Annotated in this window: 44 protein-coding genes, 2 tRNA genes and 2 pseudogenes (1 of these 48 running past the window's edge); 26 read left to right on the forward strand and 22 right to left on the reverse strand. The window is 70.2% G+C overall.

What is annotated here, in order from left to right; genetic code table 11:
* The 4 genes in view from JFC09_RS01960 to JFC09_RS01975 are tightly spaced (each overlapping or abutting the next) and all read right to left on the reverse strand, a layout consistent with a single transcriptional unit that may run on beyond the window.
* A protein-coding gene (locus JFC09_RS01960; RefSeq protein ID WP_232483011.1) for an FtsW/RodA/SpoVE family cell cycle protein crosses the window boundary here: on the reverse strand, positions 1 to 157 show its beginning. The gene continues 1,292 nt to the left of window position 1, outside the view; only the first 157 of its 1,449 coding nucleotides appear in the window; it begins with the start codon at positions 155 to 157; its stop codon lies off the left edge, out of view.
* Positions 154 to 1,896: a PP2C family protein-serine/threonine phosphatase gene (locus tag JFC09_RS01965; RefSeq protein WP_332839615.1), complete on the reverse strand. Its 1,743-nt coding sequence runs from the start codon at positions 1,894 to 1,896 to the stop codon at positions 154 to 156. The genes JFC09_RS01960 and JFC09_RS01965 overlap by 4 nt, the downstream gene beginning before the upstream one ends.
* Positions 1,893 to 2,399, reverse strand: coding sequence for an FHA domain-containing protein FhaB/FipA (locus JFC09_RS01970; protein WP_198392291.1), 507 nt, complete (start codon positions 2,397 to 2,399; stop codon positions 1,893 to 1,895). The genes JFC09_RS01965 and JFC09_RS01970 overlap by 4 nt, the downstream gene beginning before the upstream one ends.
* Positions 2,392 to 3,378 carry a DUF3662 and FHA domain-containing protein gene (locus JFC09_RS01975; protein ID WP_198392292.1) on the reverse strand — a complete coding sequence of 329 codons (987 nt, stop codon included), beginning with the start codon at positions 3,376 to 3,378 and terminating at the stop codon, positions 2,392 to 2,394. The genes JFC09_RS01970 and JFC09_RS01975 overlap by 8 nt, the downstream gene beginning before the upstream one ends.
* 336 nt (positions 3,379 to 3,714) lie before the next feature.
* Between JFC09_RS01975 and JFC09_RS01980 the strand changes: the two genes are divergently transcribed.
* Positions 3,715 to 3,798 (forward strand) — tRNA-Leu (locus JFC09_RS01980).
* 146 nt (positions 3,799 to 3,944) lie between these two features.
* On the opposite strand, the gene JFC09_RS01985 is transcribed toward JFC09_RS01980, so the two are convergent.
* The 5 genes from JFC09_RS01985 to JFC09_RS02005 form a co-directional block, all read right to left on the reverse strand.
* On the reverse strand, positions 3,945 to 6,665 hold the full coding sequence (locus JFC09_RS01985; RefSeq protein WP_198392293.1) for a polynucleotide kinase-phosphatase: 2,721 nt from the start codon (positions 6,663 to 6,665) through the stop codon (positions 3,945 to 3,947).
* Entirely contained in the window at positions 6,662 to 8,221 is a 1,560-nt protein-coding gene (locus JFC09_RS01990; protein WP_198392294.1) for a 3' terminal RNA ribose 2'-O-methyltransferase Hen1, read from the reverse strand. The genes JFC09_RS01985 and JFC09_RS01990 overlap by 4 nt, the downstream gene beginning before the upstream one ends.
* A gap of 40 nt (positions 8,222 to 8,261) precedes the next feature.
* Entirely contained in the window at positions 8,262 to 8,726 is a 465-nt protein-coding gene (locus JFC09_RS01995; protein WP_232483012.1) for a hemerythrin domain-containing protein, read from the reverse strand.
* Between the two features lie 104 nt (positions 8,727 to 8,830).
* On the reverse strand, positions 8,831 to 9,841 hold the full coding sequence (locus JFC09_RS02000; RefSeq protein WP_198392296.1) for an Ldh family oxidoreductase: 1,011 nt from the start codon (positions 9,839 to 9,841) through the stop codon (positions 8,831 to 8,833).
* A gap of 156 nt (positions 9,842 to 9,997) precedes the next feature.
* Complete coding sequence (locus tag JFC09_RS02005; protein WP_198392297.1) at positions 9,998 to 10,903, reverse strand: LysR family transcriptional regulator; 906 nt, start codon at positions 10,901 to 10,903, stop codon at positions 9,998 to 10,000.
* A 185-nt stretch (positions 10,904 to 11,088) separates the two neighbouring features.
* Between JFC09_RS02005 and JFC09_RS02010 the strand changes: the two genes are divergently transcribed.
* From JFC09_RS02010 to JFC09_RS16620, 4 genes are all read left to right on the forward strand, one after another.
* On the forward strand, positions 11,089 to 11,262 hold the full coding sequence (locus JFC09_RS02010) for a hypothetical protein (protein ID WP_198392298.1): 174 nt from the start codon (positions 11,089 to 11,091) through the stop codon (positions 11,260 to 11,262).
* A gap of 238 nt (positions 11,263 to 11,500) precedes the next feature.
* Positions 11,501 to 11,692, forward strand: a complete 192-nt coding sequence (locus tag JFC09_RS02015) for a hypothetical protein (RefSeq protein ID WP_198392299.1) — start codon at positions 11,501 to 11,503, stop codon at positions 11,690 to 11,692.
* Between the two features lie 224 nt (positions 11,693 to 11,916).
* The gene (locus tag JFC09_RS02020; protein ID WP_198392300.1) at positions 11,917 to 13,620 is read left to right on the forward strand and encodes an alanine/glycine:cation symporter family protein; all 1,704 of its coding nucleotides are present in this window, start codon (positions 11,917 to 11,919) and stop codon (positions 13,618 to 13,620) included.
* A gap of 23 nt (positions 13,621 to 13,643) precedes the next feature.
* Positions 13,644 to 13,769 carry a hypothetical protein gene (locus tag JFC09_RS16620; RefSeq protein ID WP_269770432.1) on the forward strand — a complete coding sequence of 42 codons (126 nt, stop codon included), beginning with the start codon at positions 13,644 to 13,646 and terminating at the stop codon, positions 13,767 to 13,769.
* Here JFC09_RS16620 and mgtE read toward each other — a convergent pair.
* The 6 genes from mgtE to moaA form a co-directional block, all read right to left on the reverse strand.
* Positions 13,730 to 15,103 carry a magnesium transporter gene (gene mgtE, locus JFC09_RS02025; RefSeq protein ID WP_198392301.1) on the reverse strand — a complete coding sequence of 458 codons (1,374 nt, stop codon included), beginning with the start codon at positions 15,101 to 15,103 and terminating at the stop codon, positions 13,730 to 13,732. The two genes, JFC09_RS16620 and mgtE, sit on opposite strands and share 40 nt — an antisense overlap.
* 121 nt (positions 15,104 to 15,224) lie before the next feature.
* Positions 15,225 to 16,757: an ABC transporter permease gene (locus JFC09_RS02030; protein WP_198392302.1), complete on the reverse strand. Its 1,533-nt coding sequence runs from the start codon at positions 16,755 to 16,757 to the stop codon at positions 15,225 to 15,227.
* On the reverse strand, positions 16,754 to 17,530 hold the full coding sequence (gene modA, locus JFC09_RS02035) for a molybdate ABC transporter substrate-binding protein (protein ID WP_198392303.1): 777 nt from the start codon (positions 17,528 to 17,530) through the stop codon (positions 16,754 to 16,756). Before modA ends, JFC09_RS02030 begins: the two co-directional genes overlap by 4 nt.
* Positions 17,531 to 17,811: 281 nt before the next feature.
* Positions 17,812 to 19,173 (reverse strand): molybdopterin molybdotransferase MoeA, encoded by a 1,362-nt coding sequence (locus tag JFC09_RS02040; protein WP_198392304.1) that lies wholly within the window; start codon positions 19,171 to 19,173, stop codon positions 17,812 to 17,814.
* 2 nt (positions 19,174 to 19,175) lie between these two features.
* Positions 19,176 to 19,478 carry a MoaD/ThiS family protein gene (locus JFC09_RS02045; protein ID WP_232483013.1) on the reverse strand — a complete coding sequence of 101 codons (303 nt, stop codon included), beginning with the start codon at positions 19,476 to 19,478 and terminating at the stop codon, positions 19,176 to 19,178.
* Positions 19,479 to 19,652: 174 nt separating this feature from the next.
* Positions 19,653 to 20,837, reverse strand: coding sequence for a GTP 3',8-cyclase MoaA (moaA, locus tag JFC09_RS02050; RefSeq protein WP_198392305.1), 1,185 nt, complete (start codon positions 20,835 to 20,837; stop codon positions 19,653 to 19,655).
* A 147-nt stretch (positions 20,838 to 20,984) separates the two neighbouring features.
* Between moaA and JFC09_RS02055 the strand changes: the two genes are divergently transcribed.
* The 6 genes and pseudogenes from JFC09_RS02055 (at position 20,985) to fdhD (ending at position 27,885) form a co-directional block, all read left to right on the forward strand.
* A complete protein-coding gene (locus JFC09_RS02055; protein ID WP_232483014.1) occupies positions 20,985 to 22,127 on the forward strand; it encodes an MFS transporter in 1,143 nt (380 codons plus the stop codon).
* A gap of 85 nt (positions 22,128 to 22,212) precedes the next feature.
* Positions 22,213 to 23,532 (forward strand): molybdopterin molybdotransferase MoeA, encoded by a 1,320-nt coding sequence (locus tag JFC09_RS02060; RefSeq protein WP_198392306.1) that lies wholly within the window; start codon positions 22,213 to 22,215, stop codon positions 23,530 to 23,532.
* Positions 23,529 to 24,029: pseudogene (gene moaC, locus JFC09_RS02065) on the forward strand (cyclic pyranopterin monophosphate synthase MoaC); the annotation flags it as partial. The gene JFC09_RS02060 and the pseudogene moaC, both read left to right, overlap by 4 nt.
* Before the next feature lie 149 nt (positions 24,030 to 24,178).
* Positions 24,179 to 25,450: a molybdenum cofactor biosynthesis protein MoaE gene (locus JFC09_RS16275; RefSeq protein ID WP_232483015.1), complete on the forward strand. Its 1,272-nt coding sequence runs from the start codon at positions 24,179 to 24,181 to the stop codon at positions 25,448 to 25,450.
* Positions 25,451 to 25,510: 60 nt separating this feature from the next.
* Positions 25,511 to 26,842: a ThiF family adenylyltransferase gene (locus tag JFC09_RS02080; RefSeq protein ID WP_198392307.1), complete on the forward strand. Its 1,332-nt coding sequence runs from the start codon at positions 25,511 to 25,513 to the stop codon at positions 26,840 to 26,842.
* 140 nt (positions 26,843 to 26,982) lie between these two features.
* Positions 26,983 to 27,885 carry a formate dehydrogenase accessory sulfurtransferase FdhD gene (gene fdhD / locus JFC09_RS02085; RefSeq protein ID WP_198392308.1) on the forward strand — a complete coding sequence of 301 codons (903 nt, stop codon included), beginning with the start codon at positions 26,983 to 26,985 and terminating at the stop codon, positions 27,883 to 27,885.
* A gap of 106 nt (positions 27,886 to 27,991) precedes the next feature.
* On the opposite strand, the gene JFC09_RS02090 is transcribed toward fdhD, so the two are convergent.
* Positions 27,992 to 29,566, reverse strand: coding sequence for a choice-of-anchor G family protein (locus JFC09_RS02090; protein WP_198392309.1), 1,575 nt, complete (start codon positions 29,564 to 29,566; stop codon positions 27,992 to 27,994).
* 282 nt (positions 29,567 to 29,848) lie between these two features.
* Here JFC09_RS02090 and JFC09_RS02095 point away from each other — a divergent pair, with 282 nt between their 5' ends.
* Both JFC09_RS02095 and JFC09_RS02100 read left to right on the forward strand, forming a co-directional pair.
* Positions 29,849 to 30,631 carry an SDR family oxidoreductase gene (locus JFC09_RS02095; protein ID WP_198392310.1) on the forward strand — a complete coding sequence of 261 codons (783 nt, stop codon included), beginning with the start codon at positions 29,849 to 29,851 and terminating at the stop codon, positions 30,629 to 30,631.
* A gap of 223 nt (positions 30,632 to 30,854) precedes the next feature.
* Positions 30,855 to 31,811, forward strand: coding sequence for an enoyl-CoA hydratase-related protein (locus JFC09_RS02100; RefSeq protein ID WP_198392311.1), 957 nt, complete (start codon positions 30,855 to 30,857; stop codon positions 31,809 to 31,811).
* A gap of 278 nt (positions 31,812 to 32,089) precedes the next feature.
* On the opposite strand, the gene JFC09_RS02105 is transcribed toward JFC09_RS02100, so the two are convergent.
* Positions 32,090 to 33,613, reverse strand: a complete 1,524-nt coding sequence (locus JFC09_RS02105) for an L-lactate MFS transporter (protein ID WP_198392312.1) — start codon at positions 33,611 to 33,613, stop codon at positions 32,090 to 32,092.
* 140 nt (positions 33,614 to 33,753) lie between these two features.
* On the opposite strand from JFC09_RS02105, the pseudogene fdnG reads away from it, so the two are divergent.
* From fdnG to JFC09_RS02130, 4 genes and pseudogenes are all read left to right on the forward strand, one after another.
* A pseudogene (fdnG, locus tag JFC09_RS02115) lies at positions 33,754 to 36,930 on the forward strand (formate dehydrogenase-N subunit alpha); the annotation flags it as partial.
* 449 nt (positions 36,931 to 37,379) lie between these two features.
* On the forward strand, positions 37,380 to 38,618 hold the full coding sequence (locus JFC09_RS02120) for a 4Fe-4S dicluster domain-containing protein (protein WP_198392768.1): 1,239 nt from the start codon (positions 37,380 to 37,382) through the stop codon (positions 38,616 to 38,618).
* Positions 38,615 to 39,802 carry an NrfD/PsrC family molybdoenzyme membrane anchor subunit gene (gene nrfD, locus JFC09_RS02125; protein WP_198392314.1) on the forward strand — a complete coding sequence of 396 codons (1,188 nt, stop codon included), beginning with the start codon at positions 38,615 to 38,617 and terminating at the stop codon, positions 39,800 to 39,802. The genes JFC09_RS02120 and nrfD overlap by 4 nt, the downstream gene beginning before the upstream one ends.
* Positions 39,803 to 40,015: 213 nt before the next feature.
* Positions 40,016 to 40,846 carry an oxidoreductase gene (locus JFC09_RS02130; protein WP_198392315.1) on the forward strand — a complete coding sequence of 277 codons (831 nt, stop codon included), beginning with the start codon at positions 40,016 to 40,018 and terminating at the stop codon, positions 40,844 to 40,846.
* 324 nt (positions 40,847 to 41,170) lie between these two features.
* Here the strand turns inward: JFC09_RS02130 and selD are convergent, their stop codons facing one another.
* Positions 41,171 to 42,193 carry a selenide, water dikinase SelD gene (gene selD / locus JFC09_RS02135; RefSeq protein ID WP_198392316.1) on the reverse strand — a complete coding sequence of 341 codons (1,023 nt, stop codon included), beginning with the start codon at positions 42,191 to 42,193 and terminating at the stop codon, positions 41,171 to 41,173.
* A 268-nt stretch (positions 42,194 to 42,461) separates the two neighbouring features.
* Here selD and JFC09_RS02140 point away from each other — a divergent pair.
* The 5 genes from JFC09_RS02140 (at position 42,462) to JFC09_RS02160 (ending at position 49,527) form a co-directional block, all read left to right on the forward strand.
* Positions 42,462 to 42,556 (forward strand) — tRNA-Sec (locus JFC09_RS02140).
* 183 nt (positions 42,557 to 42,739) lie between these two features.
* Entirely contained in the window at positions 42,740 to 44,200 is a 1,461-nt protein-coding gene (gene selA / locus JFC09_RS02145; RefSeq protein ID WP_332839644.1) for an L-seryl-tRNA(Sec) selenium transferase, read from the forward strand.
* Positions 44,197 to 46,218, forward strand: a complete 2,022-nt coding sequence (selB, locus tag JFC09_RS02150; protein WP_198392317.1) for a selenocysteine-specific translation elongation factor — start codon at positions 44,197 to 44,199, stop codon at positions 46,216 to 46,218. Before selA ends, selB begins: the two co-directional genes overlap by 4 nt.
* 324 nt (positions 46,219 to 46,542) lie before the next feature.
* Entirely contained in the window at positions 46,543 to 47,691 is a 1,149-nt protein-coding gene (locus tag JFC09_RS02155) for a hypothetical protein (RefSeq protein ID WP_198392318.1), read from the forward strand.
* Positions 47,692 to 48,024: 333 nt separating this feature from the next.
* Positions 48,025 to 49,527, forward strand: coding sequence for an MFS transporter (locus tag JFC09_RS02160; RefSeq protein ID WP_232483018.1), 1,503 nt, complete (start codon positions 48,025 to 48,027; stop codon positions 49,525 to 49,527).
* A gap of 78 nt (positions 49,528 to 49,605) precedes the next feature.
* Here the strand turns inward: JFC09_RS02160 and JFC09_RS02165 are convergent, their stop codons facing one another.
* Together JFC09_RS02165 and JFC09_RS02170 are read right to left on the reverse strand one after the other, a co-directional pair.
* Positions 49,606 to 50,448: an ABC transporter ATP-binding protein gene (locus tag JFC09_RS02165; RefSeq protein ID WP_198392319.1), complete on the reverse strand. Its 843-nt coding sequence runs from the start codon at positions 50,446 to 50,448 to the stop codon at positions 49,606 to 49,608.
* Positions 50,449 to 50,575: 127 nt separating this feature from the next.
* The gene (locus JFC09_RS02170) at positions 50,576 to 51,889 is read right to left on the reverse strand and encodes an MFS transporter (RefSeq protein WP_198392320.1); all 1,314 of its coding nucleotides are present in this window, start codon (positions 51,887 to 51,889) and stop codon (positions 50,576 to 50,578) included.
* A 53-nt stretch (positions 51,890 to 51,942) separates the two neighbouring features.
* On the opposite strand from JFC09_RS02170, the gene JFC09_RS02175 reads away from it, so the two are divergent.
* On the forward strand, positions 51,943 to 52,680 hold the full coding sequence (locus tag JFC09_RS02175; protein ID WP_198392321.1) for a helix-turn-helix transcriptional regulator: 738 nt from the start codon (positions 51,943 to 51,945) through the stop codon (positions 52,678 to 52,680).
* 185 nt (positions 52,681 to 52,865) lie between these two features.
* Here JFC09_RS02175 and JFC09_RS02180 read toward each other — a convergent pair whose 3' ends face one another.
* The gene (locus tag JFC09_RS02180; protein ID WP_198392322.1) at positions 52,866 to 54,542 is read right to left on the reverse strand and encodes a TIGR01777 family oxidoreductase; all 1,677 of its coding nucleotides are present in this window, start codon (positions 54,540 to 54,542) and stop codon (positions 52,866 to 52,868) included.
* A 345-nt stretch (positions 54,543 to 54,887) separates the two neighbouring features.
* Here JFC09_RS02180 and JFC09_RS02185 point away from each other — a divergent pair, with 345 nt between their 5' ends.
* From JFC09_RS02185 to JFC09_RS02195, 3 genes are all read left to right on the forward strand, one after another.
* Entirely contained in the window at positions 54,888 to 55,130 is a 243-nt protein-coding gene (locus tag JFC09_RS02185) for a hypothetical protein (protein WP_198392323.1), read from the forward strand.
* A 240-nt stretch (positions 55,131 to 55,370) separates the two neighbouring features.
* Positions 55,371 to 56,123 (forward strand): type 1 glutamine amidotransferase, encoded by a 753-nt coding sequence (locus JFC09_RS02190; protein WP_198392324.1) that lies wholly within the window; start codon positions 55,371 to 55,373, stop codon positions 56,121 to 56,123.
* A 94-nt stretch (positions 56,124 to 56,217) separates the two neighbouring features.
* Entirely contained in the window at positions 56,218 to 56,958 is a 741-nt protein-coding gene (locus tag JFC09_RS02195) for a siderophore-interacting protein (protein ID WP_198392325.1), read from the forward strand.
* A 45-nt stretch (positions 56,959 to 57,003) separates the two neighbouring features.
* Here the strand turns inward: JFC09_RS02195 and JFC09_RS02200 are convergent, their stop codons facing one another.
* On the reverse strand, positions 57,004 to 57,639 hold the full coding sequence (locus tag JFC09_RS02200) for a GntR family transcriptional regulator (RefSeq protein ID WP_198392326.1): 636 nt from the start codon (positions 57,637 to 57,639) through the stop codon (positions 57,004 to 57,006).
* Positions 57,640 to 57,671 lie beyond the last annotated feature (32 nt).

Here is a 57,671-nt window from a genome sequence, read left to right on the forward strand (position 1 = left end):
ACGAGTAGACGTTCGCGGGCACCTCGTCGGTCGTCCCCACGCCCACCAGCGCGTAAGCGCCGGCAGAGATGACGACCGCGAGGAGGATCAGCAGGAGTTCTGAGACACGGTGCTTCCTCGGTCCGCGGACTGCGCTGGACGGGGAAGGCGTGGTCATCCGTCCGCCTCTCCCCGGTCGATCGTGGCGCCGCCCCGGGTCGTCGAGGTGGTCGATTCGTCCGCGACGCCCCCGGTCACGTCTCCTTCGGAGGGCGACGGTGCGGGGTCCACGCCGTTCTGTTCGGCGGTCTCACCCGCCATGGATCCGGAGTTCCGGGTGGCTTCCGCGCGGAGGGTGTCGACGACGTCGAGTGCGGCGTCGTGGGAATCCGCGGGGATCGTCGCGTCGAGGCGCTGCTGCGAGAACGTCGACAGGTCCGTGACCGCGACGTCGGTGGTCTCCTCGAGGGAGGAGAGGCTGATGGGGCCCAGCGACTGGGGGAGGCCCTGGTAGACCGCGACCGTCCCGTCGGACGCCGCGACGTAGTACTGCGACTGCACGTAGCGCCAGCCGGACAGTGCGGCGACGACGATCGCGATGACTACGGCGACCGTCACCAGCACGGGGATCCACGGTCGACGCTTGGGGCGGGGGTCCTCGCCCCAGTCCGCGAGGTCCGCGTCCTCGTCCCAGTGGTCGTCGTCGCGCACGGCGGACCGTGCGGGACGCGGTGCGCTCACTCCGTCGTCGTCCGCGGGGACCTCGGTGTCCTCGGCCCCGTCGACCGCGCCCGAGGTGCCGGTCGCCTCCGTCGCGGACGTCGCCTCGGCGGTGCCGGTCTCTGCGGGGGAGGCGTCCGACCCGGGATTGCCCGCGACCGTCGGTGAGGCGGCTGCGGCCGCACTCGCGGTCGTCCCGGCTGCCCCGGTGTGCGTGGGGATCGTGTCCGCGTCGCCCGATTCGGCGATCGGGTGCGCGTTGATCGGCTGGGTGCTGAGGTCCTCGATGGGGGCGGTCGGGACGTCGACCTCGTCGAAGATGACGTCCATCTGCCCCGTGTCCGCGTTCTCCTCCTGCGCGCCGCCCAGCAGGGCGTACGACGGGTTGATGCGGACGGAGCCGACGGCCTCGCCGAAGTCGTCGATGTCGACGTCCGATTCAGGGTCCAGCACGTCGCCGATCACCACGGTGACGTTGTCGCCGCCACCGCCGGCCAGGGCGAGCTCGATGAGCTTCTCGCAGCAGTCGCCCGGATCCGCGATCGTCGTGAGGGCGTCGTGGATGTCCTGGATCGAGGCGAAGCCGGTGAGTCCGTCGGAGCACAGCATCCAGCGGTCGCCGGGCACCGCATCGTGGAACGACAGGTCGAGTTCGGGTGGAGTGCCGACATCCCCCAGCACGCGCATGACGACGCTGCGCTGCGGGTGCGTGTCCGCTTCCTCGAGGGTGATGCGGCCTTCGTCGACCAGCATCTGGACGAACGTGTGGTCCTGCGTCACCTGGGTGATCTCGCCCTTGTGCACGACATAGGCGCGGGAGTCGCCGATGTGCGCGAGGGCCAGGCGGTCGCCCGACTGGAGCAGCGCTGTGACGGTGGTGCCCATCCCGGCGAGCTCGCTCTGCTCGATGACGGCACGGGTGATCTGATCGTTCGCGGACAGGATCGCGGACTTCAGGTCGTCGAGCACCCGACCGTCGTGGTCCGCTTCGTCCAGTGAGGTGAGACGGCTGACGGCGATCGCGGACGCGACGTCACCACCGGCGTGGCCGCCCATGCCGTCCGCGATGAGGAGGAAGTGCGCACCCGCGTACCCGGAGTCCTGGTTGTTCTTCCGGACCTGACCGGTGTCCGAACGCGCCGCGAACCTGAAGGTCGGCACGCCGGAGTGCGGGGAAGTGGTGCTCGAAGCGTTCACGCGCGCAGCTCCATCGTCGTGTGACCGATCGTGATCGGCATGCCGGGTTCGATGCGGGTGGGCTGGCTGAGCCGCGCACTTCCCACGAACGTTCCGTTGGTCGAACCCGTGTCCTCGACCACCCAGGCGCCCGCCTGGGGGTAGATCCGCGCGTGATGGGAGGACGCGAAGTCGTCCTCGATGACGAAGCCGCAGTCGTCCGCTCTGCCGATCGTCAACTGGCCGGCGGACAGGAGCAGGGAGAACCCGCTCTGGCGCCCGGAGGTGACGACGAGCGTGGGGGAGGACCCGAAGGCGGACTGCTGCGGGGTCGGGGAGGCGGCGCCCATGCCTGCGGCGACCGGGGCCTCGGCGGCGGCACGGCCGCGTCTGCGGTCCCGGCGGTTGCGTGCCACGCGGGGTCCGAACAGATCCTGGCGGAGGACTCCTGCGATGAGGAAGACGAAGAGCCAGAGCAGTCCGAAGAGGGCGAACCGCAGCACGGTGACGGTGAACTCACTCACTGAAGCGGCCTGCCTCGGAGTAGGTGACGGGGGTGTCCCCCGCGGTGAGCACGGAGCCCTCCGACAGGGAGATGGAGTCGATGGGGCGGCCGCTCATGAGCGTGCCGTTCGTCGAGCCGAGGTCCGTGGCGATCGCCTGGTCTCCGGACACGGTGATCTCGAAGTGGCGGCGGGACATGCCCGGGTCGTCGATGACGACGTCCGCGCTGTTCGCGGACCGGCCGAACACGGTGCTGCCCTGCGGCAGGTGGTGGACCTGACCCTGCACGAGCACGGCGGGTGCGAACGCGGGACGGGCCGCAGGCTGGGGTGCTGACGGCTGCGACGCTGACGGCGGGGGCGCGCCGCGACGGCGGCTGCCGGGGGCGTCCGGGGACGACGCGGGAGCCGGGTGCGCCTGGGCGACATGCGGAGCGGCCGGGGCCGCCACGGGTGCGTGGGGCTGCGACGCACGGGCCGCGTGCTGCGAGGCGACATGCTGGGAGGAGTGGTGCTGGGAGGAGACCGGGCCGGACTGTGCCTCGTAGGTCTCCGGGACGACCGGGTTGGAGCGCGACGGCGGGTCGTAGCCGCCGCGGGCCGCGGGCTGGGCGGCCGGGGAGCCGTCCGGACGGCGCGTCGTCGCGCGGACGCGGTACATGCCGGTGTCCAGGTCGTCTGCGACCTCGAACGTGACGGAGACGGGGCCGACGAAGCTGTAGCCCTGTTCGATCGCGTGGTCGCCCACGACCTGGCGCAGGTCCTGACGGAGCTCACTGGAGATCGGACCCAGCCGGTCGAGGTCCCCGCTGGACAGTTCGACGGCATAGGAGTTGGCGGTGAGGGTGCGGCCCCGGGACACGACGGCGGCGCGGTTGTCTGCTTCACGACGCAGCGCGGACGCGAGTTCCACCGGTTCCACCTGCGAACGGAAGGCACGCGCGAAGGCGCCGTTGACCACACGGTCGATCCCGCGTTCGAAGCGGTCGAGGACTCCCATGACGCCTCCCTTCATCCTCCGTCTGCATGCCTGTCCCACGGTCGGCGGGCACAGATGAGCCCTGGGGCGCACGGCACATCAGCACTCCATGCTAACGCGCCGATCCTGAGTCCTCACCTTCTGCGCGCGGACCGGTCGCCGAACGGTTCAGGGTGCGTCGCGGGGGATCCGCATGTGCGCGCGGAAGCCCAGGGGTTCGCGGACATCGTAGGAAAGGGTGACTCGGAGGCGACGAGGAGGTGGATATCAGCCCGTGAGGAGGTCACGAAGGGGTCTGACGGGCTCAATTGGCGCTGGTGGGTTTTCTGCTGGTAGAGTCACGTGCTGTTGTGATTCGCGCGAGTGGCGGAATTGGTAGACGCGCTGGCTTCAGGTGCCAGTGTCCGCAAGGACGTGGGGGTTCAAGTCCCCCCTCGCGCACAACAGGGACAGGCCCCGGAACCGAAAAGGTTCCGGGGCCTTTCTCGTGTCCGCGGCTTCGTGCATGCGGCTTCGTGCACCGGGCCAGGGGCCTCATCCGCTCCTCAGAGTCGGCCCGTCAGAGGCGATCCCTCAGTGGCGATCCCTCAGAGGCGAGGGTCCACCGGGTCCGACTCCAGTGCGAGCACCGCGAACACGGGCAGATGGACACGATGCAGGGGCTCGCCTGCGACCGCCCGGTCCAGCGACTCCAGCCCCAGGGCGTACTCGCGCAGCGCGAGGGACTGCTTGTGCTTGAGGTTGCGGGACCTCAGCCCGGTGAGCCTCTCCGGTCGGTCGTAGTCCGGTCCGTAGATCATGCGCAGATACTCCTTCCCGCGCACCTTCAGCCCCGGCTGGACTCTTCCGGGGTCCCTTCCGGCGCGGGAGTTCTCCAGAGGTTTGACGACCATGCCCTCACCACCCGATGAGGTGAGGTCGACCCACCAGTCGACGGCCTGCTCCACCTGCGTGGCATCGGCCGGGTCGAGGACGACGCGTCGTGTCTTGAGGAAGAGAGGAGTGCACGGGCCTGCGGCCGTTGCGGACGCTCCCGTGGCCGGCGGGTGCGCGGCCAACCCGGAAGACACCGATCGACCGGCAGCGGCCACCAGTGAATCCGCGACCTCCAGGTGCCAGTCGTGCGGCTCCTCGTGCCACGTCCTTCCCGCGGAGGCCAGGACCTGGAAGACCGCGAACTGCGGTTCTCCCGCTTCGTCCACGTAGCGTTCCACCGCTGCACGGAAGGCGCTGAGCTCCTCCCACTGCTCGCGTGTCCACGATGCGGCGGGTGAGGCGACGTCGGTGGGGTCCGGGGTCTTCTCCCTTTCCAGCACCCGCACGCCGCGGGCCTCTGCCCGGCGCAGCGCGTCGCCCACGGCCTGCGTCTCCGCGAGTCCCGCAGCGGCAGCGGGCCGGTACAGCTCGTCGATCAGACCCTGCGCCTTGAGGTTCCACGGCAGGATCTCGCCGTCCAGCAGCACCCAGTCCGAATCCAGACGGTCGAACAGACCCGCCACCTCAGCGATCACGGCGGCACCGTGCGCGAACCGGGCGCTCGCCTCCTCATCGGCGAAGAAGGCGCGTCCCGTGCGCGTGTACACGTACGAGGAGAGCACGCCGCCTGTGTCAGCTTCTGCCTCCGTGACCGCGCTCGTGTCCGGGTACGGTGCCGCGCCCGGCCTCGTGTCCGCCTCCGTGTGCTGCGGCGCCCAGGCTGGCGCGGTCACGTGCGCACCCGGCCTCACGAGCAGGGCGACCGCCCGCGACCCCATGTGCTTCTCCTCGCAGATGACCCGCAGACCCCGCTTCGCGTAGTAGCCGAAGGCGGTGCGGGGATGCTCGAGGTACCCCTCCTCGTGCGAAGTGGGGGCCGGGGCCATGGTGGGCGGCAGGTACGGCAGCAGCTCCGGCGGCATCGCGAACCGGCTCATCGTCGCCAGTGCGGCGGCCGCGCGCTCCGGGGCGACCCGGATTCTCCCGCCACGGCTCGTCTCCACCGCGTCGGCACCCAGCACGTCGTCGATCCGCAGCGGCCGGTTCGCCTCACCGGTCGCAGAGGAGTCCAGCGGTCTGACCGGCGGATACCACTCCTTCTGCGCGGGAACGGCCACGATCTCCTTCTCCGGATACCGGAGGGCGCTCAGCTGCCCGCCGAATACGCAGCCGGTGTCCAGACACAGCGTGTTGTTCACCCATTCCGCGCGGGGTGAGGGCACATGCCCGTAGACGACCATCGCGTCGCCCCGGTAGTCCGCCGCCCAGTCCAGGCGCACCGGAAGACCGAACTCGTCCGTCTCACCGGTCGTGTCGCCGTAGAGCGCGAACTCGCGGACCCGGCCCGACGCCCGGTTGTGGAACTCCTCCTTGAGCCCCGCGTGCGCGACGACGAGGCGCCCCTCATCCAGGACCAGGTGGGCGACGAGTGAGTCCGCGAAGTCCCGGACCTCGCGCCGGAACGCTTCGGTCCCCCGCTGCAGCTGCGCCATCGTCGCCTCGAGACCGTGCGACAGTGTGACGTTCCGCCCGTCGAGGGCACGCACCAGCTTCGCCTCGTGATTGCCCGGGACGCACAGGGCGTCGCCGGCTGCATGCATGCCCATGACCAGCCGCAGGACACCGGCGCTGTCCGGACCACGGTCCACCAGATCGCCCACGAACACGGCGGTGCGCCCCTCCGGGTGCCGGGCACCCGTGCCGTCCGCGCTGACGCGATAGCCCAGCTCAGTCAGCAGCTGCTCGAGCTCCGGCAGACAGCCGTGGACGTCGCCGATGATGTCGAACGGGCCCGTACGGTCCCGCAGGTCCGATCGCAATGGCGTGCGCTCGATGCGGGCATCCGCGATCGCCTCGTCGCTGTCCAGAACCGTGACCCCGCGGAACTTCTCCCGGCCGATCCGGGAGAGCCCCTTCCGCAGCTGAGCGTGCTGCTTCCGCAGCACGGACTCGTCGAAGGGACGGTCCGTGCGCGTCCGGTGACGTTCCAGCGCGGTCTGCAGCGGCACGTCGAGGACGATCGCACACGGCAGCACATCGTTCTCGCGGGCCAGCCGGACGAGTGCGGCGCGGTCCTCCGGCCTGAGCGAGGTCGCATCGACCACGGTGAGCAGGCCCACCCGCAGCCTGCGCGACACGATGTCCGTCAGCAGGTCGAAAGCCGCCGCCGTGGCCTGCTGATCGTTCGGATCATTGGCGACCATGCCTCGGCAGAAGTCGGAGGACACAGTCTCGAAGGGACCGAAGTGCCGGGCGGCGAACGTCGACTTGCCCGAACCGGAGATGCCCACGAGGACCACGAGCGATAGGTCGGGGACGTGGATGGCGCTCATGCGGCTCCCTCCGTCTGTGTGTCGTCCCGCAGTGCTTCGTCGAATCGTCGCGAGAAGACGGCCATCTGCGTGGGTGGGCCGACATCCGGGTGCGCGTCCCCTACGTCGTGGAAGTCGACGACGTAGCCGTGCTCCACGCAGATCCGCTCCGCCCAGGCGGCGAAGCCCGCGCGGCTCAGCTCGAACCGGTGGTCCGGGTGGCGCATGCCGTCCAGGTCCGGATAGAGGACGTTGTAGTCGGAGTTCGGAGTGGTGACGACGACGTGGTCGGGTGCGGCATGGCGGAAGACGGTCGTCTCCGCCGTCGTGAGGTCTGCGGGGTCGAGGTGCTCGATGACCTCCATGAGGACCGCGACATCGACGCCGGCGATGCGGTCGTCGACGTAGCCGAGCGACGACTGGAACAGTTCCAGCCGGGCCGCCTTGCGTGCGGGCATGCGGTCGAGCCCCAACCGTCGGCGCGCCCGCTCGAGCTCGCTCGGGGACACATCGGTGCCGAGGACGCGTGCCATCCGGGGGTCGTCCAGCAGCGGTCCCAGCAGGGCGCCTTCTCCGCAGCCGAGGTCGACGACGGTGCGCGGCCGCAGCCGCCGGATCGCGTCGAGCACCGCCGCGAGACGCCGGGCGCGGAGCGGCGCGGGAGTCGGAGGCTCGCCGTCCGAATCCGGTGTGCCGGTTCCTTCGCTCCGCGGTGCGGCCGCCTCGGACCGCTCTGTCACCCGCGCGTCCAACCGGGTGCGGGCCGTCCGGACGTAGGAGCGCTGTTCGGCCAGGTAGCGGCGCATGATCGGCTCCCGCTGCGGGTGTGATCCCAGCCACGACCCGGCCCGATCGAGGAGCTTGTCGATCTCCGATTCGTCCACCCAGTAGTGCTTGCCGCCGTCGAGCACCGGGATGAGCACGTAGAGCTGGTTGAGCAGTGCCTGCACGGTGCTGCGACCGCGGAGAGTGACCTGCGGGGTCACGGTGTCAGCGGTGGCGGGCTCCGAGTCGCAGTCCACCTCCCACCCCAGCGGTTCGAAGAGCGCGGCGATCTCGGGCTGCGCGGCCGGGACAGCGGCGATCGTGGCCTCGAGCGCGAACTCCTGCCGCGGCAGCGCCGGACGTGACGTGAGCGTGCCGGCCATCGCGGTGGAAAAGACACGGCGCAGAGCCACCGCGAGGAGGGACGAGGCCGCCCACTTCCGGTCGTTGATGTACCCGCTCAGGCTGAAGGAGTCCCTACGGAAGCTCGACAGCTGGGAGAGCTTGACGGGATCGACCTCGACCCACAGGGCTGCCGTGCAGCTGTCGTGGTCGGCCTCCGGGTAGAACACCCGTGCCGTGCCGAAGGCGAGCTTCTGCTCGTGCACCCGGTCGGGGTGCTTGTGGAGCAGATGGCCCAGGTCGCGGGCGTCCGGGGTGGGGACGGCCTCGGCGGCAGCGGCGTCGGCTGCGGCGGCAGCGGGGACCTCGGCGGCATCGGTCGCGACGGCATCGGTGCCGGCTGCCGCGGGGTCAGCTGCCGCGGGGTCGGCTACCGCGGGGTCGGTGCGCAGCGTGAGCGAGAAGAACATCGCCTCAGTATGCCGGACCACCAGTCGTCCGGCCGGTGATTCAGCGCGTCGCTTTCTCGCACTTCCAGCCGTCGGGCATCCGGCCGTCGGCGAGGAAATCGTGCAGGCGTGCGGTCGCCTCGTCCGACAGCTGCGCGTCGGCCTGGGGGTAGATGACCGGCTCCTCCTTGGAGTTGTGGGCATCCAGCCGCAACAGCAGATCCTGACACGCGGTCTGGATCACCGAAGCGTTGGCACCGGTTGCAAGGAGGTCGTCGAGGCCGCTCATCGCATCCCACAGTTCGCCGTGCTCGCGCAGCATCACGAACACCGGCATCATCAGCCCGGACGCCTTCAGCGGTGGGAAGATGAACTCCTCTTCGAGGTAGATGTGCCGCCGCAGGCCCTCCATGGCCCGCCGCAGCGGCGCCGGGTCGGCGGCGTCGTGGTCAGGTTCCGCGCCGGCCTCCAGCCCCGCGGCGTACTCCTCGATACCGCCGTCGATCTCCCGATGCTCCCGCTCCAAGGCGGCGGACAGAGTTTCTGTGGACATGTTCCTTCCTCCAGTCTCCGTGCTCCGCCGCTGAGTTGCCGGCGGTCACACGACGAACGTCTCCGGTCGTCCGCCGTTCAGCCCGCAGCCGGCGGTGCGATGCTCAGTTCCTCGGCGAGCTTCTGCGCAGCTTCCCACGCGTGCCTCTGCACGTGGGTGCCGTCCCGCTTCCGCTCGACCGTGGTCGCCGCCGAGCTCTCACCCGGGATGCGCGTCTTCGGGAAGCCGTCGGCGACCGGCGTGTCCTTGATGTACTCGAGGAACGTGTCCGTCTCCGCCGTGAACTCGTCCAGGGGCCGCAGCCCGTTGATGTCGATCGCGATGACGAGGACGCCCTGCTCCTCCTTCGCGTCCTCAGCCGAGGGGGTGCCAGCGGTCGACAGGGCTCCTCCCAGTGCTTCCGCGAGCATCGCGAGGCCGAAGCCCTTGTGCCCGCCGAACGGCTGCAGGTGACCCGACGGGGTCACCCAGTCGGAGGGGATCTCCTCACCGCGGTCGCGCCACTCCGACAGCCGCCCCATTGCCACGGCGCTCGTCGCGAAGTCCAGGACGAAGTGCGGGGACGACGACCTCGGGACGCCCGCACCGATCGGATTGGTCGAGAACCGCGTCTCTGTGCCCCCGGGGACGGAGACCACGCGGTGGGCGCCTCCGGTGTTCACGAAGAGGAGCGTCGCGACGCCCTGGTCCGCCGCCTCCTCGGAGAAGTCCGCCAGGCGGCCGGCGAAGTCGGAGTTGTAGACGGAGACGGCCGCGATGCCGTGCTTCTTCGCCCGCTCGACGGCGAGCTGCGTGGCTTCCCGCACCACGAGGTGGCCGAACCCCCTCTTGCCGTCGATCCTGGCGAGCCCCCCGCGGTCGATGTCGACCTCGGGCCGAGCCGCCGGGTCGGTCTCCCCGCTGCGCGCCCGGCCGATGTATTCGGGGAGGCGTCGGAGGCCGTGCGATTCGTGACCGGCGAGCTCCGAGCCGACGATCTGCCCGGCCATGACGGCGGCGTCGTCTTCGCGCATGCCGACTGCCGTGAGTGCGTCCGTCGTGAAGCGCAGGAGTTCCTCCCCGCGTGCAAGGACCGTGTCGTCAGCCATCGTGCTGCTCCCCTTCGTGCAGGCAAAGGGACTGGCGGCGTGCCGTCCCACTTGGAAGGTTGGCAGAAACCGGTCGAGAGGGCCAGTCCTCATGGGCCCTTTGTCCGGTTGTCCTCGTGGCCGGCTGTGCCTTTGTCCCCTTGTCCTGGTGGCCGGTCACGGATCCGGGGTGTGGTGCGCGGCGCCCAGGTCCTGGAGCAGTGCGAGCAGCCGTTCCGCCGCCGCCTGCTGACGGATGGAGTCGCGGACGTGCGCGACGATGATCCGTTCCGCGTCGGGCCGCACGATCGGCAGCGCGACGACGGAGTCCGGCAGGGCCGTCGCCGCGAGGGCGGGCATCGCACTCACGCCGACCCCGGCTGCGACGAACGCGATCGTCCCGTGATGGTCAGCGGCCTGGATGATGGAGCGCGGTGCGATCCCGGCGGCCCGCCAGATGTCCTCGACGATCCGCGCGGCCTCACCGTCACCCACGAACTCATGGATCCACGGGTCGTTCCCCAGGTCGGCCGCCGCCACTTCGCGGAGGCCCGCGTACGGGTGGTCCCGCGGGAGGATGACGACGAACGGGTCGCGGGCGAGCACGATCCGCGTGACACCGGCCGGTGCGTGCGGCGGGGCGCCGCGTCGCTCCGTGCGGATGTCGATGTCCGGCCGCACGGACGACACGGGCGGATCGGTGAGCTCGATGACGAGCGTCGTGGTGGGGAACTCGCGCCGCAGCTGCGCGGCCACTGACGGCAGCCAGTGCTCACCGGCGGAGGCGAACGTGCCGATCGTGAGGGAACCGGTGCGCCCGATCCGCAGATCGTCGATGAACTGATCGACCCGGGTGACCGCTGCCAGCGCCTCCTCGCCCTTCTCCGCCAGACGTCTGCCGTGGGCGGTGGGCACCACGCCGCGTCCGGACCTCTCGAAGAGGGTGAGTCCCGTCTCCCGCTGCAGGGCGCTGAGGTGCTGGCTCACCGCGCTGGGAGTGAAGCTCAGGGCGTCGGCGGTGGCCTTGAGAGAGCCCGTCGCGACGACCGAGCAGAGGATCCGCAGGCGGTGGATGTCGACCATCCACCAAGCTTAAGCGCGACTGAACTGATCACAAGGCAACATCGCTTGTCCTCACCGGTGAAACGGCGGATGATGGGTGTATCAAATACGCGTCCGACTAGTGAGAACCCGCAGGCTGGCTGCTGTGGGGCCACCGCTGTCGGACTTCTGTGAGGGGAGGGACCATGCTGGCAGGAGTTCTTGTCATGACAGGGATGATTCTGGGGCTGTACTACTTCGCGCGAGGGCGTGCCGTCTGTCCTCCGCAGGACCGCCTGCCGTGGGATCAGCTGAACACCGACGCGGTCGTCCACACGATCAGCCGCGGCTGGTCCGCACCCGGACTCCAGCTGTACCGGAGGAACCCCGGCGACAGCTGAGCCCCGGCGCGCGTCCGGCCGACGGCCGCCTGTGCTCCGGGCAGGCCCCTGCAGGTCCACCCGAAAGCGCCGGTCGGGCCACCCGCAGGGCCCCCGCAAGCCCCGGGCAAGGGGCGTTGCTATTCGCCCCCTTGCCTCCGGGCGCCCGCGGGGGGATGCTTGAAGGAGAGGGTGGCCGCTCGTCGGCCCTACACCCGCGAGGTGCGAGGCCGACGGGCCCGTGAGGGTGGGAGGCGTCATGCTGATGGGGATGCTCGTCGTGACCGGATCGATCCTGGTGCTCTACTACTTCGTGCGAGGTCGGATGGTGTGCCCGCGACACGATCGCCTTCCGCTGGGCGACCTCGGGGTCAGCGGGTGGATCCACACGATCAGCCGCGGATGGGCTGCCGATTCGCCCCGCGATCGCTACATGACGGGGATGGCGTAGCTCCCGGTGTCGGTCCGCGGCCACCAGCTGAACAAGCCGCATTCACATCCTGTGCGCACTCTGAGCGTGACTCTCTCACCTGCATTGACACAGGCTCAGGTCCACAACGATGAGCAGCTGATCTCGAAGTGAGAGACCGTTGTGTGGGTATGGTGTCCTCGTGAGGCAGGCGCCGCAGCCGGACCGACCCTCTGGCCGTACAGCAACCCAGCGCCTGGGACATCATGGGAACAGAGCCGTTCCATCATTCGCCCTCTGTCATTGAGGGCGCTGGCGGCACCGTCGCACCGCACTCCGAGTCCGGCCTCCTCGCGGCGGCGGAGCCCGTCGGCGGTCTCGACGGTGCGATCGAGGCCGTGTTCGGCCCCATCGCGGACCTCCTGTCCGCGATCGTGTTCTTCGAGATCCCCGTCTTCGGCGGCATTCCGGTCATCGTCCTGTGGCTCATGGCCGCAGCGGTGTTCATCACCGTGTACCTCCGCTTCCAGCCGATCACTGGGCTCAAGCACTCCTTCCGCGTGATCCGCGGCAAGGCCACCCGCAAGACGGATCCCGGCGAGGTGTCTTCGTTCCAGGCCCTCGCCACGGAGCTGTCCGGCACCGTCGGTCTGGGGAACATCGCCGGTGTCGCCGTGGCCATCACGGTGGGCGGACCCGGCGCGGCACTCTGGATCATCATCTTCGGCTTCTTCGCGATGACCGTGAAGATGGCGGAGGCGACGCTGGGCGTGAAGTACCGGCAGATCGCGGAGGACGGCACGACGGCCGGCGGCCCCATGTACTACCTGCGGGACGGGCTCGCAGCGATCGGCCGCCCCAAGACAGGGCGGTTCCTCGCGGTGTTCTACTCCATCGCGACCCTCGTGGGCGTGTTCGGCGCCGGCAATCTGTTCCAGTCCAACCAGGCCGCAGCGGTCCTCGTCAACGCGACCGGCGGCGACGAGAGCTGGCTCGCGGACAAGCTGTGGCTCATCGGCCTCGTCATGGCGGCCGTCTGCGCGCTCGTCGTGCTGGGCGGCATCAAGAAGATCGCCGAATGGACCTCTGCGATCACGCCGCTCATGGCGATCCTCTACTTCATCGGGACGGTCGCGGTCATCGGTGTGAACTTCGCGAACATCCCCTCCGCGATCGCCCTCATGTTCCAGGGAGCGTTCACGGGTCAGGGCGTGACGGGCGGCATCATCGGCGTCGCGGTCGTCGGCATCCAGCGTGCGCTCTTCTCCAACGCTGCGGGCGTGGGCTCCGCCGGCATGGCGCACTCCGCGTCGAAGACGACCGACCCCGCGACGGAGGGCTTCACCGCCCTGTGGGAGCCGCTCGTCGACTCGATCATCATCTGTACCCTCACCTCGCTCGCGATCATCACGACCGGGCTGTACGACCGCGAGACCGACGGTTCGGACATGGCGGGCGTCGAGCTCACTGCGCAGGCGTTCGGCACCGTCACCCCGTGGTTCCCTGTCCTGCTGACGATCTGCGTCGTCCTCTTCGGCTTCTCCACGATCCTCGCGTACTCCTACTACGGCCAGAAGGCGATCGGGTACCTCTTCAAGGAGAACCGGTCCGTCGAGAAGGGCTACCAGATCGCGTGGGTCATCGCGGTGGTCGTGGGCGCGTCGATCTCCCTGGATTCCGTCATCGCGTTCTCCGACGCGATGTTCTTCCTCATGAGCATCCCCAACCTGCTGGGCGTCTACTTCCTGTCGCGCGTGCTCCGTCTGGAGATCCTCCGGTTCCGCACGAAGTCCGTGCTGAAGGCGCATGACGAGATCCCGCTCGAGCTGCAGGTGGGCCTGCGCGACCACGAGCCGACGAGGGCGCAGGTGAGGGCTGAGAAGCAGCGGCTGGAGCTCGCGAAGGAGAAGCGTCGTGCGATCCGCCGGGAGTTCCGCGCCGCCCAGCGTGCGCGGACCACGAAGGACTGAGTCGGCACGGAGCGCGGCGGGGCATGTTCTCAGCGTCGGGCATGCGCGTGCTGGAGCAGCCCGAAGCGAGTGAGCACCGCTGGGTCGGCCTCGACCCAGCGGTGCTGGCTCAGTTCAGCCCCAGCACCGTCGTCGCGATCGTGAAGTAGAGGATGAGGCCGGTGGCGTCGCAGAACGTGGAGATGAACGGGTTGGAGAACACCGCCGGGTCCGCCCCCACCTTCTTCGCGACGATCGGCATGAGTCCGCCCACCGTCGCGGCCATGATGCAGATCGACAGGAGCGTCAGGCCGATGACGGTGCCGATCGCCCACCCGTAGACGATCCCGGCGACGCCGAGCCCGAGGACGCCCAGGACGGAACCGAGCACCGCGCCCACACGCAGCTCACGCCAGATGACGCGCCAGAGGTCTCGGATCCGCACCTCACCCACCGCCAGTGCGCGCGTGACCGTCGTCGCCGCCTGGTTGCCGGTGTTTCCGCCGGTTCCTGTGAGCAGGGGGATGAAGAGCGCGAGGACGACGACCTGATCCAGTCGGTCCTCGTACACCTCGAGCACCTGGACGGTGAGGATCGCGGACACGGCGAGCACCAGCAGCCACACGATGCGGCTGCGGACGATGCGGAGGATCGTGCTCGACAGGTAGGAGCGGTCCAGGGGTTCCGAACCGGCACCGCGGGCCACGTCCTCTGCGTCCTCCTCGTCGACGATGTCGAGGACGTCGTCCATCGTGAGGATGCCGACAAGGCGGTCCTCCTCGTCGACGACGGGCATCGCGATGAGGCGGTGGGAGAGGAACTCGCGGGACGCCTCTTCACGATCGGTGAGCGCGTGCACGCTGATGGCGTCGCGCCCGATCTCGCCGACGAGGGTGTCCGGGGCGGACGCCTCCACCGCGAGGAGGTTGCGGAGGGAGACGACGCCGGACATGACGCGGCCGGTGCCCACGACGGGCAGCAGGTAGATGGTCTCCGGGCCGTCGATGCGGGCGCGGACGATCTCCATCGCCTCGGCGGCAGTCCAGTCGTCGTGGAGGCTCAGCACCTCCGGGGACATGTAGCGGCCGATCGCGTTCTTCGGGTATCCGAGGACGGCGACGGTCATCTCCCGTTCCCGGGCCTCCAGACCGCTCATGAGCCGCTTGACGACCCCGGCGGGCAGTTCGCCGAACAGCTCCGCGCGGTCGTCGGGGTCGAGCCCTTCGATGATCTCCGCGACTTCCGGTTCGCGCAGGTTCTGCAGCAGCTCGGCCTGATACGCCGGGGGCAGCGCCTCGAACACCGCGAGCGCGTCGTCCTTGCTCAGTACACGGAAGAGCACAGCCGACTGCAGCGGCATCGTCGTGTGCACGAGTCGGGTGAGTTCAGTGCGGTCGACGTGCGGGGCCAGATGCGCGATCGCATCGACGTCGCCGGGCTCCATCCTGCCGGACAGTGCCCTCTCCAGCTCTTCAGCTGCGGTCTCAGCCGTCACGTCTGCCATATCGCCCTCCTCAGTCGTCGCCGCCCCTCACCATACTGGGGACCGGAGCTCATTGCGGAAGGCGTCCGGCACTGCCGGTGTTCGCCTCCCTCAGTGCTCCGCTCCGCGTGCGACCGGCGGCTCAGGCGCGGTCGAGGCGGATGACCCGCTGGGCCAGTGCGTCGACTTCCGTGGGGTCGTGGCTCACCAGCACACACGTGCGGCCCGCGAGAAGTGCGGCGAGCAGCGCGCGGATCGCGGGTGCCGATTCCGCGTCGAGGGCTGCGCTGGGCTCATCGAGGAGCACGACCTGTGGATCCGTCGCGAGCGCCCGGGCCAGCGCCACCCGAGCCCGCTGGCCGCCGGACAGGGAGCGCGGTCTCGCCTTTGCAAGGTGCCCGATCCCCAGGTCGTCGAGCATCCGGTGCGCCCGTTCCGTCGCCTGCCCGCCCGTGGTCCCCGCGGTGCGCAGGCCGAACGCGATGTTGCCGACCGCGGTCATGTGCGGGAACAGGCGCGGGTCCTGCAGGAGGAGGGTGACGCCCCGCCGGTGCGGCGGAACGTCGCCGTTGCCGAGGCCGTGGCCGGTCTGCGTGAGCGTCCGGTCATCCACCCTCACGTGGGCTGCGGGAGGCACGAGCAGGCCCGCGGTCACGGCGAGCGCCGTTGACTTGCCCGCCCCGTTGGGGCCGGTGAGTGCGAGGGTCTCGCCCGGCTCCACCGTGAACGACTGCGCGATGCCCCGATCCGGGGCGTCGAAGGCGACGGTGAGGCGGGGCGGCGATGGGTGGCGCGAGGCGGGAAGGGCCACGGTGGTGAGGTCGGCGAGGTCGGGGGAGGGGGCCTCGGCGGCGGGTGCGGTGGGTGCTGCGGGACGGGACCCGGAGCGGGGCAGCGAGTACACCACGAGGACGACGATCAGTGCGATGGCGACGAGCAGCATGGACACGGCGACGGCGGCGTCCGGGTCGGTCTCCCGGCGGAGGTAGATCTCCAGCGGCAGCGTGCGGGTCGTGCCCGCCAGCGACCCGGCGAACGTGAGAGTGGCGCCGAACTCGCCCAGCGACCGGGCGAACGACAGGACGGCCGACGACGCGATCGCGGGCAGCAGCAGCGGCAGCGTCACGACCGCGAAGGCGCGCCCGGGGGAGGCTCCCAGCACCGCTGCCGCGGTCTCGAAATCGGTGCCGTGGGTGCGCATCGCCGCTTCGACGCCCATGACGACGAACGGGAGGGACACGAACACCTGCGCGCAGATGACCGCGGTCGTCGTGAACGCGACGTCGATGCCGGTCGCCTCCAGCGGCGCCGCGAGGATCCCCCGCCTGCCGAACGTCGCCAGCAGCGCCAGGCCGCCCACCACCGGCGGCAGCACCACCGGCAGGAGGACGAACGCGCGGACCGTGCGCAGGAGCGGCGAGTCACTGCGGGCCAGCACCATGCCCAACGGGACCCCCAGCAGGACGCACACGGACGCGGACACCAGCGCCGTCACGAGCGACAGCTGCAGCGCCGTGAGCGAATCATCGGCCGTGACGAGCCGCCAGAAGTCCGACCACGGGACCCGCAGCGCGAGCCCCGCGACCGGGAGGACGACGACGGCCGCGCCCACCAGCGCCAACGGCAGGAGCGCTGCCGGGACCCCTGGCGTGTGCTCGCGGGAGGGCCGTGTCATGGTGCGGCGAATCCGGCGTCTGCGAAGACGTCCTGTGCGTCGTCCGACAGGACGAACTCGATGAACTGCTGGGAGAGTTCGGGGTGGCCCGCGCCTGCGACCGGGGCGATCGGGTAGAGGTTCACCGCGTCCGTCGATGCGGGGAACTCGACCGCGTCGACGGCGTCCGATCCGGCGGCGTCCGTGCGGTAGACCAGACCCGCGTCCGCCTGGCCGTTTGCGATCTTGCCGAGGACGTCCGTGACGGCGGGCTCCTCACTCACCGGCTGGAGATCGACCCCAGCGGACTGCTCGACGGTCGTGGTCGCTGCCCCGCAGGGCACCTGGGGTGCGCAGACGACGACGTCCAGATCCGGCTGCGCGAGGTCGTCGAGCTCGTCGATCCCCTGCGGGTTGCCTGCGGGCACGGCGACGACGAGGGTGTTCGACACGAAGGTCAGCGGCTCCGTCGCGACGTCGCCCGCATCGACCAGCTGCTGCATCGTCTGTTCGTCCGCGGTGGCGATGACGTCTGCGGGCGCACCTTCCTGGACCTGTGTGACGAGGTCGGAGGAACCGGCGAAGCTCAGCTGCACGTCCACCTCGTCGTGGTCATCCGAGAACCGGTCCGCCAGCTGCTCGAACGTGTCCGTGAGCGATGCGGCGGCGAAGACCGTGAGCGTCGACGACTCTGCATCGCCCTCGGCTGGAGAATCCGTGGACGAGGATCCGCACGCGGATAACGCGAGGGCGACAGCGGACGCCCCGGCAGCAGTAGCGAGAAACCTCTTCACGGTCGATCCCTTTCAGCGGCCCGTCTGGCACGTCGAATCGGCTGCTGGGGCACGCGCCGATTGTCATCGTCCACTGTACGCGGCAGACCGCAGATGCGGATATGAAAGTGTAGTTCGCCCGCACATGCGTCTCCAGCGTGCGTGAAGGGCGGTATGTACGGTCGCCCGCGATGGTTCAAGTCTGGGGCCACCCTTCCACCGGAATGCGGGTCACCCATCCATCAGTCGAGTGGTCAGCTATCCACCAGTGGAGCTGTCACCAGTCCAGGGGGAGGAAGCGGTCACCAATCCAGGGGGAGGAACGAGATGCGCTCGCCTCCAGCGACTGGGCGGGTGGGCAGCACGAGCCACCCCTGTGCCGCCGTGAGCCCCCGCATCATGCTGGAGCCGACGTGGGGGCGGGGCAGCCAGCGCGCCTCCGGGCTGTCAGGGGCAGCGCCGTGACCCGCAGCCGTGCCGCCGCCCTGCACGGCGTCCGCGCCTGTTCGGTCGTGCGCGTCATCCGCGACCGGCTCGTCTGCCACGTGTGCCGGGGCGGCGGGCGTGAGGCGGTCGACCTTCTCCGCCGGAAGGCTCTGGGCCACCGGGACGGTGAGGGGGACCTCGGGATCGTCACCGCGCAGGCCGCGCAGCAGAGCGCTGCCGACGACCCTCATCGCCGCCATCGCCGCCAGCGGGTTCCCGGGCAGCGCGAGCACCGGAATGTGCCGCTCCGGCCGCTCGAGCACGGACAGCATGGTGGGGTGGCCGGGCCGCATCGCCAGTTCCGAGATGACCATTCGCCCGGAGGTCTCCAGCTGCGCACGCACGTGGTCGGCCGCGGACCGCGCGGTGCCACCCGTCGTCATGACGACATCCGCGGTGTCCGCGAGCTCCGCCAGGGCCTCCGCCGTTGTCTGCGGATCGTCACCGATGCGGCGCACCCGGACTACCTGCACTCCCGCCGCGCGCAGCACGTGCGGAAGCTGCACCTCGAACGCGTCGCGCACCTCGCCGGGACCGGGGATGCCGGAGGTGCGGACCTCGTCACCGGTGAGCAGCAGCGCCGCGGTGACGGCGGGGCGGACCTGCACGTCGTCGTGCCCGCAGATCGCCGCCATCGCGAGGAGGGGCGGGGTGAGCGGCCGGCCGGCCGTGGCGATGAGGTCGCCGGCGACCGCCTCCCGCCCGGCGAGCCTGACGTGCCGCCCCGGCTCGAGTTCCGACGCGGGTGCCCCGGCGGCCAGGTGGACGACGGATCTCTGGTCGTCGCGGGTCGTGTACTCGACCCGCACCACGCCCGAGGCGCCGTCCGGCATCGGACCACCCGTCACGATCGTGCGCGCCCGGCCGGGCAGGAGGGGGGTCGGGGAGCCTGTGGGGGCGGGGCCATCCAGGTGCCACGGGGGATCCCCCGCGACCGCGTAGCCGTCCATCGCGGACGAATCATAGTGGGGCACATCGACAACGGCGCGCAGGTCTGCGGCGAGCGTGCGTCCGGCGGCATCCGCCAGGGGGAGCCACGCCGCGCCAGACTCGACCGTATCCGGCGCCGTCGTGCGCGCTGAGGCCTCCGCACCCGTCGTGTACGCGAGGTGCATCGCCTCGGACCACTGTGGGACCCGACCGTGGTGACGCTCCTCGGCTTCCGGTTTCCGCGACACGGTCACCCTCCCGCGAAAGGGGGCAGCACGTCGACGCGCATGCCGGGCGCCGCCGTGTCCTCATCCCGCATCACGACCCCGTTGACCAGGATGCTCGACTGGCCCAGCACCTGCTCCAGCGACGGCTCGCCTGCCGGTGGCTCCGGGTGGAGGGAGACGAGCAGCACCACGAGCTGCTCCCGCGTGAGCGCATCGATGCGCTCCGGGACGACGACGGCTTCTTCTGCCAGATGCCCGGCAGCCGCCCGCGCAGCAGCGAAGTAGCGGACCTGCAGGGTGCGCTCCGGCGTCGGATCAGGACTCATCGTCGTCTCCCTTCACATGGGCGACCACGTCACGTGGGCAACCACTCCCACTCAACCACTCATCACGGGTCCGCGGCGAGCAGGCTCACCTGCTGAACCGGACTCACCTGACGGATGAGACCCCTCGGCTGAACCAGACTCATCCGGCGGACGAGATCCGCCCCGGGACGGGGTTCAGCCGCCGATGGCGCTCATCGTGCGGTCGGGCTGCACGTAGTCGTCGCTGTCGAGTCCGGGCGCGTCCATGCCGTGCGCGGCGGGCTTGAGCCACATCGCCTGCTGCCACATGCGGGCGATCACGTCATCGGACTCTCCGGAGCGCAGCGCGGCCGCGAGGTCGAACTCCTCGTGCGAGAACAGGCAGGACCGCACCTTGCCGTCGGCAGTGACGCGGGTCCGGGTGCATGCGGAGCAGAACGGTTCCGTCACCGAGGCGATGACACCCACCCGGCCCAGCACCTGCGGGGGATCATCGGGATCCTCTGCACAAGCGTCGAGTGGCAGCACCTTCCAGAGCTCTGCCGGAGCCCCGTTGCGCGGGGCATCGTCCGGTACGAGCCGCCAGTGCTGACCGAGGAGACCGCGGACTTCCGCAGCAGTGACCATCCCTTCGCGGGTCCACCCGTGGTCGCCGTCCAACGGCATCTGCTCGATGAACCGCAGGAAGACGCCGCGCTCCAGCGCGTAGGCGAGCAGTTCCGGAGCCTGTTCGTCGTTGGCGCCCCGCATGAGCACCGCGTTGAGCTTCACCGGATGCAGACCCGCATCCAGCGCCGCGTCGATCCCCGCGAGCACATCGGCAAGCCGGTCGCGCCGGGCAAGGGTGCGGAACGTCTCCGCGTCGATCGTGTCGAGGGAGACGTTCAGCCGGGTGAGGCCGGCCTCCGCCAGCGACGCAGCCCGCCGCACGAGCCCGATCCCGTTCGTCGTGAGCGCGATCGGCAGATCCGGATGGTGGGCGCGGACGCCCGCGATGATCTCCTCCAGGTCCGGCCGGATGAGCGGCTCCCCACCCGTGAGGCGGAGATCCCGCACCCCGTGGACGGAGACGGCGATGTCGACGAGGCGGACGACCTCGGCGGGGGTGAGCAGTGACGGCTTCGGCATCCAGTCCATGCCCTCAGCAGGCATGCAGTACGTGCATCGGAGGTTGCACTTGTCCGTGAGCGAGACCCGCAGGTCCGTGCCCCTGCGACCGAACCGGTCGAGCAGACCGGGTTCCGTCGGGGCGTCGTGGGCGCGGCGGTCCAGCTCTTCCTTCGTGGAATCGAGCGCACGAGCCCGCAGCACCGCAGCTGTGTCCGGAGAGTCCCCGTCCGTGGCCGTGCGCACGACGGGAATGCCGAGGCTCACGTTCATACCCTCACAGTGTACGGGCCCCGGCTCCGCGTTCCCATCCCCTCGGGCTGACCGTTGCCTCCCCGCGGGCTGACCGGCGCGATAGCCTGCGGACATGCCTCTTCTCCCCGATCGCACACCCACGCCTGCGGACCGGCCTGATTCCTGATGAGGGGATCGGTCCTGCGCGAACCGGGCATGCCGCTGCTGGTGCTCATGACGGTGCTCGGCTTCTCCGGTTTTGCGGCCCTGCTGCCGGTCGCCCCGCTGTGGGCGGTCCACGGGGGCGCCGGCTCCGTGGGCGCCGGGCTGGTCAACGGCGTGCTCATGCTCTTCACCGTCCTCACCCAGCTGGTGGTGCCGGCGTCCCTGCGCCGGTTCGGCTGGGCGCCGGTGCTCACCGCGGGGATGCTGCTGCTGGGCCTGCCGGCGGCGGTCTTCGCCGTCAGCGACGACCTCGGGGTCGTGCTCGCGCTGTCCGCGGTGCGCGGGCTGGGCTTCGGGGTGCTCACCGTGACGGGCAGCGCCCTGGTCGCGGAGCTGGTCGAACCGGCCCGCCGCGGTCAGGCGATCGGCGTGTACGGGCTGGCGATCGCCGGGCCGCAGGTGCTGTTCGTGTCCGCCGGGCCGTGGATCGTCGAGAACGTGGGCTTCGGGATCATCTTCGCGCTGGGCGTGCTGCCGGCCGTGGGAGTGATCCCGGCGGTCATCCTGGGACGTCGGGTCGACCACGTCCCCGACTCGCAGGAGCGGCCCCCGTACGTGCGGCTGCTGCGGCCCATGGCCCTCCTGCTGGCGGTCACGCTGGCAGGCGGCGCCCTCATCACCTTCATGGCACCGATGAGCGACAGTGCCGCCCTCAGCACGCTCGCCCTGCTGTGCCTCACGGTCGCCGCAGCGCTCGCCCGATGGCAGGCGGGCGCCTTCTCCGACCGGTACGGGCCGCAGGCGTTCATCTGGCCGCTGGTCCTGCTCACCACCGTCGGCATGTCCGTGCTGGCGTGGGGCGTGCGAGACCCCCTGGACACCGGTGTGGTGGCCCTGCTGCTGGGCGCGACGCTCGTGGGCATCAGCTACGGGGCCCTGCAGAACCTCACGCTCGTCGTCGCGTTCCAGGCCGTCAGTCGGCCCCACTACGGATCAGCCAGCGCGGTGTGGAACGTCGGCTTCGACGCGGGCACCGGCCTGGGATCGGTCATCATCGGCATGATCGCGGGCGGCTCGTCGTTCAGCACCGCCCTGCTGGTGGGCGGCGCCTTCTCCCTCCTGACGCTGCCGCTCGCGCTCCGACGACCCCAGCCCCTCAGGTGACCGGGTAGGAGACCACCCGAAGCTCCGCGTCCCCGCACCAAAAAGCGACTGACCGGTAATACTTCGCCCCGGTAGAGTCGCGGGCATGACCGAAACCGGCGCGCAGGCGTCCACCTCCACCTTCCGGGGCCCCTTCCACGACTGGTCGGAACCACGCAGCCTCGAGGCGCACGTGAGTGCTCTCGTCGCGGCGCTGAGCGTCCGCACGATCGGCGCGGAGACCGTCCGCGCGTCCGACGCCCTGGACCGCGCACTCGTGGACGACCTGCACGCCCCTTTCGACCTGCCCCGGTTCGACAACTCCCAGATGGACGGGTTCGCCCTCGACGCGACGTCCACTCCCGGATCGTTCGACGTGGGCGCGATGATCCCGGCGGGGCACACCGGTGAACCGGTGCCGCAGGGGATGGCCGTACCGATCATGACGGGCGCCCCGATCCCGCCCGGCGCCAACGCCGTCGTCCCCGTCGAGGCGACCGAGGGGTACGACTCGCCGTTCATCCGCGTCGACGAGACGCGTGCGGGGGAGTTCGTCCGCCCCCGCGGCAGCGACATCACGGCGGGGGACACCGCCTTCCCGGCGGGGACCGCGCTGCGGTCGGCGGGGCTGGGGGTGCTCGCGGCGTTCGGCCTCACGGAGATCGCGGTGCGCGCCCGCCCCCGCGTGCTCATCGTCACCGGTGGGGACGAAGTGGCGGCACCGGGCGAGCGGCTGCGCTCCGACCAGGTGTTCGACACGAACTCCGCGCTGCTGAGCGCCGTCCTGCGCCGCTGCGGGGCCGTGGTCGTCGAGGCGATCGTCGTCGACGACTCCGTGGATGACTTCCGTGCCGCACTGGGGGAGCGCGTGCGGGCGGTCGACCCGGACCTCGTCGTCACGAGCGGCGGCATCAGCGCCGGCCGGTTCGAGGTGGTCCAGCAGGGGCTCGCGCCCGGCGGCGATCTCGACGGCTTCACTCCCGTCGTGGGCTTCGGGCCGGTCGCGATGCAGCCGGGCGGTCCGCAGGGCATGGGCGTTCTGCGCGACGAGGACGGCGACTCCATCCCGATCGTCTGCTTCCCCGGCAACCCCGTGAGCACGTGGGTGAGCGCCCACGTGCTGCTGCGGGACGCGCTGGCGCGGGCGTGGCACACGGGACGGCCGTCGCGGAAGGTGACCGCCGCACTCGTCGACCCGGTCACGTCGCTGCCCACCCGCACGCAGCTGCGCCGGGCCGACCTGGACGTGGGCCTCCTGTCCGACGGTTCGATCGACTCGGAATCGACCCAGCTGCGGGTGCGCGCGTTCGCCGGCACCGGCTCCCACCTGCTCGCGACCGCTGCTCGCGCGGACTCCCTCATCGTCGTCCCGCCCGGCAGCGGAGAACTGCCCGCCGGCACCCCCGTCGAGGTGGTGCTCCTGTGACCGGCCACGACGACGCCCGCACCGCCGGCAGGCTCACCCACGTCCGCGCGGACGGCAGCGCGCACATGGTCGACGTGTCCGCGAAGGCCGTGACCACACGGATCGCCGTCGCCTCCTCCCGGCTCACGACCGCCGCCGAGGTCGTCGACCAGATGCTCGACGGCACCCTCCCGAAGGGCGACGCCCTGGCGGTGGCACGTGTCGCAGGCATCATGGCGGCGAAGCGCACCCCCGAACTGGTGCCCCTGTGCCACCCGCTGCCGCTCACCGGGGTCTCCGTCGACCTGGAGCGTGCGGCGGACGATCCGGGTGCGATCGACATCCGTGCGCGGGTGAAGACGACCGGGGTGACCGGGGTGGAGATGGAGGCGCTCACCGCGGCCTCCGTCGCAGCCCTCACCCTCTACGACATGGTGAAGGCGCTCGATCGCGATGCCATCATCGGCCCCACGCGTGTCGAGCAGAAGTCGGGAGGGGCCTCGGGCGACTGGGGCAGGGGACCCGGCGGCGGCCTCGGTGCCGGGGACAATGACGGGGACATCGAAGGGGAAGACGGCCTCGGTGACGGGGGCGGCGCAGGGAATGGCGGCCTCGGTGACGCGGGTGGGGAACAGGATGACGACCTCGTCGAGGGGAAGGGTCAGGCATGACGCGGGTGACGCGACCGGACGCGGACCGGCGGCCGCGACGGGCGACGCGCGGCGGTGACCGGTCGGCGACGTTCGGTGAGGGGCGGCGGGCCGTCGTGCTCGTCGTGTCGTCGTCTGCCGCGGCGGGGACGGCGGAGGACTACGCCGGGCCGCTGCTGGTGGGCTGGCTGGCCGAACGCGGCTACCTGGTCGACGGCACGCACGTCGTCGCCGACGGGCCCGCAGTGGGCGCCGCGCTGCGCCACCACCTGCACGAACGGCCGGAAGCCGAGCGTCCCCGCGTCCTCGTGACGACCGGAGGGACGGGGCTCGCACCCGACGACTGGACGCCCGAGGAGACCCGGAAGATCCTCGACAAGGAGGCGAGCGGGCTCGTGCAGGCGCTCATCGACCACGGGATGGCGAAGCTGCCGGAAGCCGCCATGAGCCGCGGCACCGCCGGATCCAGCGGCCGCACGTTCGTCGTCAACCTGCCCGGATCCGTAGGCGGTGTGAAGGACGGGATCACCGTCCTCGACCCGATCCTCCACCACATCCAGGCGCAGCTCGAAGGTGGCGCCGACAACGGCGTCCACCCGCCCCGCGACGCCGCAGCGGCGGAGGTGGCGGAGCTGGTCGGTGCGGCTGGAGTGGGCGGTGTGCATGCGAGCGGTGCGCACGGGACGGGGACCGGCGGTGCGCATGTGAGTGGCGACGGCAACCGCGGTGACGACGTGGGCGCGGGCCACGAGGACGTGGTGGGCGCGGGGCCGGACGTCGGAGCGCAGTCACGGGGCAGTGCGGAGTCTCAGTCCGGTGCGGTGAGCGGGGACGGGGAGTCGGGTGGGGACTCGGGGTCGGTGCTCCGCCCTTTCGCGTCGGGACTCATCACGGACAAGACGCTGTGCCTGGCGGCCGCCGAAGCGCGGGTGAAGACCCCGCACACCGGCGCCGTCGCCGTGTTCCGCGGGGTCGTGCGCGACCATGACAGCGGCCGCGGGGACGTCGTGGGGCTCGAGTACACGGCGCACCCGGCGGCGCAGAGCGTGCTCGACGAGGTGCTCGCGGATGCGTTGGTCGACTTCCCGCGGGTGAGGCTGTGGGCTGAGCACCGGATCGGCGAACTGGTGATCGGTGACGACGCCCTGCTGGTCGTCGCGGCATCCGCGCACCGGAAGGAGGCCTTCACGGCGTGCGCGGAACTCGTCGACCGCATCAAGGACCGCGTGCCGATCTGGAAGCGGCAGGACTACGCGAACGGCGACCACGACTGGGTGGGCATCGAGTGAGCTGGGTTGGCGTGAGATGAGCCGACGTGTGGCGGGCATGCTGAGCCGGACAGGAGTGCGGTGAGCGCAGACGGTCGGTACGCGCGGCAGCTGCAGGTCCCCGGAGTGGGCGCGGAGGGCCAGGCGCGACTGGGGGCCGCGCGTGTGCTGCTGGTGGGCGCCGGCGGCCTGGGCAGCCCGGCGGGTCTGTACCTCGCGGCAGCGGGGATCGGGACGATCGGGATCGTCGACGACGACCGTGTCGAGCGCAGCAACCTCCACCGGCAGATCGTCCACAGGACGGACGACGAGGGCAGGCTCAAGGTCGAGTCCGCCGCCGATGCCCTGCGCGCGCTCAACCCCGAGGTGACGGTCGTGACCCACACCGTGCGGCTCACCGCGGACACGGTCATGGACGTGGTCGACGGGTACGACGTGGTGGTCGACGGTGCGGATTCGTTCGCCACCCGCTACGTGGTGTCCGACGCGTGCACCCTCCTGGACATCCCCCACGTGTGGGCCGCCGTCCTCACCGACGGCGGGCAGCTGAGCGTCTTCCACGGGTCGAAGGGCCCCGTGTACCGCGACCTCCTGCCGGTCATGCCACCAGCGGGTTCGGTGCCCAGCTGCGCGGTGGCCGGAGTGCTGGGCACAGTGCCGGGCGTGCTGGGGACAGCGATGGCCGGGGAGGTGCTCAAGCTGGTGCTGGGCATCGGGCGGCCAGCGATCGGACGAGTGCTCGTCTACGACATGCTCACCGCCGAATGGGAGACCGTGCCGCTCGCGCGCTCGCCCCACGTGGAGCGGCCGCGCGTCGCTGCCGATGTGGGGCGCGGCGTGCCGCAGCAGGTGAACGTGGCGGAACTGGCGCGCGTGGTGGGCGTGGAGGGGGGCACGGCCGGTGGCGATCGCGCGGCCGGTGTCAGCAGCGCCGATGCCGCTGCGGGTGCCGATGCCGATGCGGGTGCCGCTGCGGGTGCCGATCGACGAGACACCGCACTCCGGTCCGAAACACCGGCGCAGACCGCGGTGTCTCGAACCAGTGGACGGTCTCTCGCGGAACGGTCTGCCGTGCGCTCACTCGTCGTGGACGTCCGCACCCCCGCCGAGGCCGCCGCGGGGATGATTCCCGGCGCTCGCCTCCTGCCGATCGACCGGATCGAGGAGGAGCCCGAGGCCGCACTTTCGGTGTTGCGGGAGTGGTCACAGGAATCGACGGAGCCGGTCGATGTGTACCTGCATTGCCAGGCAGGATCGCGGTCGGCGAGGGCGCAGGAAGTGCTCGGTCGATTCGTCGATCATGACGCTGGGCTGCGGCTGCATGATCTTGCCGGTGGCTACGAAGCGTGGATCCGAGAGTTCCCGAACGACGTCACCCACGAGGGGGAGGACGGCAGCACCTCCGGACGCTGATGCAGCGCCATCCCGGAACGGGGGGTCGTACTGCTTACTTGCAGACGGGGTGGCCCGCGCCGGGGGTGATGCTGCTGCCCTCGTCGCGAGGAGTGCGAGACACTGGAGGGACAGCAGGAACCGGAGAGTAGGGGGCGGCGATGCGCAGGACGGTGCGGACCCGGGTGCGTCGGTTCGACGAGAACGGGCTCGTGGACGCTCGTGCGGACTCGTTGGCGGGTGAGGAACCCTTGGAGGTGCGGCTCGACGGGGAGCAGTTCACCGTGACGATGCGGACGCCGGGTGATGACGTCGAACTCATCGCCGGTTTCCTTCTGAGCGAAGGCATCGTGACGGACTGGGAACAGATCTTGCGCGTTGATTTCTCGGCGGGGATCGACCCGGACGGGACCCGGAACCTCAATGTGGCGCGCGTGAACCTGGAACCGGGGACGTGGGATCGGGACCTGTACCAGGCGCGGCAGATCTACACGTCGTCTGCGTGCGGCATCTGTGGAACGGCGTCGATCGAGGCGGTGCAGCGGACGACGACCCACCCGATCGTGCTGGACGCGATGAGTGACGACGGGCCGGTCGCGGGACCCGTCATCACCGCGAAGGCGCTGTTGCAGCTGCCGGATCTGCTGCGCGAGGAGCAGAAGCTCTTCGGATCGACTGGGGGAGTGCACGCAGCCGGGCTGTTCCGGATGGTGCGCGACACCGAGGACAGAGCGGACGAGACTGGACCTGTGGGGGTCGCTGATCGTGTGGAGATGCTTGCGGTGCGTGAGGACGTGGGCCGTCACAATGCGGTCGACAAGGTGATCGGATGGGCTATGCAGGAGGGACTGCTTCCGCTGTCCGACACGGTCCTGCAGGTGTCTGGGCGCGCGAGTTTCGAGCTCGTCCAGAAGGCGGCGATGGCGGGTATCCCGGTCCTGTCAGCGGTGAGTGCGCCCTCGGGTCTGGCGGTCGACCTGGGCAGGGAGCAGGGCATCACCGTCGTGGGCTTCAACCGCGGGAAGGGTCTCAACGCGTACTCCCACCACGAACGGGTCGTGTAACGATGACAGGTCGAACAGGTCGGGACATCTGAGCAGATGTCCCGACCTGTTCGCGGCGTTGGAGATGTCCTCCGGTAGGGAAGTATGTGGAGGTGCCAGTTGAGTACTAGTTCGGAAGAGTGTTTTCGCCGACGGATCCGCGCCCAAGTGAGAGGTTGAGTAGGTCGGCTCCTTCGAGGACCGCGAGGTGCAGCGCGGCGACGTCGAAACGGCCCGGGGGGAGCCCCTGGTAGAAAGCCGGGGCAGTTCCAGTCGAATTGTTCTGGGCATTCACAGTGAGGCTGAGAATCCCAGGGTCGGACAGGACCGTGAACAGAGATTCCACGAGCCCATTGACCCCCTGAAGCGCAACGGCAATGAGGCCGTCTCCGTCAAGCAATGTTGACAGTGCATCCCTAACGAGTTCACCGATTGCCTCAAGGGTGGATCCAGGGACGTTTCCGGTTAGTCCGCCCATGAGCTGAACGTTACCTTCTCCCGAAAGGAGCTCGTTGAGTGTTCCAGTGATTTTCAGTGCCCGAACTCGCAGTCCGAGCACTACCATCGATACGTCAATTTGCACCGAGACGAACTCGCCGAGCCGTTCAATGAGCGTGTCTTTCAGACCCTCGGTCAGAGCGCGTACTCCGCCAGCGGGAAGTCCGACGTCAACGAACAAGCGTGAGTTTGGCGCAAGACCATTCAGCGATCCGTCGATGCCACCAAAGGCGTGTCCGAGTAGAGGTGCTACGTCGATATCGATCGTGCCCTCTTCGAGATTCAGGATGAGCGCCTGGTCGTCCCCTTCGGGAATCTGGCCAGTCACCTGGCTGCTATCGAGGGTTGCTTCGACTTGGATATTGGCGCTCACCAGCTTGCCTAGTGCGCCCTCAAGGAGGTCAAGAATCGGGCCAGCATCCACGCCGATAGTCACGGGTGAAGTAGTGCTCAAAGCTGTTCCGAGCGCGCTCACGAGCTCCGATTCCACGAGAAGGTGCAAGTACGCGAGTAGGTACTCGCGTGTCACTTCACTCGGATCGGGCACTTCAACGATCGAGTCCATCTGTGCGCGCCCAGCAACCACTCCGATATCGAGTGTGAGATCAGTAATGTTCGAGACAAGCGCGGCAGCGGCGGGTACACCGGTCAGTTGCGCAAGCACGTGGCGCAGATGAAGCTGGCCTAATGAGGGGGCTGAACTCCCGTTGTGCTGTAGGTCGAGGGTGCCGTTGTCTGTAATGGCGCCTGCGCCCCCAATCTCTGCGACGCCCGCGGCGTTCGTAGCCTGATCGGCGAATGCATACTGGTTGATTGCGCCCACAGGCGTATCCGTGGCTGCAGAAAGCAGAGTGGAGAGAGTCCCCGTCAGCCCAGTGAGGTTGAGGTTGATGGCTTCCAGGACCGAGAGGTCAAGGGAATTGGAATCTTCGTCGGTATCCACCGTGCCAGCGGCAATTGCATGGGCCCCGTTGAGCGCAAGCAGTTCTGGACTGGTCTGTCCGCCGAGACCGATGCCCCCCAAGGCGCCACTGAGCAGCCAAGCGCGAGCTTGTGAGTCAAACGAGAACGACGCCGCCACTGCTGGTGCTGTCGTCGCGACCAGGAGGGTGGGTGCCGCCCACGCTGCGCCCTTCACCAGGGTGCGCCGGTTGGGGAGGGTCCGGAGCGGGCCGTCGAGGCCATGAGGTGTTACCGAGTCCATGGAGGCTTCCTTCATTGCAAGCGCGAGGTAGGTTCGCGACCTAATAAGGGCAGAAGTGGCGGTGCGGCGCCGAGTGGAGCGGTCGGGAGGGTCGCTCCGTGTCGCGGGCCTCAGATTCGGTGATACTGAGAATCACTCTGCATTGCCGTAAGTATTCCATACAGATGTGGAAGCGAGTACGCGGCGTCGATTTCCACCCGCAGGTTTACGCAGCTGTTCCCGCGGGCACCACCAGGTGAGATGCTGAGAACGCCACCCACACCGCGACGAAGGAGTGCCACCATGGATCTCGGGATTGCAGGGAAGCGCGCGGTCGTCTGCGCCTCGAGCGCGGGACTGGGCCGTGCCTGCGCGGAGGAGCTCGCCCGTGCCGGCGCCATCGTCGTCCTGAACGGCCGTCGCGCCGACGCCCTCGAGGCCACCGCGCAGAGCATCCGCGACGAGACCGGCGCAGACGTCCGCACCGTCACCGGCAGCGTTGCCGACGTCGACGTGCAGGAAGCACTCATCGCCGCAGCGGACGGTGCCGTCGACATCCTCGTCAACAACAACGGCGGCCCACCCTTCCGCGATTTCGCGGCCGTGGACGACGACGCCATCCGCGAGGGCGTGGAGAACAACATGGTCACCCCCATCGCGCTGGTCCGCCGCGTCCTCGACGGGATGGTCGAACGGAGGTTCGGCCGCATCGTCAACATCACCTCCGCCTCGGTGAAGACCCCGCTGGCCGGGCTGGACGTGTCCTCCGGGGCCCGCGCCGGCCTCACCGGGTTCCTCGCCGGCATCGCCCGGGAGGTCGCTCACGCGAACGTGACCATCAACTTCCTGCTCCCCGGGTCGTTCGACACGGACCGCCTGCAGTCCGGCCAGACTCTGTCTGCCGAAGCCTCCGGCAGAACCGTCGCCGAGGTGCGGGAGACCGCCGCTGCCACCATCCCCGCCCAGCGCTTCGGGTTCCCCGAGGAGTTCGGCGCCGCCTGCGCCTTCCTCGCCTCCGATCGCGCCGGCTACATCACCGGCCAGAGCCTTCTCATCGACGGGGGCGCCTACCGCGGCATCCTCTGAACCGCACTCGAGGATCGAGGCTGAACCGCGCGGGCGAGCCTCAGCCTGGCTCGTGCGAGTGAGTCGGCGCTGACTCGCGTGCGGAGAGCCAAGGGGCAGCCGTGGTTCTCACGGTGCGAACCCTCTCGCGCACTCGTCGAACGATCGTTAGATTAGAGGGTGATGGTCCGGCGTCGCACTGTCGTCGGACGAGGCAAACCGACTTTCAACGAGGAGAGTGGACATGACGGCAGACAATGCCGCAACAGCAGACGACTCTGCAGCCGCAGGCGCCACGGAGCGCGCATCCCGTGACTACGCGACGCTCGACTACGAGGTCGCCGACAGGATCGCGACCATCACGATCGACAACCCGCCCAGCCGGAACGGCTTCAACGGCACGATGCGGGACGAGCTCATCGCCGCGGCGAAGCGCGCGGACGGCGACGACGGCGTGCGCGCAGTCATCCTCACCGGCCGCGGGCGGTTCTTCTGCCCCGGCGCGGACCTGAGCGGCGGGGAGTCCACATTCGACTTCACCTCGAAGAGGCACGCAGAGGCCGACGAGGGGGACTCACGACCCACCGTCGACGGGGTCCGCCGCGACGGGGGCGGCCAGGTCGCACTCGCCTTCGCCTCCCTGCGCAAGCCCATCATCAGTGCGATCAACGGCGCGGCGGTGGGCATCGGCGCCACGATGACACTGCCCACAGACATCCGGATCGCCTCCACCGACGCCCGCTTCGGGTTCGTCTTCGCGCACCGCGGACTGGTTCCCGAAGCCGCCTCGAGCTGGTTCCTGCCCCGCATCGTCGGCATCACCCAAGCCCTCGACTGGGTCTACACGGGCCGCGTGTTCGACGCGGAGGAGGCGCGCACTGCCGGCCTTGTCTCCCGCGTCGTCGCACCCGACGAACTGCTCGACACCGCACGGGACATGGCCCGCGCCATCGTCGACCGTGCCTCCGCCGTGTCCCTGGGCGCCAGCCGTCAGCTGCTGTGGAGCATGCTCGGCGCGTCGTCCCCCTGGGACGCCCACAAGGAGGACTCGCGGCTGATCTTCGAACTTGGGCAGGCCGCGGACGCACGCGAAGGAGTCCAGTCCTTCCTCGAGAAGCGCGCGCCGGACTTCCAGGCGACGGTCCCGCAGGACTACCCCCACTTCCTGCCGCACTTCCCCGACAAGGACCGCATCGACTGACCGGGCGGACGCCGTGGTTGCACGCCCGACAGCGTGAAGGGTAGCCTCGCCTTACCTGATGGCGAGTGCGCTCGATCCGAGGACAGTGAGACGAAGTCGGAGAGGGCCGATCAGGGCCGGACCCCGGTGAGCGTTCGGTCGACGTGTCGACAGCCTCAGGGCTGATGGCCGATCGCCGGGGGAGCGACGGGGACGCGCCTGGGATGCAGCAGGCGCTCCCGTCAGAGCGAAGGGGCGGCGGAGACTGATGAGGGAGTCTCCGCCGCCTCGTTCTGTGCTCAGCCGACGAACAGTGCCGCCGCGCGCACGGCCGTCTCGCCCAGGCCGTAGAGGAGGCTTGCGACCACGACGACCGTGAGCACGATCGCCACGGCCCTGTGGACCGCACCGGCACCCCCGGCAGCGGTCTGCTGGTGGGTGTCTGCGGCCTCGGTCGCGGCCCGCCGGTCGGATTCGTGCCGCTGGGAGACCATGTCGCGGTCAGCGAAGTGCTTCTGGGACACCAGGCGGATGAGGATGTTCGACACGAGACCCACGCCGAGGATGCCCGCCATGATGAACAGCGACACGCGGTACAGCTCGAAGCCCTCCCCGCCTCCCGCACGGGAGCTCTCGACGATCGAGTTGACGAGCAGCGGACCCGCGACGCCGGCCGCGGACCACGCGGTGAGCAGACGGCCGTGGATCGCCCCCACCTGATACACGCCGAACAGGTCCTTGAGGTAGGCGGGCACCGTCGAGAACCCGCCGCCGTAGAACGACAGGATGATGAGCGTCGACACGACGAACAGGGCCAGAGACTGGGAACCCAGGCTCGCGATGAGGATGTAGAGCCCCGCACCCACACCCAGGTACACGAGGTAGATGTTCTTGCGGCCGATGTAGTCCGACACCGTCGACCAGATGAACCGGCCGCCCATGTTCGTGAGCGACAGCAGACCCACATAGCCGCCGGCTGCCACCGCGGTGATCCCGAACGACGACTGCACCATGGGCGACGCGCTCTCGAGGATCCCGATCCCCGCGGTCACGTTCGTGAAGAGCACGACCCAGAGGAACCAGAACTGCGGCGTCTTGAGCGCCTGATTCGCGGACACGGACCCGGTCGTCTGCATGGGCTTGTCGGTCTCCCGGTCCGGATCGAAGCCCTTCGGCCTCCAATCCGGGTGCGGCAGCCGGATCACGAAAGCGCCCATCGCGATGACGACGAGGTAGAGGACCGCAAGCGTGAGGAACGTGAGCATGAGCCCGCCCGCCATCGAATCGGGCCCGCCGCCGTAGAAGACCATGAGGGCGTTCGACGCGGGGCTCGCGATGAGCGCACCACCGCCGAACCCCATGATCGCGAGCCCCGTCGCCAGCCCCGGCCGGTCCGGGAACCACTTCATGAGAGTCGACACGGGCGAGATGTACCCGATCCCCAGGCCGATCCCGCCGATCACCCCGTAGCCCAGGTACACGAGCCACAGCTGACCGGTCGCGATCCCGATCGTCGACACGAAGAAGCCCGCCACCCAGAAGGCGCCCGCGACGACCATGGACTTCCGGGGGCCCGCGCGCTCCACCCACGTGCCGCCGATCGCGGAGGAGATGCCGAGCATCGCGATCGCGAGCGAGAAGATCCAGCCGATCGCGACGTCGCCGCCCTCGCCCATGCCGAAGTGCTCGGCCAACGGGTTCTTGAAGACGGAGAACGCGTACGCCTGGCCGATGCTCAGGTGGATCGCGAGCGCCGCCGGAGGGATGAGCCACCGGTTGAACGTCACGGGGGCGATGATCGCTTCCCGGTCGAGGATGGACATGTGAGCTCCTTCGCTCTCGGATGACCGAATCACCAGCGCATTCCGAGGACATCCTTCCCTGTCACACGGGTATCTGTCGATGCCTGGACGCGCGCGTCCGGACCAGTGCTGACCTGTGCGTTCGCTGGTATCGTGGCCGTATGGCGAGGTTCAGTCCACTCGAGTGGCCGGTCTTCCGGCAGTTTCGGTCCGGTGACACGACCGGCCGCGGCCCCTCTGTGACGTCCGCCAAGACCCGTGCGACGAAGCCGCGCACCGTCACCTCCGACGCCGTCGTGAAATCCGTCTGCCCCTACTGCGCTGTGGGCTGCGGTCAGAATGTCTTCGTCCGCGACAACAAGGTCGTCCAGATCGAGGGCGACCCGGACTCCCCGATCTCACGCGGACGCCTCTGCCCCAAGGGCGCCGCCAGTGAGCAGCTGGTGAACTCGTCCACCCGCATCACGGAGGTCCTCTACCGCGCGCCGCGCGCCAAGGACTGGCAGACCCTCGACCTCGAGACCGCGACGGACATGATCGCCGACCGGTTCCTCGAAGCGCGCCGGAAGCACTGGCAGGACACGGACGAGTTCGGCAGCCCGCTGCGCCGCACGATGGGTATCGCCAGCCTGGGCGGTGCGACCATCGACAATGAGGAGAACTACCTCATCAAGAAGCTGTTCACGGCGGCCGGCGCCATCCAGATCGAGAACCAGGCGCGCATATGACACTCCGCCACGGTTCCCAGTCTGGGATCCTCGTTCGGTAGGGGCGGCGCCACCCAGCCCATCCAGGACATGGCGAATGCCGACTGCATCGTCATCCAGGGCTCCAACATGGCCGAATGCCACCCCGTGGGCTACCAGTGGGTCGTCGAAGCGCGCCTGCGCGGCGCCAAGGTCATCCACGTCGACCCCCGGTTCACCCGGACGACCGCGAACGCGGACAAGCACGTCCCCATCCGGGCGGGCTCCGACATCGTGCTCCTGGGCGCGCTCATCCACAGCGTCCTGGAGCAGGACCTGTTCTTCGACGAGTACGTCCGCCACTACACGAACGCCGCGAACCTCATCAGCCCGGACTACCAGGGCCCGGAGGACCTCGAAGGCCTGTTCTCCGGCTACGACCCGACGACGCACACGTACGACAACGCGACGTGGCAGTACGAGCTGGGCGACGACGGGGAGCCGATCGTCGACCCGACGCTCGAGCACCCGCGCACGGTCTTCCAGATCCTCAAGCGCCACTACGCCCGCTACACGCCCGAGGCGGTGGAGACGACCTGCGGCATCAAGCCGGAGGACTTCGACTACCTCCTGCGCTCCGTGACGGAGAACTCCGGCCGTGACCGCACCACCTGCTTCGCGTACGCGGTGGGCTGGACCCAGCACTCGCTGGGCGCCCAGTTCATCCGCACCGCGTCGATCCTCCAGCTGCTGCTGGGGAACATGGGCAGACCCGGCGGCGGCATCATGGCGCTGCGCGGTCACGCGACGATCCAGGGGTCCACGGACATCCCGACGCTCTTCAACCTGCTGCCCGGCTACCTGCCGATGCCGTCGGCCGTCGTGCACGACGACTTCCAGGACTACGTGCGGGGCGTGGGCAGCCCGGACACGCAGAAGGGCTTCTGGTCGAACGGCAACGCCTACACGGTGAGCCTGCTCAAGGCGTGGTGGGGCGACGCGGCCACGGAGGACAACGACTTCGCCTACCACTACCTGCCCCGCATCAACGGGGCGCACGGCACCTACCAGTCGGCGGTGCGGATGCTCGAGGGCGGCGTCGACGGCTTCTTCATCCTGGGCCAGAACCCCGCCGTGGGATCCGCGAACGGCAGGATGCAGAGGATGGCGATGAGCCACCTCAAGTGGCTGGTGGTGCGCGACTTCTCCCTCATCGAATCCGCGACGTGGTGGAAGGACGGACCGGAGATCGAGTCCGGTGAGCTCAGCCCGGAGGAGATCGACACGGAGGTCTTCTTCCTGCCCGCCGCCAACCACACGGAGAAGGCCGGCAGCTTCACCCAGACGCAGCGGCTGGTCCAGTGGCGGTTCAAGGCGGTCGACTCGCCGGGGCAGGCGCAGAGCGAGCTCGACTTCTTCCACGCGCTGGGCGTGAAGCTCCGCGAGCGGCTCAAGGACTCCGACGACCCGCGGGACCGTCCGCTGCTGGACCTCACCTGGGACTACCCGATCGACGAGCACGGGGAGGTCGACGTCAGCGCGGTGGTCCGTGAGATCAACGGCTTCCACATAGGCGGCGACCGTGACGGCGAGGCCGTGGACGGCTTCAACGAACTGCGTGCCGACGGGACGACGGCCAGCGGCTGCTGGATCTATGCCGGCGTGTACGCGGGTGGGGAGAACCAGGCCGCGCGCAAGAAGCCGCGTGACCAGCAGGACGAGACAGCGCTGGACTGGGGCTGGGCCTGGCCGGCGAACCGTCGGATCCTCTACAACCGCGCTTCCGCGGATCCGGCGGGCGTGCCGTGGTCGGAGCGCAAGCGCCACGTGTGGTGGGACGCTGACGCCGGCCGATGGACGGGCCGCGACGTGCCGGACTTCCCGGCGGACCGCGCCCCGGACTCCACGAGTGAATCCGCGTACGGCGGTACGGGGTCACTGCGCGGCGACGACCCGTTCGTCATGCAGGCCGACGGCAAGGGTTGGCTGTTCGCGCCCACCGGGATGATCGACGGGCCGCTGCCCACGCACTTCGAACCGCAGGAATCGACCGTCCGCAACCCGCTGTACAGCCAGCAGAACAACCCCACACGCGTGACGATGCCGCGTGAGGACAACCTGTCCGCACCCGGCGCGGGCCTGCCCGGGTCCGAGGTCTACCCGTACGTCTTCACGACCTACCGCCTCACGGAGCACCACACGGCCGGCGGCATGTCGCGCTGGCTGCCGTACCTGTCGGAGCTGCAGCCGGAGATGTTCTGCGAGGTGTCGCCGGAGCTGGCGGAAGAGGTGGGTCTTGAGCCGTACGGCTGGGCGACGATCGTCTCCCCGCGCGCCGCGATCGAAACCCGCGTGCTCGTGACGAAGCGCATGAAGCCGCTCACGATCGCGGGACGGACGATCCACCAGATCGGCCTGCCCTACCACTGGGGTGCCGGTGGTGACGGCGCCGTGGTGCAGGGTGACTCCGCGAACGACCTGCTGGGCATCACGATGGACCCGAACGTCTTCATCCAGGCGTCGAAGTCCGTCGCCGGCGCGATCGTCCCGGGTCGCCGTCCGCGCGGTCCCGAACGGCAGGACCTCGTCGACAAGTTCCGTGCGGAAGCAGGTCTCACGGAGGAGTCCGGCAACCAGCACGCGACTGTGCCGGTCGAGGCGATCGTCGCTTCGGTGGGCGCGGGAAAGCTCGCGGAGCCGCTGGCGGCCGACGACCTCGCGGTCGCCTACGGCCCGCACGGGCCGGACTGCTCGTGCGACACGCCGATGGTCGACGGCGCGGACTTCCGCCGGGCGGAGCAGAAGGCGTACACGACGGTCACGACGACCGATGACCGCACGGGCCGGGTCGACATCCTGCCCGGAGCGGAAGCCGTCGCGGAAGGACCTGCGGGACAGTCCGAGGACGGCCCGGCGGGTGAGACCACGTCCGGCGGGACGGAAGAGGCCGCAGGCACGGAAGGCTCCGACGACGGGTCATCCGACCCGAGCAAGGCTGGGCACGTCCGGGACGGCGCCGGGGACGGCACCCGTGACGAGGCCCCGGAAGATGCCGGGAACGATTCCAGGAACGACGAGAGGGAGGACGATCGATGACGACGATGGACGAGCCCCTCGTCACGGACCGCCTGGGGGAGTCGACCGAATACGCGAGCTGGGGTGCGCAGGCGCACAGCCGCAAGGGCTTCTTCACCGACACGTCGATCTGCATCGGCTGCAAGGCGTGCGAGGTCGCCTGCAAGGAGTGGAACCGCAACCCGCAGGACGGGACGTACGAACTCCTCGAGTCGTCCTACGACAACACGGGAGGGCTGGGCGCGAACACATGGCGTCACGTCGCGTTCATCGAGCAGGACGGCGACCGCATCGCGAAGGCGCGGGAATCGGGCAGGAAGCTGGTGGGCCTCGGCATGCCCACGGTGGGCCCTCCGACGGGGGCGGCGACGACCTCGGGCGCGGCGGCATCGAACGTGGACGGCGGGCGCTCCGGCGGCTGCTCCCGCTGCGGGCCGTCCGGGTGCGGCCCGTCGGGATGCGGACCGTCCCACGGCGGCTCCGGTGCGGCCGGCCAGCCTGTGGGGGCCGGTCAGCCGGCCGGCGCCTCGGTGACGACGGACGTGCTGGGCGGGCTGCTGGACGGTGAGGGCGGCCCGGGCCTCAACGAACCCGCCGACCTCACGGGCGTCGACACGACCCCGCCGGACACCGCGGACTTCCGGTGGCTCATGTCATCGGACGTCTGCAAGCACTGCACGCACGCCGGCTGCCTGGACGTGTGCCCCACCGGCGCGCTGTTCCGCACCGAGTTCGGCACCGTCGTCGTCCAGAACGACGTGTGCAACGGGTGCGGCACGTGCGTCGCCGGATGCCCGTTCGGTGTCATCGAGCGCCGTGACGACGGCACGATCAACACGCCCACGGACCGCGAGGACCGCAAGGCGACGCCGATGGACGTCCACGACGAGGGCACCGCGAACAAGTGCACCCTCTGCTATGACCGGCTGCTCGAAGGACAGGAGCCGGCCTGCTCGCAGACGTGCCCCACGCAGTCCATCCGGTTCGGCGACCGCGAGGACATGGTCGCCCGCGCGGAGGACCGCGTCCGCGACCTGCACGCGAAGGGCCTCACGGAGGCCCGCCTGTACGGTGCCAACCCCCACGACGGGGTGGGCGGCACCGGCTCCGTCTTCCTGCTGCTGGACGAGCCGGAGGTCTACGGGCTGCCGCCGGACCCCCGCGTCCCGACGAAGGACCTGCCGGGGATGTGGGCGACCGCGGGAGCCGCTGCGCTCGGGATGATCGGCGTCGCCGCCCTGTCGTTCCTGGGAGGCCGCCGATGACGACCTCCCCCTACGACGCGTATCGCCCGCCGGACGGCGACCGGAGACGCAAGCGCCGCCGAGGCGGTGGTCGCCGGGGTGGCCGTGGTGGTCGCGGGTGGATGAACCGGGGTGCCGACGGTGGGCGTGAGATGCCCATGGTCGAGGACGTCGAATTCACCTCCTACTACGGTCGGCCGATCGTCAAGGCCCCGCCGTGGGGCGACGAGATCGGCGCCTACCTCTTCCTGGGCGGTCTAGCCGGCGGCTCCGCGCTGCTGGGGCTGGGCGGGCAGCTGACGGACCGGCCGGCGCTGCGCCGGAACACCCGGCTCACGTCTCTGGTGGCGCTGGGTGCGGGGACGCTGGCGCTCGTCGAGGACCTCGGCAGGCCCGAACGGTTCCTCAACATGATGCGCACCGTGAAGATCACCTCGCCGATGAGCCTGGGGTCGTGGATCCTGGGCGGGTTCGGCTCCGGAGCCGGTGTCGTCGCCGTGCTGGAGGTCGACCGGCTCACGGGGGAGCGGATCCCCCTGGGCCCGCTGGAGCCGCTGCGGCGGGTCCTCGAAGCGGTGGAGACGCCCCTGGCGCTCACCTCCGTCCTCTTCGCGACCCCGCTCGCCTCGTACACCGGCGTGCTGCTGGGTGCCACGGCCGTGCCCACCTGGAACGCAGCGGGACGGAACGGTCTGCCGGTCGTCTTCGCGGCCTCGGCGTGCGTGGCGGCAGGCGGGACCGCGATGGTGACGACCCCCGTCGCGCAGGCGGGACCGGCACGACTGTTCGCGCTGGCCGGCACAGCGGCAGAGCTCGTCGCGATGAAGGCGATGAAGGACCGGATGCACCCCGTCGAGGTCGAACCGATGGAGACCGGCGAGCCCGGCCGCAAACTGCACCGCGCGGAGGTGCTGACGATCGCCGGCGGTGTCGCGACGGCGGCGCTCGAAGTGGGCGTGCGCCTGCTGGACCGGAAGGGTCGCGGCGGTGCGGGGAGGACAGCCCTGCGGGTGGGCCTGCAGGTCGCGTCCGCGGCGGCGGGAGCGGCGCTGGCGGCGGCCTCGGCGTACACGCGGTTCGGCATGCTGGAAGCCGGCATCGAATCGACGAAGGACCCCAGGCACGTCGTCGAACCCCAGCGGGATCGACTCGCCGCCCGGCAGGCGGCCGGCATCACGCACGACTCGATCACGACGATCGGGTAGGTGGGAGGCCGCGGGGACGATGCCGCGGGTCCGGTGGGTGTCGCCGACCGTGTCATCGATGCCTCGACAGAGTCTCCCGCTGTGTCGCTCACTGGCCACTTCCCGTGTTCTCGAGGGACGGACGGGCGGCGGCGGGACTGTTGGCGGCGCACGTAGTCTGGCGGCGAATCCGCTCGACGAATGACCGAATCCGCTCGACGAAGGAGACGCACGATGGCGACATGGCTGATCACCGGATGCTCCAGTGGACTGGGGCGGGCAATCGCGATCGCAGTGCTCGAAGCGGGCCACAACGCCGTGGTCACGGCCCGCGATCCGGAGACACTCGCGGAGCTGGGCGATTCGTTCCCCACAACAGCAGCGGTCGTGCCGTTGGACGTGCGGGATCACGCGCAGGTCGTCGCAGCGGTCGCAGTGGCCGATGAACGTTTCGGAGGCGTCGACGTACTCGTCAACAACGCGGGCTACGGCTACCGATCCGCGCTGGAAGAGGGCGATCCGGAGGAGGTCGAGCAGCTCTTCGCGACGAACTTCTTCGGGGCCGTCGACGTCATGAAGCAGGCGCTGCCAGGGATGCGGAAGCGTGGCGCGGGCACGATCGTCAACGTCTCCTCGATCGCGGGACGGACCTCGCAGCCGGGCTCCGGGTACTACTCCGCGACCAAGTTCGCGCTCGAGGGTGCATCAGTCGCACTCGCGAAGGAAGTGGGGCCACTGGGAGTGCGAGTCGTCATCGTGGAACCCGGTGGCTTCCGGACGGACTTCGCCGGCCGATCGCTCACGCAGTCGGCGCACCCGATCAGGGACTACGCGGACACCGCAGGTCTGCGCCGCAAGGAGAACGACACGATCGACGGCCGCCAGCCCGGCGACCCGAAGCGCGCCGCGGAAGCCATCCTGCAGGTGGCCGCGTCCGACGACCCGCCGCTGCGCCTGCTCCTGGGAAGCGACGCACTGCGAAGGGCCGAAGGCGAGCTGGTCGCTCAGCGCGCAGAGATCGACACATGGATCGACCTCACCCAGAGCACCGACTACCCGGAGTGACGCGTGAGCCGGGCGCGTGGAATGGCGTGGGTGCCCCGGCGCGGACGGTGTGGTGCGCGGCTGTCGGTCGGAAGAACATCGAGTGAGTGGGATTCGGCCTCCCCAGCACAGTTCGGGGACGAATGGCACTCACTCGATCGAGGGAGGATCGCTACGAGGCGCTGGGTCACTGCACCCGGGCGTCCGCACCCACGTCTCTGCACCCGGATCTCCGCCAGTGACTGCACCGGGGTCACTGCACCCGGGCCTCTGCACCGGAGCTGCTGCACCCACGCCTCCGCACCGACGTCTCCGCCAGTCACCGCAAGTCGATGCCGCAGCCCGTCACCGCACGGTGATGCCGTCGCCTGCGACCGTCTCGCCGATCACCGGGTAGCCGGGGACCTCGCCGACGACCAGCAGACCACCTGACGTCTGCGCGTCCGCGAGCACCAGCAGGTCGTCCTCGCTGATCCCGGCGCCGGCACTGACGTGCGGACGCACCCAGTCGAGGTTCCTTCGCGTCCCCCCGGACACGTACCCGTCCTGCAGTGCTTCCGCCGCCCCGTCGATGAGGGGCACGGCCGACCGGTCGATCACCGCGCCCACACCGGACGCCCGCGCCATCTTGTGCAGGTGACCCAGCAGGCCGAACCCGGTGACGTCGGTGGCGGCCTTGGCCCCCGCCTCGAGCGCGGCGACGGAAGCGTCGTGGTTGAGGGCCGTCATCGACGCGATCGCGGCGTCGAAGACCTCGCCCGTCGTCTTGTGGCGGTTGTTGAGCAGGCCCACGCCGATCGGCTTCGTGAGTGTGAGGGGCAGGCCCGCGACCGCGGCGTCGTTCCGCAGGAGGCGGTCCGGGTGGGCGGTGCCGGTGACCGCCATGCCGTACTTGGGCTCCGGGTCGTCGACGGAGTGGCCGCCGATCACCGGTGTGCCCGCCGCGTTCGCCACCGCCATGCCGCCGCGCAGCACCTCACTCATGAGCTCCATCGGCAGGACGTCGCGCGGCCACCCCACGAGGTTGATCGCGACGACGGGAGTGCCGCCCATCGCGTAGATGTCCGACAGCGCATTCGCGGCGGCGATCCGTCCCCAGTCGTAGGCATCGTCGACGACGGGGGTGAAGAAGTCGGCGGTCGACAGGACCGCGAGGCCGTCCTGCACGCGCACCGCCGCGGCGTCGTCACCGTCGTCCAGCCCCACGATCACGTGGTCGAAGTGCTGGCCGCTCAGGGAGGAGAGCGCCGTCTCGAGCTCGCCGGGCGGGATCTTGCACGCACAGCCCCCGCCGTGCGCCATGGACGTGAGTCGGATCTCTGGTGTCTGGATCTGCGGAAGCTGCTGGCCAACGGCATCGGTACCCATGGACGTGAGTCTACGGATGGGCGCGGGTGCACGGAGTCGTGAGTCCGTGGAGAGTCGGTGGATTGACTGCGCGATTTCGCTGCTGAGTGCATCGTTTTCAGCAGTGAAACACTGCTGAAAACGATGCAGTCAAAAACGAAAACGATGCAGTCAACCGGATCGCACGGGGCAGTGGCTGAGCTCTGGCACGCGCGCCATCATGGGGCGCCATGACGAGTTGCCGCCACGGCCCGGACCGCCCGTGTCCGCCCCTGATAGATTCGCGATCGGAGGCGTCCGCGTCCTGGTGGTCGCCCCGGTCTTCAAAACCGGTGAAGCTCAGTATCTGGGCTTGGCGGGTTCGATTCCCGTCCGCCTCCGCCACACTTCCCGCGGCCGCAACAGTGTGAAGGAGTGCCAGTGGTCGACGACAACGACGACGCGTCGGGTCATGCTGCGCCTGAACCGGAGGGTGTGTCGGATCCGCGTGGCTCGTCCGAACCTGCGGGGGAGCCCGGCCCTCCACGTCCACACGAAACGACCGAGGGCTCCGACCCCCGCCGCCGCATCCCGCGCACGGACGCCCTCCTCGCCCTCCCGCAGGTCGCAGACGCCATCGCCTCCCTGGGGGAGGCCGTCGTCAAGGGGCTCATCCGAGCCACCCAGGACCGTGCCCGGACCGGCGCGATCACGCCCGAGGCCGTCGAGGCGGAGCTGCTCACCGCTCTGGGCACCGAGCGGGCCTCGTCCCTCACCCCGGTCCTCAACGCGACCGGCGTCCTCGTCCACACGAACCTGGGACGCGCGCCCCTGTCGGACGCGGCCCGGGACGCCGTCGTCGATGCCGCGGGGTACACGGACCTCGAGTTCGACCTGGTCACCGGAACCCGCGCCCGCCGAGGTGCCGGTGCCCGCGCCGCCCTCCTCACCGCCTGCCCCGCGGCCGAGGACGCCCTGGTCGTCAACAACGGCGCCGCCGCGCTCATGCTCGCGACGACCGCGTTCGCGAAGGACTCCACTGTCCTCATCAGCCGGGGTGAGTTCGTGGAGATCGGCGCGGGCTTCCGCCTGTCCGACCTCATCGAATCCACCGGCGTGAGCCTCACGGAGGTGGGCACGACGAACCGGACCCACCTGGCCGACTACGCCCGCGAGTTCGAGGCGGGCCCCGCTGCTGTCCTCAAGGTCCACCGGTCGAACTTCCGGATCGACGGCTTCACCGCGGAGGCGGACCTCACCGAACTCGCGGATCTCTGCCACTCCCGCGGCGTCCCTCTCATCGTCGACCTGGGCAGCGGGCTCCTCGAACCGGAACCCCTCCTCCCCGAGGAGCCCGACGCGGCGACCGCGCTCGCCGCCGGCGCGGACGTCGTCATCGCGTCCGGCGACAAGCTGCTGGGCGGTCCTCAGGCGGGGATCCTGCTGGGCCGCGGGGACGTCATCGCGATGCTGTCCCGCCACCCGATGGCCCGCGCCGTCCGTGCGGACAAGCTCACCCTCGCCGCACTCGAAGCCACCCTCACCACCGGCAACCCGCCCGTCCACCAGGCACTCCACGCGGATCCCGACGACCTGCGCGTGCGCACGGAGGAACTGGCCTACGCCGTCCGCAAGGGCGCGATGGACCGCCTCGACGTGGTCGCGCCGGTCGCCGCACTCGTCGTCCCGCACGTCGGCAGGGTGGGGGGCGGGGGCGGCACGGGTGTCGACCTCCCCGGCTGGGCGCTTGCCGTCCCCGACGAGGCCGCCCCGCTGCTGCGCGCCCGCACCCCCGCGGTCGTCGGCCGCATCCACGACGGCCGCTGCCTGGTCGACCTCCGTTGCATCCCACCCACCCAGGACGAAGCCGTCGCCACCGCCGTCGTCGACGTCCTCACGGACCTCACCCGCCGCCGAGGCCCCCGCCCCACCGCAGGGCCCCACTCTGCCGCAGGCCCCCGCCCGTCCCCGGAGCCTCCACCTCAGACGTCGGGCGTCGACGAGGAGGGCACCGGGACCTCGACGACGGATCCGTCGGAGGAGCCGTGACCGGAGCGTTCGTCGTCGCGACGGCCGGACATGTCGACCATGGCAAATCGACGCTGGTGAGAGCGCTGACGGGGACGGAACCGGACCGGTGGGACGAGGAGCGGCGGCGCGGCCTCACGATCGATCTGGGTTTCGCGTGGACGACGCTGCCGAGCGGCCGCGAGGTGTCCTTCGTCGACGTGCCGGGGCACGAACGGTTCCTCGGCAACATGCTCGCCGGTGTGGGCCCCGCCCCGATCGTCCTCTTCGTCGTCGCCGCGGACGAAGGGTGGATGCCGCAGTCGGACGACCACCGCGACGCGATCGCGGCACTGGGGATCCGGCGCGGCCTGCTGGTCGTCACGCGCGCGGACCTGGCGCCGGAAGCCGTGCCGCAGGTGATCGCCCGCGCTCGCACGGAACTCGCGGTGACCGGCCTGGCCGACGCACCCGCGGTCGCGGTCTCCGGCGTGACGGGGGAGGGCCTGGATGCGCTGAGGTCCGGTCTCGACGACGTCCTCGCCGCCGCGCCACCCCCGGAGCCCCATGCGCGCATCCGTCTGTGGATCGACCGCGGTTTCACGATCTCCGGGGCCGGTGCGGTGGTGACCGGGACGCTGGGCGCGGGCACGCTGCGGACGGATGACACGCTGGTCGTGGTGGGCGAGCGGGGCGCGCAGGACGTGACGGTGCGTGGTCTGCAGAGCCACGACGCTGCCGCAGACGTCCTCACACCGGTGACGCGGGCCGCGGTGAATCTGCGCGGGATCGCCGCGGATTCCCTGAGCCGCGGCGACGTCCTCCTCACCCCGGGAGCCTGGACGCTCACCGACACCGTCGACGTCCGCGGGCTCACCGGCGAGCCCCTCGATGCGGCGCCGCAGGAGCTCACGGTGCACGTGGGGACCGCGGCGATTCCCGCGCGGGTGCGGCCGCTGGGCGTCCGCCACGCCCGCCTCACGCTGACCCGCGCGCTGCCACTCACGCTGGGCGACCGGATGCTGCTGCGCTCGCCCGGCAGCCGCGCGGTCTTCGCGGGCGTGCAGGTGCTCGACGTGGACCCGCCCGCGCTCACCCGCCGGGGCGACGGCCGACGCCGCGGCGAGGCGCTCGCCCACATGAGTCCGGGCGGCGACGTGCTCACGGAAGTCCGCCGCCGAGGTGCCGTGCCGGTTCCCGTCCTCACCTCCCTGGGCCTGCCGGTGCCGGAGGGAAGCGGGACCCCGAACGGCGGGACGCCTGCAGGTGCGGGCACGGACGGAGTTGCCCGGGCGAGTGCTGGTTCGACTGGGGCAGCGCCGGCTGGTGATAGCGCGGACGCTGCGGCTCCGGACGACGGTCTCCCCGCTGGTGTCGTCCGCGTGCGCGACCTGCTCGTCGACGACGAGCGCCTCACCGCCTGGGCGAAGGCACTCACGGAGATGGTCGCCGCAGAGCTCGCCGCGGACCCGCTCTCGCCCGGACTCACGGGCAAGGCAGCAGTCGACCGCCTGGGCCTGCCGGAGCTGACCGGCCCGGGAGGGGACGGGCAGCAGGCGGCGCGGGCGACCTCGGCGCTCTTGAGCGCGATCGTGCGAGAAGCGGGTCTCGTCGTTGAGGACGGGCGGATCCGGTCGGCGGTCGCGGTGCGGAGTATGGGCGCGGCCGAACCAGCGGTCCGCGCACTGGAGGAGGAGTGGGGCCGGACGCCGTTCCGCGCGCCGGAAGCCCGCGAGCTGGAACGGCTGAAGCTTGGGGCGCGGGAGATCGCAGCGGCGGAGAAGCAGGGAAGGCTCATCCGGTTGGGTGGACTGGACGCCCGCGGCGGGGCAGGTGTGCACGGCGGCACAGCGGGTCAGGGTGGCAGTGTCGTGCTGGGCCCGGGTGCTCCCGCGCAGGCGATGCGTGTGCTGTCCGGGCTGACGCAGCCGTTCACGACGAGCGAGGCGAGGAGGGCGCTCGACACGACACGGCGGACCGTCATCCCGCTGCTCGAGCATCTCGATGCGCGCGGCTGGACCAGGCGACTGGACGCGGGCCACCGTGAGATCGTGCGATAGGCCCGTCGTAGCTGGTGGATCCATGTGAGGGGTGTGTCGCGCCGCTCACACGCCGCGGGACAGTCGCTGGTCAGGAGGCTGCGACCCGCGGCCGCTATCAGTGTGTCGCCAGCTTGGAGCCCGCACCTTCAGTCTCCACCGATCTGGACCCGCGAAGATGTGAGGACCAGGAACACGGGAGGCGCAGTGGCTGAAGACGAGCACGAGTCCCAGGATTCGAGGACACACATCCACCCTCGAGGAGGACAGACGGTTCGACCGCGCACGACGGACGGCTTCTCCGCCAGCGGGTCGAGTGCTCACAGCGACCCCACGCCGTCGACCGTGCAGACGCTTCCACTGATCACGGAGGAGCTTGCGGGTGCCTCCGTCTATGACAGCGGCCCGCAACCGGCCACGACCTCAGGCTCTGGCCGCATCACCTCGACGCCACCGGGTGACGAGTCGCGCTATGTCGCGCAGACCGCGGTACATCACGACGCGGGGGCTCATGCGCGCTATGTCGCGCACACCGCTGTGCGCGACGAGGCGGACAACCAGGCGGGCGCCAGTGGGCGTGGTGAGACGCGCGACGACGCGGATGCGGAGAAGGACAAGAAGTCCGGCGGGATCTCGGCCACCCAACTCATGGCGGGTGCGGGGGCGGCAGCGACGTCCTCCGTCATCGGTGGGCAGCTGGGCGTCGCCGGAACGGTCGTGGGCGCGGGTGTCGCCAGTATCGTCACCGCGCTGGCCGTGACCCTCTACAGCCGGAGCCTCGACAAGGGCAAGGAGAAGATCAAGCAGGTCGGCGCGAAGCTCGCGACCGCGGACGGCGCAAAAGCCGCCGCCGGGAGAGCTGTGCCTCAGAGTGGCGAACGGCAGGACCGGAAGCAGCTGGATCGAAAGCAGCAGGGGAGCCAGCCGCAGGATCGAAAGCAGCAGGACGACGAGGAACCGAAGACGTGGCTGCAGAAGCTGCGTCGCAAGCGTGTCCTCTACCCCGTGGCCATCGGCGGGGCGACGTTCGTGATCGGGATCGGGGCAGTCGTCGTCGCCGAATCGTTCACGGACGTCGACATCTCTCCCGGTACGTCGCAGATCTCCCGGTCGGTCTCCGGGGGCTCTGACGGGAGCGAGGACTCGTCGGGCTCGGGCGACACCGGCAGAGGATCGGGATCACCGGCGGGTGGCACCGGGCAGCAGGGCACAGACGGAGGGCAGGGCACCTCGGGCGACGGCTCATCGGCAGACGACGGCTCCGGTGACGGCACAGACAGCGAGGTCCCCGGGCAGGGTTCCGAGCAGGACGGCTCGTCGGACAGCGGTGGTGCTGACGGATCGGGCAGCGGCTCCGACTCGCAGAGCGGGACAGGCTCCCAGGACGGAACCGGCTCGCAGGGCGGCTCCGGCTCCCAGAGCGGCTCGGGCTCTCAGGGAGGATCAGGCTCCCAGGGTGGCGCAGGCTCGGAGGGTGCCGGCAGCGACGGCTGAATCGGTCGTCGCCGGCACACCCTCGCTTCTTCGCTTGACGGAACACTTCCCAGTGCTACCGTTCATGACATGGTGGCTTGTCGGATCTTGGGGCATCGTCTTCGCTTCCGCTCGCAGGGGCGCACGATGACGTGGGACTGCACGCGGGGCTGCGGGGCGGGTGGCAGCAAGACCTACCCCACGGCCGAGGCCGCAGCTCGGTACGCCCACGCCCTCAGCGACGAGGGTCGGGAGTCCCTGGGTCGTCGAGCCCCTCTCATCGGTCTGCTGCCGTTGCGCCTGTGGCGGATGGCGAAGGACCGTCGGCGCCCTTAGGGCTGTACGGGAGGTCGGATGATGACGAAACGCGAACTCGGCACGATCACGACGCAGGTGCCGGCACGGCTCGACAGACTGCCCTGGTCCCGCTTCCACTGGCGCGTCGTCATCGGCCTGGGGGCGGTGTGGATCCTCGACGGCCTCGAAGTCACGATCGTCGGCAGTGTCGCGGCCCGGCTGACGGAGGACGGCAGCGGCATCGACATCGGTGCGGCTCAGATCGGCATCGCCGCGGCGGTCTACATCCTGGGCGCCTGTCTGGGGGCGCTGGTGTTCGGTCAGCTGACCGACCGCTTCGGCCGCAAGAAGCTCTTCATCCTCACCCTGGGCGTGTACGTGCTCGCGACGGTCGCGACCGCGTTCTCCTTCTCCCCGTGGTACTTCTATCTGGCCCGCTTCGTCACGGGCGCAGGAGTGGGCGGTGAGTACGCGGCGATCAACTCCGCGATCGACGAACTCATCCCCGCTCGTGTGCGCGGCCGCGTCGACCTCATCATCAACGGCTCCTACTGGCTGGGTGCCGCCCTGGGGTCGGCGCTCGCGATCGTCCTGGGGTCGGCGCTCGCGATCGTCCTGCTGAACGAGAACATCTTCGCGAAGGACATCGGCTGGCGGTGGGCGTTCGGGATCGGCGCCGTGCTCGGCCTGCTGATCTTCGTCGTCCGCCGGCATGTGCCGGAGAGCCCGCGGTGGCTGTTCATCCACGGTCGGGAGGACGAGGCGGAATCCATCATCGATTCGATCGAGCGCGAGGTCGAGGAGGCATTCGGGGCGGAAGCGCTCGAGGCGGTCGACGAATCGGACGAGCTGACGATCCACCAGCGGCACACGATCCCCTTCTCGGAGATCGCGAAGGTCGCCTTCACCCAGTATCCGAAGAGGGCTGTCCTGTGCCTGGCGCTGTTCGTGGGTCAGGCCTTCCTCTACAACGGCATCACGTTCAACCTGGGCACGCTCATGAGCACCTACTTCGACGTGGCATCGAACATCGTGCCCGTCTTCCTGGTGTTCTGGGCCATCTCGAACTTCCTGGGGCCGGTGACCCTGGGCCGCCTGTTCGACACGGTCGGACGCAAGCCGATGATCAGCTTGAGCTACATCGGTTCGGCCGCCGTCGCCGTCGCGCTCGCGTTCATCCTGCTGGGCAGCGACAACGAGTGGCTCTTCCTCATCGTGCTCATGGTCTGCTTCTTCCTCGCCTCTTCCGGCGCGAGTGCGGCGTACCTGACCGTGAGCGAGATCTTCCCGATGGAGACCCGCGCGCTCGCGATCGCGTTCTTCTACGCGATCGGCACCGGACTGGGCGGGATCATCGGCCCGCTCATGTTCGGCCGGTTCATCGAGTCCGGCGACACAGGGCTGGTCGCGACCGGCTTCTTCATCAGCGCGGCGGTGATGGCGCTCGCCGGTGTGGCGGAGATCTTCCTGGGGGTGAAGGCCGAGCAGGAGAATCTCGAGGACATCGCCGAACCGCTCACGGCCGGCGACGACGACAGTGACCCGGACGAATCCCGATGAGCAGTCGTCTTCGTGCCCGGTGCCGCAGCTGAGGACCCCCGCCGAGGCGTCGGCGGAGCAGTCCGGCCGCTGTGCCGGTCAGTGCGTGAGGAGGTCACTCCCGACCGCCGTGCGGCGCCGGTCGGTCCGCGCGCTCCAGCGTCCGTCCTCGTGGCGGACCGCGATCGGGTGGTCGAAGACGGCGGTGACGTTCTTCGTTGTCAGCACGTCGTGGGCAGGGCCATGGGCAAGAGGCGCGCCGTCGCGCAGGAGGAGTGCGTGCGTGACGGAGGTGGGGATCTCCTCGAGGTGATGCGTGACGAGCACGGTCGTGAGCTCGGGGTGCTCCGCGGGGAGGATCTCCAGTGTCTCCATGAGCTGCTCGCGCGCGGCGACGTCCAGCCCTGTCGCCGGTTCGTCGAGCAGGAGCAGTTCCGGATCGGCCAGCAGCGCCCGCGCGATGAGGGTGCGGCCGCGCTCGCCCTGCGACAGGGTGGGCCACGGGGCGTCGATCCGGTCGGCCAGGCCGAAGCGTGCGAGGAGGCCCAGCGCCCGGTCCCGCTGTTCTGCGGTGGGCTCCCACCGCAGCATGGTCTCGACGGTGCCGGTGAGACCGGTGAGTGCGACGTGGAGGGCGGTGAGCTTCGATCGCAGGGGGTGGCGCGGGTTCACGTGTCCGATCCGCTCGCGCAGTGCGCGCAGCTCCACGCGGCCCACCCGGTGCCCCAGAACGTCGACGGTCCCGCTCGTGGGGTGCCCCATCCCGCCGGCCAGGCTGAGGATCGTGCTCTTCCCCGCGCCGTTGGGGCCCAGCATGACCCAGTGCTCGCCGCGCCCCACGGTGAAGGACACGTCGGGCAGGATCATGGTGGATCCTCGGCGGAACGTCACCTCGGTGAAGTCCAGGGCGGGTGAGGCGAATGCGGTGCGGGTCGTGGTCATGGGGTCCCTTGGTCGTGGGTCTGCGGAGGTCGTGCGGTTCAGAGCGGTCTGACTCATTCTGTCCGTCCCGCCCCGCTCATGCGGCCCGGTCCGGCTCATGGCGTCCCGCCCCTCCATCCAGTCCGGCTCATGCGGTTGCGGACGGGGGTTCCCGAAGCCCGGCGAGTGCCACCCATGCGATCGCCGGGAGGGCGATGAGGGGCAGGAGTGCGTACTCGAGGCCCACCCGGTCGCCCAGTGCACCGATCACAGGTGCCGCGAGCCCACCGACGGAGACCGCAAGGCCCAGTGTGACACCGCTGGCGGTGCCCATGTGTCTGGGGAGGTAGTCCTGGCCCAGGCTCACGTGTAGCGAGAACGGGACGTAGAGCACGATCGAGGCGAGGGCGACGAAGAGGTAGGCGACGGGCCCGGGGATGAGGAGCATCCCCGCGATGACGGGCACTGCGAGGACATATGCCCAGCGGAGGATGGTGGTGCGCGGCCACCGGCGGGCCAGGTGGCCTCCGATCGCGGTGCCGAACGCCCCGCCGATGTAGAAGACGAACAGGGAGGCGCTGGCAAGCGCGTCGCCCACGCCCCGGTACTGGCTCATGAAGAGCACGATGAACGAGCCGATGCTCACGAACACGATCGACCGGCAGATGATCGCCACGGACATGCGGGAGAAGGCGCCCCAGTCGTCGCGTCCCCGACTGCTTCCGCGTGACGTTCCCGCGGTGAGGGGTGCGGGAGTGTGGACGCGGCGGATGAGAGCGACCGCTGCGAGGCCGGTGACGGCGGGGATCGCCAGGAGCGGAGCGACGCGCAGTCCGAACAGGGCGACCGTCGCGCCGACGACCAGTGGAGCGCACGCGAAGCCGATGTTGCCGCCCAGGGAGAACCACGCCATGAGGACGTGGTCGTCGCGCCCGATCTCGCGGGCGCGGCTGGCGGCCGCCGGGTGGAACGCGGCGACACCGGCCCCGGAGACGGCGGCGACGGCCGCGGTGACCCAGAACGAGGTGACGAGGCCGATCGAGGCGATCCCCGCCCCCGCGATGATGATGCTCACCGGGATGAGCCATCGCATCCGCCACCGGTCTCCGAGCGCACCGAAGAGGGGCTGGATGATCGACGAGGAGAGGGAGAATGCGAGCACGATGCCGGCGGCCGCGGCGTACGTGTACCCGCGCTCGAGGACGAGGAACGGCACGAGTGCGGCGATCGCACCCTGGTAGAAGTCCACCGTCGCGTGGGAGTACGCGAGCAGACGCGCGGCATGGCGGGCACCGCGCGGAGCGACTGACGTGCTTGGCGCCGAAGAGCGAGCGGGCGCCGCCGCAGAAGCCTCAGGCGGCGCGGACTTCCCAGCCTGCGCGGAGGCGCCAGCGTGCACGCGGGCCCCGGACGGATCGGACGGATCGGACGGGTCGGACGGGTCGGACGGGTCGGACGACATGTCTCCAGCCTGTCGGAGTTCTGCGCGGCGGACTCCCACTAGACTGCCACGTGATGTCAGGAATCCGCCATCTTGCCGAGGCCCCCACGGAGACGCGCGCACTGTCACCCGGTGGGGAGGTCGATCTGCACCGGCACGACGACGCGCAGCTCATCTATGCGAGCACGGGGGTCCTGGAGCTCATCGTCGAGGACGGCACGTGGTTCACCCCGCCCACGCGCGCGGTCTGGGTGTCGGCGGGCACCGCGCATCGCTGGCAGGTGCACGGTGCGACGACCGTCCACCTCGTGGGGGTGCCTCGCCGCGGCCGTATGTGGCGGGGCGATCCAACGCTGGTGCTGGTGCCGCCGCTCGTGCGGGAGCTCGTCATCGCGTGTGCACAGCAGGGGCCGGCGCGGTCGCCTGCCGCCCGGCGGATGCTCGAGGTGCTCGTCGACCAGCTGCGGTTGGCGCCGGAACCCGCCACGATGGTCCCGCTCCTGCACGACGGTCGTCTGCGCGACGTGCAGGCCGCCCTGGAAGCGGACATGACGGTGAACCCGACGCTGGCGGAGCTGGGCCGTGCCGTGGGCGCGAGCGAGCGGACCCTGTCGCGTCTCTTCCGGCAGGAGGTGGGGATGGGCTTCACGGTCTGGCGGGCGCAGCTGCGGCTGCACCGGGCGAACCTCATGCTGGCGGAGGGCGAGTCGGTGACGCGGACCGCAGCCGCCTGCGGCTATTCGTCGGCCAGTGCCTTCATCCAGGCATTCCGCACCGTGTTCGGTCGCACCCCGGGCTCCGTCTACCGCTAGGGCCCGTCTTGCCCGTCCTGCCCGTCCTGCCCGTCCTGCCCGTCCTGCACGGACCGCCCCCTCGTCCGTCGTGACCTCCCGTTCCGGAGGGGATCAGCTTCCGGTACGAGGTCCTTCCCGGTTTCGACCAGGGTCGACTTCCGCCACGGTCTCCGGTATCCCCGCGGACCGGCTTCCGTCGCCGGTCAGGGACCCAGCTCCTCCACGAGGCAGTCGCCGAGGCCGGGGTGGGCGAAGTCGAAGCCCGCACTTTCCAGCGCGGACGGCACTGCGTGCTGGCCTGCCAGCGCGAGCTCGTCCGCGCCCTCGCCGCCCAGCAGCAGGGCGGGGCCGATGCGCGGGACCGGGAGGAAGGCGGGCCGGTGCACGTGCTTCCCCACCGTCTTCGCGAACTCCTTCTGCCGGACGATCCCGGGTGCCACGGCGTTGACGGGCCCGGAGATCGACGCGTCGACGATCGCCCGGGCGTAGACGCGCACGAGGTCGTCGTGGCTGATCCACGGGAACCACTGGTCGCCGGAGCCCAGCGGGCCGCCCGCACCGGCGAGGTAGAGCGGGACCTGCAGGGCGAGCAGCCCGCCCAACCCGCTCATGACGAGGCCCGTGCGCACGGACACCCTGCGGACACCGGCGGATTCGACAGCGGCGGCCTCAGCCTCCCAGGCGCGGCACACCTCGGCGAGGAAGCCGTCTCCCGGTGATGCGGATTCGTCCGCGGGGGTGCGGCGGTCCGTGCCGTAGATGCCGACGGCGGAGGCGCAGAGGAAGGCCTCGGGCCGGTCCTCGGGCGGCAGGGCGGCGATCGTCGTCGCGAGCAGCCGGGTCGAATCGATCCGGGAGGAGAGGATCTCCTGCTTCGCGGCGGCGGTGAGGCGACCGCCGATGCTGCGGCCGGACAGGCAGACGACGACGTCCGCCCACACGAGGTCGTCGCGCAGCAGATAACCGGCTTTCGGATCCCAGCGGGACTCCTGGTCGGGGTCCTCGCCGGTGCCGGAGAGTGGGCGGGCGGGTGCGGCCTCGGCGTCCGTGGGGGACTCGCCCCCGTCCGCGGCCCGGGCGTCGGGTTCGTGGCGGACGAGGCGGCGCACGGTGTGGCCCGCCGTCGTGAGCAGCGCGCACAGCTGGGTGCCCACGAGCCCTGACGCCCCGGAGATGAGGACGCGCAGCGGCCGGTCGCCGCCCGTTGTCGGCGCGTCGATGCTGCGGAGGAACGCGAGGTCGCGGGTGAGGCGGGTGGTGCGCGCGGCGAAGGTGGTGCGCAGCGTGCTGAGGAGGGCGGACTCCGGCAGCCGCGCGCCGGGCAGCCGGGAGAGCCGCGAGGTGACGCGGGATCCCAGGTCGGAGTCCGTGAGAAACGCAGCGCGGGGAAGTTCGACGGACACTGCGTCCTCGACCGAGGTCGCGCTCGCCTCCGCGAGGGTCTCCCCGGAGAGGGGGCGGGGCCGGAAGACGTGCCGGTGCTCCCACGACCGCAGAGGTGCCAGCGGTGAGTCGACCATGCGGTCGCCGAACCCGAACGCCTGGCCGGGTGCGGTGAGCGGGGCGGGGTGCTGGTCGGAGGGGTCTCCTGACGGGCCGCTGGACCGGTGGTTGGACTGCGGAGCGTCGGAGAGTGGGGCGATGCCCGGATCCTCGAGCGCGAAGTGCTCCGACTGCCAGGGCACGCGCACCGACCCGCGCGTGCCGGGAGCCGCGACCTTCATCCGCGTGCGCGTGCCGGGAACGTTCGGGTCGCCCTCCTCCACGACGGTCTGCGCCCAGTGCGGGGACAGGCGGGTGACCGCGCCGGGCAGCGCGTGCCAGCGGACCACCTGGTCGACGGGTGCGGGGATCGTCTCCTGCGTGTGGAACCGTGTCATGGTGCGTCCCTTCCGAGTGGGGTGGACGGTCTGGTGGTTCTCTGGTCGTGGCGGCGCGGTTCGTATCGGTGGCTCGGTTCGGGTTGGTGTGTGGCCGGGGCCGTGGTTCGAGACTACGGGCGGGTGGGCGCGGCGGCCAGGGACACGGACGTATCGGCTGGGAATACAGGGTCACCTGTCAGCGTCCCGGTCGCTTCAGGCGGGTCGCAGACTCTGACAACCCACAGTGGAACGATGCTCTCACTTCTAAAGTCTGCAAGTGTGGATCAGAGTTTCAGAGTGTGACTCCGACATCAGCCGCTTCGGGTTCCGGCCCCACGAAGTGGACGAAGTGGATGCCCTGCCGTGTCCTCAGCGGATGCGGAGACGCGGGGCGTATCCGTCGAGGTGCTGTCCGACGCGACCGGCGCCATCAATTTCACGAACGCACAGGGGGATGTTCCGGCCCAGCAGGTGCACGAGACGATCATGACCCTGCTGAACTCCAACTTCGCGTCAGTCGCCGACACCGCCACCTGGCTGGCGGCCGTGACGGCCGGCGAAGCACTGGAGGGCAGCAACCTCGTCGCTTCCGCGTTGGGCGCCTGAGCACCTCCGGCAGTCGATCGTTCCGCCCGCCGAGGGGCGATCACGAGACACCGCGCTCCGGTTCGAGACCACCCCGCAGGCAGCGTGGTGTCGAACCTGAGAGCGGTGTCTCGTGGCGGTGGGGCGTGACAGGATCGGGGAGGTCGGTCGGGCGCCACCCGGGCGACGTGGGGGTCGGCACTGGATGTAGGTGCTGGCCCTGAAATGTGAGGAATCGGCCTCCGGGGTGAGGGAGGAACCATGAGCACACGCATCATCGTCATCGAGCACGAGGACGGGACGGACGTCCGCCGGCTGGGGCGCTGGCTGGAGGCCGCCGGGGCGCAGCTCGACGTCCGTCGTCCCTACCGCGAGGCGAAAGCCTGTGGCGCTGTCGATGCAGACGCGGCGCTCGCCCACATCCCCACACTGGACGAGCTGCGCGAGCCGGGTGTGGGGCTCATCGTGCTGGGTGGTCAGGACGGGCCCGTCGACGATGAGCGGAACCCCTGGTTCCCGGCAGTGCGCGAACTGCTGGCCGCATCCGCCGCCGGTGAGTTCACGAGCCTCAACGTGTGCCTGGGTGGCGAGATGCTCGCCGAGGCCCTGGGGCGCCCCGTCGTCCACCGCGACGTCCCGCAGGTGGGCCTCATGACCGGGCATCGGCGAGCCGAGGCGGCGGACGACCCGCTCTTCTCGCGTGCCCCCGCGGAGTTCCCCGTGGTCCTGTGGCACGGCCTGCAGATGGAGCTGCCGGAGGGCGCGGTGCACCTGGTCGACGGGACGGATGCCCCTGTGCAGGCGTTCCGGGTGGGCCGTGCGTGGGGCACGCAGTTCCACCTCGAGGCCGACGGAGCGCTGGTGCGCGGGTGGGCGAAGAAGGGCGAATCGCTGCCGGACGGCCTCACCGTGGACGAGGTCGTGGCCCCGGTCGTGGAGGCGGAGCCGGAACTCGAGACCGCGATGACACCCGTCGCCCACGCGTTCGCGGAACTGCTGGCCGCGGAGCACTGACGGACGCGCTGGCGGATCGCGCTCCGCCATGAAGTAAGGTTCCCCTTGGTATGGCAAACCTGACTGCAGTCGGGTGCGAGTCTCAAGGAGAGCAATGGCGAACATCGAACGCGGTCTCATGCGCCTCATGCGCATCACCAATCACCCCCTCGAGGTGGTGTCGGTGCGCGACTTCACTCCGCTCTACAGGCGGATCCGCTTCCACAGCCCGGAGCTCGTGGACGCCCTTGAAGTGTCGCCCACCCTGTGGATGCGCCTCTGGGTGCCGAACGAGCGCACGGGTGACGTGAGCCAGCGCGGCTACACGTTCGTCGAGGCCGACGCGAACGCGGGCACGTTCGACGTCGACTTCGTCCTCCACGACGAGCCGGGGCCCGCGGGCGACTGGGCGAAGCAGGCCGAGCCCGGGCAGCAGCTCGAACTCGCGCTCACCCCGGCGAACCTGTCCATCCCTGAAGATGCCACTCACTGGGTGGTCGTCGGAGACCTCACGGCGCTCCCGGCGATCAACTCGCTCATCGAGGTCGCCCCCGCCCACGTGCGTGTGAGTGCCGCCATCGAGGATGCGCACGTCGACCACCATGCGCGGCTGCCGGTGTCGTCGCACCCGCAGCTCGAAGCCGCGTGGGTCGTTCCGGCAGTACGCGATCACGGGGGTGAGCTCGCGGCGTGGATGCGGCGCCTGGATGTCGACCCTGCGGACCTGTGGGTGTGGGGTGCTGGGGAGCGCGGCCTCGTCAAAGCTGTCCGCAGCGTCTGCAAGGACGTCTGGCGTCTGGACCGCACTCGCCACTTCACGCAGGCTTACTGGATCAAGGGGAAGGCCGGCAGGTGACACTCGCCGATGTGGGCGTCATCCCGCCGACACTCCACGGAGACGTCAGCCCAGAGAGAGCCAGTTCTCCCGGGTGAGCGCGGCCGCGCGGTCCGCGTCGCCCGCGAGGAGTGCGTCGATGATCGCATCGTGCTGGCGGGCAGAGGATGCGACCGTCTCCGCGTCGAAGTGGAGGTATTCGGCGCGCAGCAGCACGGGGACCAGCGTGTCGAGCTGGCCGGGCAGCAGCGGGTTGCCCGACAGGCGGACCACCACGTCGTGGACGTCCGTGTCAGCGGTGATCGCGGCCTCGGGGTCGGTCGCTCCGCGGAGCCGTTTGTTCGCGGATCTGAGACGCGCGATCGCGGCCTCATCCGCTGACGCGTGCGGTGCCGCCAGGCGTGCCGCCAGCGCGTGCAGCTCTGCAGCGATGGTGCGGGCGTGGTCGAGGACGACAGGGTCCTCCGGCGCGACGATCGTCTCCCTGCCCGGCTTCGCCGTCACGAGCCCCGCCTCCGAGAGCTTCAGGAGGGCCTCCCGCACAGGGGTGCGGGACACTCCCAGCCACTCGCCCAGCTCCCCGTCGCGCAGCTTCTCACCCGGCTGCAGCTCCCCGCGGACGATCGCATCGCGGATCCTGCGATGCACGTCGTCGCGCAGCAGGGTGCGCGGGGTGAGGCCCGGGGTGGCGGGGATGGGCACGGCAGCTCCTTCGTAGTGGGCGAGGCGGTGAA

It is taken from the genome of Brevibacterium yomogidense (assembly GCF_016107685.1).
Taxonomy (GTDB): Bacteria; Actinomycetota; Actinomycetes; order Actinomycetales; family Brevibacteriaceae; genus Brevibacterium; species Brevibacterium yomogidense.

Excerpts from the sequence above, each read along its gene's own strand:
- JFC09_RS01975 (WP_198392292.1), bottom strand. The coding sequence starts at position 3,378 with ATGGGAGTCCTCGACCGCTTCGAACGCGGGATCGACCGTGTGGTCAAC.
- JFC09_RS01985 (WP_198392293.1), bottom strand. The coding sequence starts at position 6,665 with ATGAGCGCCATCCACGTCCCCGACCTATCGCTCGTGGTCCTCGTGGGC.
- JFC09_RS01990 (WP_198392294.1), bottom strand. The coding sequence starts at position 8,221 with ATGTTCTTCTCGCTCACGCTGCGCACCGACCCCGCGGTAGCCGACCCC.
- JFC09_RS02000 (WP_198392296.1), bottom strand. The coding sequence starts at position 9,841 with ATGGCTGACGACACGGTCCTTGCACGCGGGGAGGAACTCCTGCGCTTC.
- JFC09_RS02005 (WP_198392297.1), bottom strand. The coding sequence starts at position 10,903 with ATGGTCGACATCCACCGCCTGCGGATCCTCTGCTCGGTCGTCGCGACG.
- JFC09_RS02010 (WP_198392298.1), top strand. The coding sequence starts at position 11,089 with ATGACAGGGATGATTCTGGGGCTGTACTACTTCGCGCGAGGGCGTGCC.
- JFC09_RS02015 (WP_198392299.1), top strand. The coding sequence starts at position 11,501 with ATGCTGATGGGGATGCTCGTCGTGACCGGATCGATCCTGGTGCTCTAC.
- JFC09_RS02020 (WP_198392300.1), top strand. The coding sequence starts at position 11,917 with ATGGGAACAGAGCCGTTCCATCATTCGCCCTCTGTCATTGAGGGCGCT.
- JFC09_RS16620 (WP_269770432.1), top strand. The coding sequence starts at position 13,644 with ATGTTCTCAGCGTCGGGCATGCGCGTGCTGGAGCAGCCCGAAGCGAGT.
- mgtE (WP_198392301.1), bottom strand. The coding sequence starts at position 15,103 with ATGGCAGACGTGACGGCTGAGACCGCAGCTGAAGAGCTGGAGAGGGCA.
- JFC09_RS02030 (WP_198392302.1), bottom strand. The coding sequence starts at position 16,757 with ATGACACGGCCCTCCCGCGAGCACACGCCAGGGGTCCCGGCAGCGCTC.
- JFC09_RS02045 (WP_232483013.1), bottom strand. The coding sequence starts at position 19,478 with ATGAGTCCTGATCCGACGCCGGAGCGCACCCTGCAGGTCCGCTACTTC.
- moaA (WP_198392305.1), bottom strand. The coding sequence starts at position 20,837 with ATGAACGTGAGCCTCGGCATTCCCGTCGTGCGCACGGCCACGGACGGG.
- JFC09_RS02055 (WP_232483014.1), top strand. The coding sequence starts at position 20,985 with ATGAGGGGATCGGTCCTGCGCGAACCGGGCATGCCGCTGCTGGTGCTC.
- JFC09_RS02060 (WP_198392306.1), top strand. The coding sequence starts at position 22,213 with ATGACCGAAACCGGCGCGCAGGCGTCCACCTCCACCTTCCGGGGCCCC.
- JFC09_RS16275 (WP_232483015.1), top strand. The coding sequence starts at position 24,179 with ATGACGCGGGTGACGCGACCGGACGCGGACCGGCGGCCGCGACGGGCG.
- fdhD (WP_198392308.1), top strand. The coding sequence starts at position 26,983 with ATGCGCAGGACGGTGCGGACCCGGGTGCGTCGGTTCGACGAGAACGGG.
- JFC09_RS02090 (WP_198392309.1), bottom strand. The coding sequence starts at position 29,566 with ATGGACTCGGTAACACCTCATGGCCTCGACGGCCCGCTCCGGACCCTC.
- JFC09_RS02095 (WP_198392310.1), top strand. The coding sequence starts at position 29,849 with ATGGATCTCGGGATTGCAGGGAAGCGCGCGGTCGTCTGCGCCTCGAGC.
- JFC09_RS02100 (WP_198392311.1), top strand. The coding sequence starts at position 30,855 with ATGACGGCAGACAATGCCGCAACAGCAGACGACTCTGCAGCCGCAGGC.
- JFC09_RS02105 (WP_198392312.1), bottom strand. The coding sequence starts at position 33,613 with ATGTCCATCCTCGACCGGGAAGCGATCATCGCCCCCGTGACGTTCAAC.
- JFC09_RS02120 (WP_198392768.1), top strand. The coding sequence starts at position 37,380 with ATGGACGAGCCCCTCGTCACGGACCGCCTGGGGGAGTCGACCGAATAC.
- nrfD (WP_198392314.1), top strand. The coding sequence starts at position 38,615 with ATGACGACCTCCCCCTACGACGCGTATCGCCCGCCGGACGGCGACCGG.
- JFC09_RS02130 (WP_198392315.1), top strand. The coding sequence starts at position 40,016 with ATGGCGACATGGCTGATCACCGGATGCTCCAGTGGACTGGGGCGGGCA.
- selD (WP_198392316.1), bottom strand. The coding sequence starts at position 42,193 with ATGGGTACCGATGCCGTTGGCCAGCAGCTTCCGCAGATCCAGACACCA.
- JFC09_RS02160 (WP_232483018.1), top strand. The coding sequence starts at position 48,025 with ATGATGACGAAACGCGAACTCGGCACGATCACGACGCAGGTGCCGGCA.
- JFC09_RS02165 (WP_198392319.1), bottom strand. The coding sequence starts at position 50,448 with ATGACCACGACCCGCACCGCATTCGCCTCACCCGCCCTGGACTTCACC.
- JFC09_RS02170 (WP_198392320.1), bottom strand. The coding sequence starts at position 51,889 with ATGTCGTCCGACCCGTCCGACCCGTCCGACCCGTCCGATCCGTCCGAT.
- JFC09_RS02175 (WP_198392321.1), top strand. The coding sequence starts at position 51,943 with ATGTCAGGAATCCGCCATCTTGCCGAGGCCCCCACGGAGACGCGCGCA.
- JFC09_RS02180 (WP_198392322.1), bottom strand. The coding sequence starts at position 54,542 with ATGACACGGTTCCACACGCAGGAGACGATCCCCGCACCCGTCGACCAG.
- JFC09_RS02190 (WP_198392324.1), top strand. The coding sequence starts at position 55,371 with ATGAGCACACGCATCATCGTCATCGAGCACGAGGACGGGACGGACGTC.
- JFC09_RS02195 (WP_198392325.1), top strand. The coding sequence starts at position 56,218 with ATGGCGAACATCGAACGCGGTCTCATGCGCCTCATGCGCATCACCAAT.